The following is a 57,472-nucleotide window of genomic DNA, read 5'->3' as shown; positions in this document are numbered from 1 at the left end:
TCCGTTTGTGTTCTGGAGCGATCCGGAATATCTGATGCCGATGAGCATCCTGTCCGCCATCCTCATGTTCCTGATCATGACCTCCATGATTTCGGATTTCTCATCCGTGCTGCTGGATGTGCGCGATCGCAGCATTTTGATGACGAAACCGGTCGACGGCCGCACGGTCGGATTGGCTAGATCGATTCATGCCGGCATTTATTTGCTGCTGCTGACCGGGGCGCTATTAGCAGGTTCGCTGGTCGTTGGATTGATCAAGCATGGCGTGCTGTTTTTACTGATATATATTCTGGAGTTAATTTTGATGAATATGCTCATTCTGGTGAGCACCTCCTTGGTTTATCTGTTGCTGCTCAAGTATTGGGATGGAGAGAAGCTGAAGGATCTGATTAATTATGTACAGATTGGACTTTCGGCCATGCTTGCCATCGGCTATCAGTTCGTGATCCGTTCGTTTGATCTGATCGATTTCAATTTGGTATTTACGCCGGCCTGGTGGCAGGTTCTGCTTCCGCCCGTCTGGTTTGCGGCTCCATTTGAATGGATGTTCGGCGAGGGGAGCGGGTGGCTGATGGTTCTCTCCTTACTGGCCATGTTCGTTCCGATTCTGCTCATGATGGTGTACCTCCGTTATATTCCATCCTTCGAGCAGTATCTGGAAAAGCTGGCTCACAGCGAAGCGGGAAAAGGGCGAGAGCGCGGACGGTTTGACAGGTTATTGGCCAAAATCGTAAGCCGTTCGCGTACAGAGCAGGCATGTTTTCGGTTATCTGCCAGCATGTTGAAGAACGAGAGAGAATTCAAGCTGAAGGTGTATCCTACACTCGGATTGTCCGTACTGCTGCCCTATTTGTTCTTTTTCTCCACGATCCGCAACTCCTCTCTGACGGAAATCGGCAGGGGATCGTCGTACTATGTGCTGCAGGTCATGCTCATCATGATTGTAACGGTCGTGATGATGCTGAAATTCTCAGGGAAGCCCAAGGCTTTCTGGTTGTTTGGGGCAGCCCCGATGTCAAACATGAGTCCCTTATACCAAGGTGCTTTAAAGGCTTTTGCTATAAAAATGTTCCTACCGTTGTTCGCTGTGAATGCGATTCTATTCCTGATCCTGTTCGGTATCCGGATTTTCCCGGATGTTCTCATCATATTCCTTACCGGCTTGGTGTTGATTCCTCTAACAGCCAAGGCAGTTCTGCGCAATCCGCCGTTCTCTCAAGCGTTTCATATGGCTCAGCAGAAAGACGGCTGGTGGGTGCTGCTATTCATGATTGTAGTGGGTGGATTATGCGGTTTGCATTATGTAAGCAGCACGTTTCCCTATGGTATGTTGGCATATATCCTACTGCTGCTCGTTGCCAATGGCTTGGCATGGACCAAGCTGTATAGGTAAGTTGGGGAATGGCAGGAAGAGCAGAGGGAAGATGAGGGGGTGCTAACAAGAAGGGGCACCAACCTCTTTAGATGGTCGTGGATGGAGAAGGGAAGGGGCAGTTGATGGCGATGCCTCTTCTTTGATTTTTTTAGATAATTGTATTTTTGCATGTTATAGCAGTTGAATAAGAATGTATGTTCGTATATAATGGAATTATAGCAAATTAACTTCCTATTTCACTCTTCACCTCATAGATCCATGATGGATTCCCCCACTTATGTATTTTATTACCTGTTGTTATGCCTTCCAGGCCTTATATAATCGAATTAGATGATGTCAGGATGTTAAATGGTAGAAACTGAGTTTATTCTGGCTTAGTCATATTCACAAGGTCGTGGATTCTTGATAACTAAAGCTTGGTTTTCGTTTGGTATATGGAACGTTGCAAGTGGTTGGTGTATAAGTTCTAAGCTGTTCTGTTTTAGAATTTTTGAGCCAAGCCGGAGCTATAAACGACGTTTAAAGTTTGGCATTTTCCATCACAGTTTCCAGACATATAAGAAGTGGCAGGCGCCATCGGAATTGACCTCAAGAATATGCATCATTTAGAACGACTCGATAGAAAACTGAGGGTCTGTCGGTATACCGTTTCTTTATGGACGATATACACACCAGTGTAATCAGGATAAATCGGGAAGTGGCGTAGTACACATTTAACCATTTCTTAGGGTGTAGGGAGGAAAGCTTTGAATGGAAGTTATTTGGTTTATGGTGTTTTCAACATTTGAAACACTGGCGATTTATTCACTAATCATGTCATTGCTTAGATTTAAGACAACAGAATACATATGGCAGGCGTTGATTGTCATGATACTTGCCAACTTACAAAGCTTCATTATGCGCAACGAGCTGCAATTGGATTTTCTCGCCCCTCTCATTACCGTGCTGATCTTCGTTTTCTTATTTTCTGCCATTATTAAGATTCCAGTTATCTGGTCGGCGATATGTACCATTATTGGATACATGCTTTATGCGTTGGTACAGACGGCCTATTTGACAACGATATTCGGATCGATTGACTCCATTCAGACCGATCATGCCAATGGTTATATTCTTCAAATCCTGTCAGGAGCGACAGGACTTTTGATATCCTGGATTATGTACAGATTTGGTATTGGGTTTAAGTATGATCTGGAAAAGCTGCGCATTAAATTTGAACATGTTCTACTGATCGCTTTGATTATCGTGGTGCTGATATTAATTGCGATTCTATTTTACCTCAACCGTTTATGGCTGCATCTTCTCTTCTTTGGAATAACATTTGGAATCTTCTTGTATTATGCCATCAATACAGAGGAGCGAGATTCTTATGATCATAGAAGGAATATCAAAGCGGATAGCGGAGGGGATCAAACGCCAGGTACCCGACCATAAGTCCTCTGTTCCTGTTTTAAGCCATGCCATCGCCATCATTTTAAACGTATTGTTTATTGTGGTCTTCACGCTAGTTATCTCTATATTAACGGGTAACGTGAAGCAGGCTGTTTTAGCCTTGATGGGTTTCGCGATATTAAGGCAATTTTCAGGAGGGTATCACCTTAAGACGGGGGCCGGCTGCATTGCATTCACGACAGCATTATTCACCCTGGTATCTTTTGTAGATTTTGATACCGAAGGTGTGCTCATCCTTAATGCTCTCAGTCTGTTGCTGGTGATGGTGTTCGCTCCCAGCCGAATCGAGAGGCAGTCCCGAATACCGAAGAAGCATTACGCAAAACTCCGCATGATTAGCAGTCTCATTGTTATGTTTAATTTTGGACTTCAGTCCCCAACATTGGCTGTCATATATTTGGTCCAGGCTATTAGTTTATTACGCTGGAAAGGAGGACAAGCTCATGTTATGGATCCACAGGATTAGACATCGGTTGTTTTCTTTTATCGCATCTGCTCTGACGATGGTAGCCGTATTCGTAGTGAATACAGCAAGTCCCGTATTTGTGTACAGCGGAGAGACACCGGAAGAACTTTTGAAATAAGCCATGATCCTATCCGTAAGGGGACTGAGGTACGTTTTAGTTATGATATAGATAAACGATGTATGAATAAGTCGGTTATGGTTTCCGGTACCTTTCTAGGTACCGTTTTTTTATATGGATAAGTGGAAGTTTGGTGTCGTTTGATCTTTCGATGCGTACGTCACTTATGAAAACAAACAAAAGGGGCATTATTTAACACGTTTTTTATATCTACAAGCATTGTGATGTCGTGGGATAGTATCTACTGTTGATGATTTTAGAATTACTGATGCAAGATATTGTTTTTAAGAATGATAACATATTAAATTTACTCACCGATAGCTATTTTAAATTGTGTGTCAGTATTCGACAATTCAGTAATGATATAAAGAAGCAGAAGTAGAGGAACCCTGTCAGCAAAACGCCAGCAGAGGCTTTTCTATGTTTTTGTAAACTGGATTGTATAAGGTTCATTGAAATTATTAAAGCCGTTATCAAGTACTCTAAAATAAATTTTCTCCCCAGGTTTGGCGTTCCAACTAATAGATTCAGGATATCCTCTTCCGTTGCCATTGAGCATATCTATATGGGTCCCTTCACCGTCTGCTTTCATCTTAATAACTCCACGCACTATATCGAAATTGGCAGGTGGCGTTACCATAACAGTGTATGTTAGCGTGTGTGAAATATCAAGATGTAAAAGAATATCAGTTATCAGTTGGCCAACCTTGATCTAACCGTAACATACACCTAACACCGAGTATATAGTGATTTTGGATTACATTGGGATATTATGAACAATAATGGATGTTTCGATTTGTTGATCTACAGATCTATATGTCGAAGTGTGTTAGATTTTGTAAGATCAATCGAGATTTGATCTTTATAATATAGAACAAGCAAAACCCTACCAGCATAATGCTGGCAGGGTGCCATTTTTGTTGATCCAAAATAAAGAATTTTTATACTTGTATTTCAAACCGATTATCGTTGTGATACTGAGCACAGTGTTTCCAATTAGGTTATCACGGCGGTTGGAATTTTTTACCCTGGTCAGGAGGTGAAATTGTTAGAGATTATTCAGGATGGAAAATCGAGGAAAATAGAAGTTTGTTCGTGCTGATAAACAAACCCAGGAGTAGAAGAGATAGGTGGAAAATAGAAACCAGAAACATAAAAAAATATATGGTATTTTTAGCCTCCTTAGCTGATAATTATGATTGTGAACAAACATCAGCTAGGGGGCAATTACTATCAGTAAAGAACAAACGGTAGGAAGTCAGATACAGTTATCGCATAAAAGCAATAACTACAACATCATGCGGTTTTTGGCAGCTGTCTTAGTGATTTTTTCTCATGCTTATCCTCTGACTGCTCATAACGGCGAGTTGTTTTCAAAATTATCGAATGGACAGTGGGATTTAGGATCAATGGCTGTAGCCATATTTTTTACTATCAGCGGCTTTCTAGTAACTCAAAGCTTCGACAAGTCAAATAACTTTTGGACCTTTACTAAATCTAGAGTATTGCGTATTTACCCTGGGTTAATTGCAGCTACGTTTTTTTGTGTTTTTGTTGTTGGTCCCATAGTAACTACTCTGTCTATGAAAGATTATTTAGGCGACGAAAGAACATATGAATACTTAAAAGTGGTTTTCATGTTTCCGATGCATTGGACATTGCCAGGTGTTTTTGAAGATACATTCTCATTTAATAACTCTATTAATGGGTCGTTATGGACAATCCCTTACGAAATTTTGTGTTATGCAATTGTCGCAGTAATCGGAATATTTGGCGCCTTAAAAAGAAAAGAAATTCTTCTGTTTTTATTTGTCTTTTCAATTTACGGTAGACTTTTTTTAAGATCGTATGTCCCAGAAAACATAAGTTGGGTTTATCTCCCATCACTCATTGACTTGTTTCCCTTTTTTGCAAGCGGTATGTTGGTATATTCATATAGGGATAAGATACCATTAAATAAATGGTATGCACTCATATCGTTGGTGTTAATTATCACTAGCATTAAGTTTGGTGGTTTGATCGATGTGTTTACTGTTTGTGGTGGATATCTGATATTTTATCTTTCATACCATAATAAAATTAGATTCCATAATTTTGGGAAGCGCGGTGATTTATCTTATGGTATATACATTTACGCATTTCCTGTACAACAAACAGTAACTTATCTTTGGGGTGCTGGGATACCAGTGATTGCAAACATATTAATTAGTATCCCTGTTGTCCTCGGGCTTGCATTCTTGTCGTGGCATTTTATTGAAAAGCCAGCGATGAAGTTAAAGAATTGGAGTTTTAAAAGCAAGGTAACAAAAGAGGGTTCTGTAGTTGTTTCAAAAGCAAAAACTTTACAGTGAGATTAACCTAAACGTAAGCAGGTCATATGTGGCCTGCTTTTTTTATATGCGTAATAATTTGTTCTATTTAGAGAGAATGGGGGAAAGGGTATGGACGGTGTACAGTCCGAAATGCTAAAAAATCACCAGAGTAGAAACGAAGGTGGACAACATGGATGGAAAATTAGGCAGAGCGATTAATGCTAACGAAACATCAGCAGAAGCACTGGCCTCTGCTAGGTCAGCTCACCATAGATTGAACAAAATTGAGGATGGTAAAAATGGTCTGGCGTACAATGCTCGGTCTACAGCTAATTTTATTGTATCGACATATGTTCAGGTGTTTTCAGATTCGCTTCTATATAACAACAATCGCGTTCATATGCAGCTATAACCAACTGCAATAATATATCGTTCGACATACATACAATCTTCAGCCGATATAGCTTCTAAAAAACTCATTTTACCTACCCTCACTTAATTTTTAGAGCTAATAGTTGCGAATGAAAAAGAAAAGAGCCCTTGCTACGCAAGGGCTCTAGGCTATGATCTGTAGTGGGCTCGAACCACTGACCCCTACCCTGTCAAGATAGTGCTCTCCCAGCTGAGCTAACAGATCATGAAATATTTAAAAAGGTAATTCATATATTACCAGCAGACCATGTGGCTGTCAATGGTTTTCTCGTTATAAAAAATCACATTCCGGTTCAGACTAAATACAGCATGATTTTGCCAATGGAGGAGCGTGAATGGCATGGCAGGTGGGAAATCCCATTATTTCAAACGAGCCGGACTGGTGCTCTCGTTGCTGGGGGTATCTGTACTGGGGAGCGGTTGCAGTATCCCGGAGAGAACGTCGGTGCAGCTGGAGCCGCTGCATGGGCCTGCAGCGCCTGTATTGCTCGATGTTTACGGCCGTTCTGTAGATCAGGACGTTTATTCTAACCAGGGAAGCGGGGCACTGGAGCCGGTGCCGCCGATGGATTCGGTAGATACATTACGCGACCTCCAACCATAAAGGGGTCAGTAACGTTTTGTAACAGATTGATCCTATCAATGTCTTTATCTTTTGCTCAACAATGAGCAGAGCAAACCGTCGGCTCGCAAGCTGACGGTTTGCTGTAAAACGGCCGATGCTATTCCTCATCCCATTTACGGGAATAACCTTTTTTGATCGCCCAAAAAATAGGGTAGATGATGATGGCTGAGATGATAACAGCCCAAAATATCGTGGTTCCCATGCCCATAAGGCCATGCTCCTTTCAAGAAAACGTTAGCTTATACTATACAGGAAAATGATTATTTTGTATAATATCTCGATCTGCGTTATCACAAGGAATTGATTCTACATAAAGAGGTGTTGAAATGGCAGCAGAAATCATAAATGTATCAACAGAAGAGCAGTTGCAGCAGGCGCTGGATATCCGGAAGGATGTCTTCGTGCTTGAACAGAAGGTTCCGATTGACCTGGAGATTGATGATTACGATCGCCTCGAATCCGATGCGCATCATATCTTGATCAAATCAGAGGGACAGTACGCGGCAACCGGACGCATCACCTATTACAATAAGGATTCCGCCAAAATGCAGCGAATCGCAGTACGTAAGCCATTCCGTTCCAAAGGGATAGGGCGTGTGCTCATGATGGCATTGGAAGCGCAGGCGCGTGAATTGAAACTGCAGTATTCCGTGCTGGATGCGCAGGTGCAAGCGGAGGCATTTTATCGCAAGCTGGGGTATGAAACGATTTCGGACGAGCCGTTTGATGATGCTGGCATTCCCCACGTTCGTATGAAAAAGGAACTGTAGGCTTCTTAACTATAAGGTGCTAATGATCCCATCGTTCTAAAAAGAAAAGACCTCGAGTATCGACTCGAGGTCTTTTTAGGCATGAATTAAAAGTTTGGCAAATTATCCAGGTTGTTGCTGGGATCGCCATCCGCATTGGAACGAAGATGTTCGTCTCCGTCACGTCCACGGAATACGTTCAGGTTTTTAATTTCTTTATTCTTGGCCATCTGTTGAGCTGTCTTGTAGTCAACGACACTACCGTTATCCAGTTTAAGTTCGATGATGTCGCCATCGCCATTTTTACGGACGGCTACGACTTCTTGTTGTGCATTATCCAAATGAATCGCCTCCCGGCATTAGTGTTCCCGGGAAACCTCATAAACTATTCATCTATATTGTTCTACAATTCGTACACCCGCTGCTGCTCCACAAATTCCATGATGCCGGTCTTGCCAATGAAAGCTTCGACCTCATCGCTGTAATGCATGAGATAGGTGCGTTCCTGAATTTCTTCAGGGAGGCTCAGCAGTTCATCCAGTGTCGTATGAACCTCGCCCGGGCCCTGCAGCTGACATTCGTGCAGAATCACTTCACAATCCCGCTCATTCACCAATTGGTTGAGCAGTATAGGATCGAATACCATGTCAGCACTGTAAAAAATCCGGTCATTCAGATAAAGCGAATAGCTGTCCTTGCCGGGAATATGCTGCGTATGAATCAACTCTACCGAGATCCCTGATGAAATATTGGCCTTTACTCCCGGTTTCAAAGGGCGTACGTCAAATACATCATCCAGGGAGGAGATATGTCCCTGTTGATATAAGCCGCCTTTGAGTGAATGTTCCCATATCGGTTCCACCAGCGATTCAGCAATGTAGAGCGGGAGCTTGCGGTTGTATTTCATTTTCATAATAAAAGCCAGCTCCTCAAGTCCGCCTACATGGTCAGCATGAATGTGAGTGATAAGCACGGCATCCATATCGTTAAATGTTTTATTTAGCTGATGAAGTGCCATGGGAGCGGTAATGCCGCAGTCGATGAGCAGTGTGAAATTTCCGTCATGGATCAGTGCGTTATTGTTATAGTAGTTCTTGGCAAACGCACTGCCGGTGCCAAGCATTTGCAATTTCAGTGTCAATGGATGAAACCTCCTGATGATTTGATGTGCAGTCCAGTATGCTAATGTATATTTTAACGAATTCCACGTTGATTTACACGGATTATATGATCGAATCGGGGCTGAAATGCAGGATAATTCGTGAGAGGAACAAACCTTAAAGCATGAGGAAAAAATTTTACCACAAAGTGCAAAATTGTCCGCAACTTGTTTTTTGACATGTAGTATACACATATAACAACAAGATGAGCCAATGGAGGGAAATGATTATTATGAAGTGGAAAAAAGTGATGGCATGTATGCTAGTGCTCTCTTTAATGGGTGGCAGCACCCTTTTGTTTGCAGATTCCGTCAATGAGCGTGTCCGTGTCTGGCTGAACGGTCATGAATTGAAGGATGGCGGATATTTAATTGACGGCAAAACCTATGTGCCGGTTCGGGAATTTGACGGGGCTGTAGATTGGAATCCCGCGAATGGACAAGTTCAAGTCATCAAGCCGAACGTGCATATTTTCCTGTTTAAAGGAGATACTGTATTCGGCAACGTGAACAAGGGGAAGCTGAAATTCAATGTTTTTAGCCAGGTAGACAGCTTAAACAACGATATTCATTCCGTGAAAGTAGCGATTGAGGATCCATCGGGCAATATCAAGGATATTCAATCCGAGGTTGTGAAGGACCGCAAGGATAACTTTTGGTTCCGAACCTATGACTTCACGTACGATTTTAAAACAACAGGTAAGTATTCGGTTGGTTTTTATGTAAAAGTAAAAGCGGATTCGGATTTTGTGAAAATTGCTGAAAAAGTCATTACAACGCTCAACTGATGGGGATAAAACCATTGGCAGAAATTGACCTGAAGAAGCTATCCGTGATACGATACGAAAGTATGATAATTTAACCGAAGTGAGGTTTTTTCAATGAGTGAACACAAACATGAACACGGAGATGCTTGCGGTTGCGGTCATGACCATGACCACGATCACGAACATGAAGAGTTTGTGCTGACATTGACGGATGAAGAAGGAAAAGAAGTAGAGATGGTTCTTGTGGAGACATTTGATGTCGGCGAGAAACTTTACGCGCTTTTGCTTGAACGCGAAAATCCGGAAGCGGACGGCGTCATTCTACGTATGGAAGAAGAGAACGAGGAAATGGTTCTTTACAATATTGAGGACGAAGAAGAATGGAATGAAGTAGAGGCGGTTTACAACGAACTGGTCGCTGCTGCAAACCAGGAATAAGACTCCCAAACAATAAACCCGGTGCGAACCTCTCGCACCGGGTTTATTGTATTTACAGCTGCCATTTTAGAATATAGGGTCTGTTTCCACGATGACTTTCACATTTTGGATGCTGCGGTCTTCAGGACCTTTAACCGGAAGGCCTACCTCGACATGATCGATAATGTAATCGATGTTTTCCTGGGAAATCACTTCGCCCGGAAGCAGAATTGGAATCCCTGGCGGGTAGACATAGATAAATTCGGCAATAATGCGTCCTGCCGATTCCTTGAAAGGCACAACTTCCGTATCTCCGTAAAACGCATCGCGAGGGATAAGCGATAACTGCGGAATTTCTGGTGTCTTCACAACCAGCTCGTTAATCTCATTCACATGCATGTACTGATCCGAAAGCTCGCGGAGCGCTGTCAGCAAAATATCAATGGCCTCCTGATTGTCCCCCGGTGTAATGAGGCACAGAATATTGTACATATCACTGAGCTCCACCTCAATATTGTAGTGATCCCGCAGCCAGTTCTCGGTTTCATATCCTGTAATGCCAAGATGACGTACATGGATCGTCAATTTGGTTGGATCATAGGAGTACGTTGCTTCTCCGCCTAATATTTCTTCACCGAAGCTGTACAAACCTTCGATTTTATTAACTTCATGACGTGCATATTGCGCCAACTCAATCGTCCTTGCAGCCATTTCGCGTCCATGCAGCGCCAAACTGCGGCGTGAAGTATCAAGCGATGCCAGCAGGATATAGGAGGTTGAGGTTGTGGTCAGCATGCTGATGATTGTTTGTACGCGGTAAGGATTGATGTATCCGTTCTTGGTATTCACGTTCAGTACGGAGCTCTGCGTCATCGAGCCGCCGAGTTTGTGAACGCTGGTCGCAGCCATATCGGCTCCGGCTTCCATTGCCGACATCGGAAGGTCTTCATGGAAGTGGATCAATACTCCGTGCGCCTCATCCACGAGAACGGGCACATTGTAGCTGTGAGCCAAATCCACGATTTCCTTCAGATTCGCGCTAACCCCGAAGTAAGTTGGGTTAATGACCAAAACGGCTTTGGCGTCAGGGTGACGTTTTAATGCTTTTCGGACCGAGCTGATGGTGATTCCGTGATCGATACCCACATTGGAATCCTGGGCAGGCGATACGAATACAGGCTTGGCCCCGGTAAAAATGATGGCGGAAAGCACGGATTTATGGACATTGCGCGGTACGATGATTTTATCGCCGGGCGAACATACCGACATGATCATGGTCATGATCGCTCCACTTGTTCCTTGGACACTGAAGTAGGTGTGATCGGCACCGAATGCGTCGGCGGCCAGCTTTTGGGCTTCCTCGATGACGCCCGTAGGCTGATGCAAATCATCCAGCGGCGCAATATTGATCAAATCTATAGAAAAGGCGTTATCCCCTATAAATTCCCGAAATTCGGCATCGGTGCCGAGGCCCTTCTTATGTCCCGGAATGTGAAATTGCACGGGGTTTTTGGCCGCATGTTCTTTAAGTGCGGTGAAGAGCGGTGTACGACTGTGGTCCATGGACGTTGTCACAACCTTTCCTTATGTTTATTTTCTTATGATTTGTTGATTTCTGTTTTTATATAAACAAAATTGAGTATAGCAAAATAGGGGGGGAATGCAAGGAGAATGAACGGCTTTTTTTGCTTTGTCCGGCAACGCTTCAAACTTTAGACATATTACGGAGGAGCAACAAGATCTTCATCGTTCCTTCATTAAAATATCATCCATAAGAAAAACGTCTATCGACGTACTTTCTCAGAAGACAGACCGCGGTTAAAGGTAGTTTTTCTTGCGATTATAGAATTGTTCAGCTTCGCTGAAAATTTATAAATTCTATAATCTTAAAAAAAGAGCTGCATCAGCAGCCCTTTTCATCCACATATCATGCTCATTAAAACGCCATTTTATAAAGCGGCAGCAGCGTCTCAAACGTCTCCTGCACTTTATGCACCAGCTCGTCCCCTTCAAGCTTGACGGCTTCCTCGCGCGGGATGCGCAGTCCGCACATGACTTCAGCCTTTTTCACCTGCTTCAGCTTCTCAATCAGACGCGTGAAATCCTCCTCGCTCATATCCTGATGAGGGGTGCCGGCCGGGTTCATGTGATCCATGGACCAGTAGAAATGTTTAGGCAGCGCCTTCGCTGTTTTCTTCAGCTTGGCTTCCAGGTTGCTGGCAAACACGGTTTTGTTGGGGCTTTCGTAAATAATCGCGAAGATGACAAACAGATGGGTTCCGAACATGCCTACCTCAAAATGAGGCAGTGCTTTATAGCCGCGTTTGCTCGCAGCCCAAGCGACCCAGGTGTCAATGGGAGGATTGACAGTGCGTCTAGCATGCTTGGCCACATGCACAAACATCTCTTCCCCAGCCAATGCGGATACATAGGGGGCGAGCTCAGCCCCTAGCACTTCCAGCTTGGGTCTTACCCGTTCAATGAGAACCTCCATACGGGCTTCAAGCCCGGGAACGGAGAATACGTCGAAATCTTGATCTGTAAATCCGGTAACCGTCATGGATGTGATGGCCTCCCTGTTGTTGATGATATCGTTACTAAACTCGGTTTTTGGATAACTTATTATACCATAAGGCGAACGGACATCACGCATTGCCCAGAAAAGCTTCACCGTATGTTCATGTGGGTTAAAAATAGTCAATAAACCAAGTTACCGTTACATAAGATGGAGTATAAGATATAGATAAGACAACATCAAAACCAGCCATGGGGGAAATCTTCACCGCCGTTTAATGATCGGTAGTAAACCGGAGGAGGGAGTGCCGTGAATAAGAGCGAGGAAGTGGAGTATTGCAACCTGGAGCTCCGGTTTGATCGCCGGCATATCCAGGACCTAATCAAGGAATTGATCCAGGAAGGATATTCGCTTTATTGGAGCGAGAATGATACGCAGTTTGTCATTTCAATCCGAACAGGTCGCAAGCTGGTAAAGCTGCGGTTTCAACGAACAGGAAGCGGTTTTAAACTGGTAGGCGATTATATGATCCGTGATCCCAAACTCGCGGAATGGATGGAGAAATTGATCGAGAATACCCGTGGCCATGCTGTCGTGAAACGTTTCAAGGATCGGCAAATATTGATCGAGAATATTTTGTTCGGTGAGGTCATAAGACTCGTGGAAATATCCGGTTACCGGCAGCGGGTGCTGTTTCAGAAGGGGACGCCGATGACGGAGCAGGAAATGCTGCGGTTGTTTGAATCGGATGTAGGGGAACAGCGATTACTGCTGTCCAGACTGGAAACCGATGATGAGCTTGAGAAGCTCCATGCGGCTCTGCAAGAGGGGGACGAAGACAAAATTTCGGCTTGCAAGCAAAGACTCCGTGAGCTTTCCTTGGAGCTGATGAGACTGGAGTGGTGATGACTTCAACCCGGATACAAGTTTAAAGCACGAACAACACTCCGAAACAGAAGGGGTGTTTTCGCGCGTGTTCTGATTTTGTGACAGGGGTTCACTTGTCAAATGAAAAACGTTAATATAAGATTATTGCAAATCATCTCGGATAGGGATGGGTTGTTTAAAAATATATTGGAGCAAAGGATGGAGAACCAGATGTCAAAACAACAAATCGGTGTGATTGGCCTTGCTGTAATGGGAAAAAACCTGGCCCTGAACATCGAAAGCAAAGGCTTCACCGTTTCCGTATATAACCGCTCTCCGCAAAAAACGGAAGATATGCTGAAGGAAACCGAAGGCAAGCAAGTGAAGGGGACGTTCTCGATCGAAGAATTCGTGGATTCCCTTGAAACTCCTCGTAAAATCCTGATCATGGTACAGGCGGGACAAGCTACGGATGCTACGATTGAACAGCTGATTCCACATTTGGACAAAGGCGATATCATCATCGACGGCGGTAACGCTTATTTCCCTGACACACAGCGCCGCAGCAAAGAACTGGCTGAAAAAGGTTTTAACTTTATCGGCGCTGGGGTTTCCGGCGGCGAAGAGGGCGCGTTGAAAGGTCCATCGATCATGCCTGGCGGACAAGAAAGTGCCTACAAGCTGGTTGAGCCTATTTTGACAGCCATTTCTGCTAAAGTTAACGAAGAGCCTTGCTGTACATATATCGGACCAGACGGTGCCGGCCATTATGTAAAAATGGTTCACAACGGTATCGAATATGGCGATATGCAGCTTATTTGCGAAGCTTACCAGTTGCTGAAGGACGTACTCGGCCTTGACGCGAAGGATCTGCACGGAATCTTCACGGAGTGGAACCAAGGCGAACTTGACAGCTATCTGATCGAGATTACGGCGGACATTTTCTCCAAATATGACGAAGAAACCGGCAAGCCGATGGTTGACGTCATCCTGGATACGGCGGGTCAAAAAGGAACAGGCAAATGGACAAGCCAAAGCTCCTTGGACCTGGGCGTGCCGCTCTCCATGATCACCGAATCCGTGTTCTCCCGTTTCCTTTCCGCGATGAAAGAAGAGCGCGTGGCCGCAAGCAAAATCCTGAATGGTCCAAAAACGGCTGCATTTGACGGCGACAAAGCCGAGTTCATTGAAAATGTACGCAAAGCGCTGTTTGCAAGCAAGATCGTTTCCTACGCTCAAGGCTTCGCACAGCTTCGCGTGGCGTCCGATGAGTACGGCTGGAACCTGCAATACGGCAACCTCGCTAAAATCTGGCGCGGCGGCTGCATTATCCGTTCCCGTTTCCTGCAGAACATCACGGATGCATACGAGAACAATCCTGAGCTCAAGAACCTGCTGCTGGATCCGTTCTTTACCGATATTATTGAATCCTATCAAGATGCATGGCGTAAGGTAGTTGCTTCCGCGGTGTCCCTGGGCATTCCGGTTCCTGGTTTCTCCAGCGCGCTTGCATACTACGATAGCTATCGCACTGCAAACCTGCCAGCGAACCTGCTGCAGGCACAGCGTGACTACTTTGGAGCGCATACGTTTAAACGCGTGGACAAAGAAGGAACCTTCCACTATAACTGGATGGATTAATTCTGCTCTATTTACGGCAGTATGAATACCATCCTCCCTGGATGGATTAATCCTGCTCTTTCACGTGAGTATGAATACCATCCTCGCTGGATGGGTTAATTTCACTCTCGGAGGTAGGACGAATTCCATTCGCCGGGGGAGAGATCAGAGATTCAACCGTGCAGGCTTGAGAAGGGGAGTGTGCCTCCGCCAGCTCAGGAAGTCCGTGCATGGCTTCTAAGAGACAGGTGCGGATGTCGTGGTTCTTGGTATGGATGTGGTTTCCGCTTCCGAGCAGGAGCAGCGCGGCTTCGCAGTAACTGTTGAAATTTTGCAGCAAACGTGGCTTTGAAAGATCCAGCAGTGCAGGATCCTTCAGAGCCACTTTTTTTTGGACAAAATGAAGCACCCAGATCACATCTTCGCGGCATAGCGGGTAGGATGGGTCGAGGATCCGGCGGATGCGCTTGGCAGCGGAAGAGAGACCGGTTGGACGAGAAGACATAATGAATTTCACTCCTTTCTTTTAATCTTGTATTCTTGTAATTAGTATATGACAATAGGGAACCAGATAGACTCGTTAAAATTGGAGCTTTACTTGGGTTACTCGCATTACAACAATTTAGAGAGTCAGGTCCATTGTCGAAAGATTTGGGGCTGTGGTATGATATGAGCAACCTTTACAGTGAAGCAGCAAATGGGGTGTCAAATTGGATAAGATAGGTAGGAACATCATTCTGATCGGGATGATGGGTACGGGCAAGTCAACTGTAGGGCGTCTTCTGGCAGACACGCTCGGCTACACCCTGATTGATCTGGATGCGGAAATTGAGCGGATGGAAGGCAGAACGATTTCCGAGATGTTTGAAGCGGATGGGGAGGCTTATTTCCGTGAGGCTGAATCTGCTGCACTGCGCAGCGTTTTGCAACGGAAAGGCATTGTCGTAGCGTCCGGCGGAGGGGCTGTGCTTCGTTCCGAGAACTGTGACCAAATGAAACGTGGTGGCTGGGTCGCTGCTCTTACAGCCGATGCTGCCAGCATTGTCGAAAGGGTACGGGGCGATGCCAATCGACCGCTGCTTGCGGGTGATGTCGAAGATAGAGTTCGGCGTATCCTGGATGAACGAAAGGACAAATACCTGTTTGCGGATGTCATCGTGGATACGGTTGGCCGATCCGCAGGGGAAGTGGCGACTGACATTTTAACGCATTACCGCGGCTAAGATGGTCAGCGAACGGGTTTGGAATGATGATCATGGATTAGTCTCTATGGGGGAATCTGGGGACCGCATTTGGTTTGGAACAAGCAAAAAAGGCGGGGATAACGATCATCCCGCACCTTCCATAAGCTTGTCTATTCTTCATCGTCATGCCACTGAAGCATGCCGCCCTTCATGTTGATTACATTAGTCAAGCCTTGGTGATTCAAAAATTCGCATACATGTTGACTGCGTCCACCGCTGCGGCAGATGAAGACAACCTCTTGATCGCGTGGAATTTCGTCCAGGCGATTCGGAATCTCGCCCATAGGAATATGCTTGGCGCCGCTGATCATGCCGGCGGCAACTTCCTCATCCTCGCGGACATCAATCATGTACACATTTTCGCCGTTTTGAAGCCGGCTTCTAAGCTCCGATGTTTCCATTTGAGGGATCGGTTTCATCATATAGACCTCTTTTCTGATAATAAATGATTAAGATCGTAACGATCTGAATTTCCAGTTCACATGACTATGATAACCAAGCGGTTCTTTCCCTGTCAATTTATCCTAGGGGAGATTTCAAAGGTTGGTTATCGTAACATAATATACACAAGGAGAGATACATACGATGGATGTAATCGTCAAGCCTACGCCTATATTAAACGGAGAGATTGGAGCGTTATCCTCCAAGAACTATACTACCCGTTACCTGCTGGTGGCTGCACTTGCGGAAGGAACGAGCACGATCTATTACCCAGCACATAGCGAGGATAGCGATGCCATGAGACGCTGTATTCGAGATCTCGGAGCCGTGATCGAGGAGGACGAGGAGAAGGCAGTCATTACGGGCTTTGGCAAATCGCCGCGGGATGTGAAGGAACTGAATGTCGGTAATGCCGGTGCCGTTTTGCGTTTCCTGATGGGAATCACGGCGTTGTCGAAAGAGGTTACCTTCGTCAATACCTATCCGGAATCACTGGGCAAACGTCCTCATGATGATCTCATTGATACGCTTGGTCAATTGGGTGTGGAAGTGGAGCATAACGAGGGCAAGCTGCCGATCACGATTCGTGGCGGTCAGCCTAAGGGCGGACAGCTCACCGTTTCTGGCGAAGTGAGTTCGCAGTACTTAAGCACACTGCTGTTCTTAACGCCACTGCTTGCCGAAGACAGCGAAATTACCGTTACCGGAGATTTGAAATCCAAGGTCGTTATCGGTCAGACCCTGGAAGTGCTGGAGCAGGCGGGCATTACGATTCACGCACAGGACGATTATACCTTCTTCCGGGTTCCTGGCGGTCAATCCTACGAAGCGAAGACCTATACGGTTCAAGGCGATTATCCGGGCTCCGCTGCCGTCCTGGCGGCGGCTGCGGTTACACAGTCGGATGTAACCATCCGCAATCTGTCAGAGGACAGCAAGCAGGGGGAGCGGGCCATTATTGACGTCCTTCGGATGATGGAGGTACCGCTCACGCACGAGAACGGAAATGTCCATGTGCAGGGCAACCGTACCCTCAAGGCATTGGAATTTGACGGAGATGCAGCGACCGATGCGGTGCTTGCGATGGTAGCGGCCGCAGTGTTTGCGGAAGGAACCTCCCGCTTCTACAACGTAGAGAATCTCCGCTATAAGGAATGCGACCGGATTACGGATTATTTGAATGAATTGCGAAAAGCAGGAGCCAACGTTGAGGAACGCCAGGCCGAGATCATCGTTCACGGCCGTCCGGAAGGCGTTGAGGGTGGTGTGGAGATCAATGCCCATTATGATCATCGGGTGATCATGGCTCTGACGGTGGTCGGGCTTCGCGCACATCAGCCGATCTGGATTAAGGACGCCCATCATGTGGCCAAGTCGTACCCGCAATATTTTGATCACATGAAGGCGCTTGGAGCTAACGTAGAATGGGTAAAATAAAGGAATAGCCAAGCGGCTCGTCTATTACGAATGGAGAGGTGGTCTTGAAGCATGGCATTTGAAAATCCTACGCGCGAAGAAATCGCGGATATTTTGCGAAACGCAGGCAATATCGCTGTTGTCGGTCTGTCCGACAGGCCGGACCGTACATCTCATATGGTTTCTGCTGCGATGCAAAAACGCGGATACCGGATTATCCCGGTTAACCCTGGAGCAACAGAAATCCTTGGGGAGAAGAGTTATCCGTCCCTGAAGGACATTCCGGAGCCGATCCATATCGTCAATGTGTTCAGACGAAGTGAATATTGTGCCGACGTGGCGCGGGAAGCTGCCGAGATTGGCGCCAAGGTACTGTGGCTGCAGCAGGGAATTATTAGCGAAGAGGCGGCGGCCATCGCGGAGAAGAGCGGCATGATTGCCATCATGGACCGCTGCATTAAGGTGGAGGATTCCATCGCTTTGGGCGGACGTTAACATTTAATTAGTGCATTGGAATTAGGAGCAAGCCTTATGTTGAAGCAGCCGTAGCAGACTGGACACGATCCGTGCCTGCCGTCGTACTGCTTGCGAGGCTTGCTTTTCTATGTGGCATTTGCCCTGATTTCTTTTTGACAAAAACAGGCGCAGCGCTTACCATCAAGGATAGAAAGGAGGGCTCGCCTTGAATTGGTTGGGATCATTACAACAGCTGGGCAGAGCAGTTATGCTCCCTACAATGGCGCTTCCGGCGGCAGCTCTCCTGCTTAGCGTGGGAAGTCTGCCATGGTCGGCGTGGGGCTTCGGAACCTTGGGCGAGATTGCCCAGGCAGCGGGGCACGGCGTGTTTTATTATATGCCGTATTTATTTGCCATCGGTGTCGCATGGGGGCTCTCGAACCAGGGAGGACCCGCAGGGCTTGCCGCTCTGGCTGGCATGTTCATCTATGATCAGGTTATATCCCGTCTGGGAGACGGGAGTGTACAGCCCTCGACCTTGATTGGTATTATTTTTGGGGTAATGTCCGGTTACGTTTATAACCGGTTCAAACATATTAAGCTTCCTGAAGCTATACAGTTTTTTGGGGGCTCCCGATTTGTACTTTTGTTCATGGGACTGTTCTCCACAATATTTGCATGGATCATGCTGGGGATGGCTCCCATTGTACAGCGCGGATTAGATGCTTTTTATGATCTGACCGTACATATGGGGGCGTTCGGATTATTTCTCTACGGTATTTTGTACAGGGTACTGACGGCCTTCGGCCTGCATCACTTGTTGAATAACGTGTATTGGTTTCAGCTGGGCTCGTACGAGACGGAAGACGGTACCGTCGTTCAGGGAGATCTGCCCCGATTCTTCGCGGGTGATCCAACAGCAGGCGACTTCATGGCGGGGTTATTCCCGATTATGATGTTTGCCCTGCCGGCGATTGCATTTGCGATTATTCAAGAGGCACGAGAAGATTTGAAGCCGAAGGTGAAAAAAACATTCATGCGGTCTGCGCTTGTCTGTTTTTTGACCGGGGTATCGGAGCAGATTGAATTCGCGTTCTTATTTGCGTCTCCTTATCTGTATGTGCTCCACGCCCTGATGGCCGGGTTCGCGATGGTGTTAACCTATGCGTTTGATATCCATCACGGGTTTTCGTACTCAGCCGGATTTATTGATTATGTACTCAATTTTCATTTGTCGCAGAACGCCTGGATCATCATACCGATCGGGGCGGTATACGGCATCGTTTACTATTTTCTGTTCCGCTGGGCCATTCGCACCTTCGAAATCCCGACACCGGGGCGTGAAGAAGGTTCGGCGCTGGAAGGCCGGGCAGGTGACATTCCCTATCAGGCACCGCTTATTCTGGAGGCGCTTGGGGGGAAAGACAACATCGTTCAGGTCCAATCCTGCATGACGCGTCTTCGATTGACCGTATACAATGACCGCCAGATTGATTCGGACGCACTGAAATTGCTCGGTTCAGCCGGCATCATCAAGCTGGGCGGCGGTAACGTCCAGGTGGTATTCGGGACGTATTCTGAGCTCATCCGCGAAGAGATAAATAAGCTGATGCAGCAAGATTTGCCGCGCGTTCTGTTTAGCGCGCCCGTACAGGGACGTATGCTTCCGATTGACGAAGTGCCGGATGATATTTTTGCCGCCAAGCTTGTCGGCAACGGCGTTGCGTTCATTCCGGAAAAAGGGGAACTTGTGTCTCCGGTATACGGAACCGTGATGCATGTCTATCCGACGATGCATGCCATTGGCATTTCAACGCCGGATGGGCTCGAGGTGTTGATCCATATCGGAATCGATACCTCTCAACTGAAAGGACCGTTTACAGCTGTGGTAAGCGAAGGGGATACCGTTGAGCCGGGGCAACTGCTGGTCAAGTTCGATTTGGCGTATTTAAAGACACATGCCGCTTCATTGGCCACACCTATGGTGATCACCAATCCCGATAAAGTAAGATCTTGGAGCTTTGCTCCATTCAAGTCCGTTAAGAGAGGACAGTCATCTGTCATGTCCGTCGTATTAAATGAGAGTAATGCTGGGGGTAGAGAATCATGATACAAGGCATTGGCGCAGCAACAGGCGTAGCGATCGGTAAGGCTTTCGTACTGCCGCATTGGGAGCTGGACCTTCCGGATTCCGAAATGGATGCTGTCGATTTAGCCAAAGAGTTCGAGCGCTTATATGAAGGCATACGAACCTCCAAGAATGAAATTGAATATATCAAGAACGAATTCAAGGAAATGGTGGGGCACGAGGAGTCGCAGATCTTTGATGCGCATCTGGCCATACTGGAGGATCCCGTGTTCATGAACGAAATTCAAGGGATCATCGAGCGCCAGTACAAGGCTGCCGAGGTGGCGGTTAAAGAGGCGATCGATCACTTCGTATCCATGTTCGATTTGCTGGACGACGAGTATATGAAGGAGCGGGCGCTGGATATTAAGGATGTTGGCAATCGGCTGCTCAAGCATCTTCTCGGTGCTCCGGAAGTCAAGCTACCGGCTGACACGCAGCCTTATATTTTGGTTGCGAAGGAACTTTCTCCGTCTCAGCTTGTGCACCTTAACCCTTCCCATGTTCTTGGCATAGTGACGATGACGGGTGGCAAGACCTCTCATTCGGCGATTATGGCCCGCGCTCTCGGCATACCGCTTGTATCCGGGATTGAGAACAAGCTGGATCATCCGATCCAGACCGGACAGCATTTAGTTGTGGATGGAGATGAAGGCTTGCTGTATTTGGAGCCCGACACGCTGATCGTGGATCGTTATGAAGGGATCCGCGAGCAACAAAGGAAAAAGAAAGAGCAGCTGCAGCTCCTGGCAACGGTTGATGCGGTTACGAAGGATGGAACCTATTTTAATCTGGCAGCGAATATGAACTCCGTGAAAGAAATGGAGATTGCGCTGAAGAACGGCGCGCAGGGAGTCGGATTGTTCCGGACGGAATTCTTATACATGGACCGCCACAACTTTCCTTCGGAAGAAGAGCAGTTTGAAGTGTATAAACTGGTTGCCGAGAACGCAGGTCAGGCCTCGGTCGTGATCCGTACGCTGGACATTGGCGGCGATAAGCAGCTGGATTATTTCGGGCTGCCGGAAGAAGAGAACCCCTTCCTGGGATATCGCGCCATCCGTATCAGTCTGGATCGAACAGAGCCGTTCCAGACCCAGCTGTCCGCTATTCTGAGGGCCAGCGCTTTTGGTAACGTCAAAATCATGTATCCGATGATATCCTCGGTAGATGAAGTCAAACAGGCTAATGCCGTGCTGCGGCGTGCGATGGCCGATTTGGACCAACGCGGCATTGCATATGATCGGAACATTAAGGTCGGCATCATGATTGAGGTGCCGGCAGCAGTCACCATCTCGGATTTGTTGGCAGAGGAAGCCGATTTCTTCAGCATCGGGACGAATGATCTGGTTCAGTATGTGCTGGCGGTGGATCGGATGAACGAGCAGATCGCCCATATGTACCATCCGTTTCATCCTGCGGTCTTGCGCATGCTTCGGACGACGGTGGAGGCTGCGCATGAGGCAGGCATACCAGTCAGCGTGTGTGGAGAAATGGCAGGGGACGAGCGGGCGATTCCGATATGGCTGGAGCTTGGCGTTAAGGATCTAAGCATGTCTCCGCAATCCCTGCTTCGCGTGAAGCATCGCATCTTGAATACCAATGCGGCAGAAGCGAAGGGGGAGGCAGCGGCATGCTTCAAATTGCGTACCAGCTCCGCTGTCGAAGAGCGTCTTAGCGCCTTTGCCGAACGGAGCAGTTATCTGAACGGAACTAACGGTACGGACAGCACGGCCTCTTAAAAAGCTTCAAGAAACGGGATCACATTCCAATTTTTCATGTTTCTTTTTTGAGTGGACAAGCTATATTCACAAAAAAACAGCTGCCTATCTCACCAGAGTCCTTTTTGGTGAAATAAGCGGCTGTTTTTGTGTGGTGCAGGGGGAGCTACTAGCTTTGCTGTGCCAATGCATCGCAAAAGGCTTTGCCGTACGGCGGCAGATCCGGTGGACGGCGGGCGGAAATAATATGACCGTCGGTGACGACCGCTTCATCCTTCCAGATTGCACCGGCGTTTTCCATATCGTCCCGGATTCCCGGTGTGGAAGTAACCGTGATGCCGTCCAGGATTTTGGCCGAGATGAGCACCCATCCGGCGTGGCAAATCTGCCCGATCGGCTTTTTGTCCGCATTCATTTCTTTAACCAGCTGCAGCACCTTATCATAACGGCGCAGCTTGTCCGGCGCCCAGCCTCCCGGAACGAGAATTCCATCATAATCCTTGCTGTTCAGCTCTTCAAACGAATACTCGGCTTGAGCGGGAACGCCATATTTGCCCGTGTAAGTTTTTCCTTTTTCCAATCCGGCAAGATGGACTTCGGCCCCTTCCTCACGGACTCGGTAAACGGGATACCATAGTTCCAGATCCTCGAACTCTTCGTCTACAAGCGCTATCACTTTTTTTCCAGCCAATCTCATGATCGATATAGCCCCTTTCTCTTCAGATTTCTTGATATATCCGTAAAACGACCGAATACGTCTCTTAAGACTGTACTCATTGTAACAAATATGGAGGGCAGTTTCATAGGAGCGACCAAAGGACAAACATTTGGAAACATATCTGGTAAATAAAGCATTATCACAAATTTGCAGGATTCTTTGGTATGATAGTCGAATAGAACTAGTTCAGGTGACAGATTTGTGACATAGGGCTGTTGGTATTAGATTACGTGATAGGATTTGGGGTGGGCATTTTGTTCAAAACCTGCAACTGCGGACAATGGATGAAGTTGGAATTAAGAAAGCTGATTCATGAAAGAAAGACTCGAATATGTGATGTTCCTGTTTATGCCTGTCAGGCTTGCAAGAAGTATGAGCTTCTGCCTCTTATTAAACCGGATTTACTTGGCTATCTCGTATCGATTAGCAATGAGTCCGGTCGAATACACGTTTCGTTCGCAGATGTTAATGAGTCTGCATACGTACTTCGAGAAGTGTTCCGTACATACGATGATGATTCGTCGGTAGAATGGCAGGCACGCTGCATGGAAGTCTTTGACGAGCGAATCAATATGCTGTTGGATCTATTTCGTTATGCCCAGAGCATGGGCGACGGTGATTGGATGAGACAAATTGAGGGGCGTCTTGAACAATTAAGTACCATAAAATCTCTCATTCCTGAAAATTCGGGCAATTATGCAAGATGATTTTCAGAAAATTTTCGCGGTTGTTGGATTTTTCACGCACTTTTTGTTAGGATAGAGGATAGGAACTTCAATACAATGAAGGGAATGTATATCCTATGGCGACGTTGACGAAAATGACTACTATAGAAGAGTTACGCAACACGCTTGAATCTTCGGATCAGAGGCCCTTGCTGTTGTTCAAACATAGTACCAGATGCCCAATTAGTGCCGGAGCTTATAGGGAAGTGCAAGCTTACCTGGAGGACCAGCCGAACGAGCGGATCGACTATGTATGGATTGATGTCATTGCCGACCGTCCGGTGTCGGGTCAGGCTGCGGAAACTCTAAGCATACAGCACGAATCGCCACAAGTTATTCTTGTAAAAGAAGGAGCGCCAGTCTGGCATACATCCCATTCCCATATTACGGCTGAAGCGCTGAAAGCTCAATTGGACGGCATCTAATGCCGTGTCGTTGCACAAAGCAGTAATTTGTCGTATCATAAATTCAATTGGTATTGAACGAATGAAAATCTATTGGCAATGGAGAGAAGGAATTTGACGGTAACCATTTACGATGTTGCGCGCGAAGCAGGCGTTTCCATGGCGACGGTATCACGGGTTGTAAACAATAACCCGAACGTTAAGCCTCAGACCCGGAAAAAAGTATACGAAGCGATTGAACGTTTAGGGTATCGTCCGAATGCGGTAGCCAGAGGACTGGCCAGCAAGAAGACCACAACCGTCGGCGTTGTGATCCCTGACATTTCGAACTCGATCTTTGCGGAGATTGCCCGTGGTATTGAGGATATTGCTAACATGTATCACTATAATATAATTTTGTGTAATGCCGACAAACGTAAGGAAAAAGAAATCCGCGTTATCAACACCTTGCTTGAGAAGCAAGTGGACGGGTTGTTGTTTATGGGTGGAACGGTGACGGACGAGCATATCCAGGCGTTCCAAACATCGGCTGTGCCGATTGTTCTTTGTGCGACAAGCGACGAGAGAGGCTCTTATCCTTCGGTCGACATTGATCATGAACAGGCTGCGTTTGATGCGGTAAACACACTGATCCGGCACGGACACCGCGAGATCGCTATGATCAGCGGCACGCTGCAGGATCCGGCGAACGGTTATGCGCGTTTCCAAGGCTACAAAAAAGCACTGGAAGCTGCAGGGATCGAGTATCAAGAGGATTTGGTACGGATCGGTAACTACCGCTATGAGTCCGGTGTGGAAGCGATGAAGTACTTCCTGGGCCTCAAAAAGAAACCAACGGCTATATTTGCTGCTACCGATGAGATGGCGATTGGCGCTATTCATAGCATTCAGGATGAAGGCTACAAAGTGCCGGATGATTTCTCAATCATCAGCGTAGACAATATCCGGATGGCTTCGATGGTTCGTCCACAGCTGACAACGGTGGCTCAACCGATGTATGATCTTGGAGCCGTAGCGATGCGTTTGCTTACCAAGCTGATGAAGAAGGAGAATGTGGAGAATCCTCGCGTGATTCTGCCGCATGAAACGATTCTTCGCCTCTCGGTTAGTCATGTGAACGAGTAAAAAGTGTGAATGAAAGTTGTTTAGACATCTATTGACTTGAAGAAAGCTCCTGGGTTTAAGGGGCTTTTTTCTGGTGGAGTTTTTATGTGGTCTTGAATTCAGGAGGGATATCGGTATGACAACACAGGTTATCGGCCTAATCGGGGCTATGGACGAAGAAGTGGAATTGCTGCTCAGTCAACTGGAGAATAAAGAAACAGCAGTCCGTGCAGGGGTTACATATGCTTCAGGAATGATTCATGGCAAGAGAGTCGTTGTATGCAAGAGCGGGGTGGGTAAGGTGAATGCCGCGGTTACCACGCAAATCTTGATTGACACCTATGGCGTTTCCAAAATATTGTTTACCGGCGTAGCGGGTGCGCTGCATCCGGAGCTGAACATTGGCGATATCGTCATCTCTTCCTCCTGCATGCAGCACGATATGGACGTGACTCCGCTTGGTTTTGCGCGCGGGGTGATTCCGTATCAGGAAGTGTCCGATTTTCCGGCAGATCCGTCGTTGATCGAGCTGGCACAGGAAGCGTGCAAAGAGCAGGCAGTGAATCATTATGTCATCGGGAAGATTCTGTCCGGCGACCAGTTCATTGCCAGCCGTGAAACGGTACGGACGCTCTACGAAGATCTGAACGGGGCTTGCGCGGAAATGGAAGGTTCTGCCGTTGCCCAGGTATGTTATATGAACAGTGTGCCTTATGTGGTGATCAGATCCATGTCGGATAAGGCAGACGGCTCTGCCCATGTCAACTTCCCTGAGTTTACAGTGAAAGCCTCCAAGCGTTCACACGAAATCGTGAACTACATGCTGGGCAGACTCTAGTAGAAACTTTGTGGATTTGGTAGGTATGCATTTCCAGTACGTGCCGGCATTCAAACAAACTCCCTTGAGCAAGCTCAGGGGAGTTTGTTTTTTTTATTTATTTGATATCAACTTAATACATAAACCGCTGTCTGAAACGGATACGATCGAATTGTTCTTGTGACGAAAGCGGTACGTGCCGCCCGATTCTGACCATGAGACAGTTGGCGGGATGGGAGCAGATTTCAGGATCATCGGTTGCATACCACTCCATATCCACGATTTTCATTAACCGTTCCATCATTTTGCGGTAATCCCATACGTTAAGGCCGCTTCCTTTTAGATCCCAATGCCAGTAGTACTCGGTCGTAAACACGATGTAACGCTCCATCTGTTCTTCTTCAAATGCAGTCTTGATCATCTGCTGCCCAAGTCCCAGAGAACGGTAGTCTTTCGCTACCTCGATGGCACCAAGTTCAATCAAATCTTCCATATTGCCCTCAGACCAGCGTTCCTGCTCATCCGGGTGATGAAACGTTACATATCCAACGATCATATCTTGGTCTCTCGTGATGATGATTCTGCCTTCGGGCAGGCCTGCAATTTCCACCAATGCCTCATGCTGCTCCGCAGGACGACGAAAAGCCTTGAGATCAGGGTGCATGGTTAGTTCGGATAGTTGCTCGGGAGGTACAGGTCCTTCGATGATCAGGCGGCGGTCTTCAGGGAACAGAACATGAGACTGGTATACCTTGCAGTGTTCCATCCGTTACGCTCCTTTCAATTCCATACCCTACTTATAGCAAAAAAATAAAAAAATGAAAAGCAATGACAGGCAAACAAGAGCTATGATATAATCTTTTCGACATAAAATCTTCACATTTGTGTCGTACTTAACGATATGTTTCCTTGCGAATTCTAGGGGTTAATGACTCGATGACTGCGACAACGTGACGACCCACCGCAATGTGTAAAATGTATGTTTCATTCAATCATTTTGTAAGCGCTGTCCACTATGAGGAGACCGATTTGAGAATGAGGAGGATGTTATCATGAATCAAACGCATAGCGAAATATTGCCAAGTGAAGTTTCGCATTCCAATATGAAGAGTTACGAGCAGGCACGCTCCGAGTTTTCATGGGACGAAATCGAAAGACATTTTACTTGGTATGAGACGGGCAAAGTGAATATGGCGTATGAAGCTATTGATCGTCATGTAGCAGAGGGGCGAGGAGATAAGGTAGCTCTCCTGTACAGTGACGCCAATCGTGAGGAATCTATTACTTATGCGCAGCTGAAAGAGAAATCCGACAAGTTCGGTAATGTACTCCGCAAATATGGCGTTGGCAAAGGTGATCGGGTATTTATCTTTATGCCGCGCGGCCCTGAGCTCTATGCCGGTTTGCTGGGCATTCTGAAGGTTGGCGCCGTGGTCGGCCCATTGTTCGAGGCGTTTATGGAGACGGCTGTAAAGGACCGTCTGGAGGACAGTGGAGCTGTTGCACTGATTACGACGCCTGCACTGTTGTCGCGCGTGAAGCGGGATGAGCTGCCTGAACTGAAGCATATTTTTGTCGTTGGCGATATTGAGGAAGAGGACTCGCGGCTAGTAAGCTACCACGAGGAAGTAGAGGCTGCATCAAGTGAGCTGGACATTGAATGGCTTGAGCGGGAAGATGGATTGATCATGCACTATACATCAGGCTCTACCGGGAAACCGAAGGGCGTGTATCACGTGCAAAATGCCATGATTCAGCATTATTATACGGGCAAGGTTGTATTGGATTTAAGGGAAGATGATATATATTGGTGCACAGCCGATCCGGGCTGGGTAACCGGTACGTCCTACGGCATTTTTGCACCATGGTTGAACGGTGTCACCAATGTCATTCGCGGCGGCCGTTTCAGCCCGCAGGATTGGTACAGCACTTTGGTAAACAATAAGGTAACGGTATGGTACAGCGCTCCGACCGCATTCCGCATGCTGATGGGTGCGGGTTCCGAGCTTATCGACCAATATGATTTGAGCCATGTACGGCATATTTTATCCGTTGGCGAGCCGCTTAACCCCGAGGTAGTACGTTGGGGACACAAGGCTTATAACCAGCGTATCCATGATACATGGTGGATGACGGAGACCGGCGGACAGCTGATCTGTAACTACCCGGGGATGGCAATCAAGCCAGGATCCATGGGACGACCGCTGCCAGGCATTACAGCCGCTATCTTGGATGATCAAGGGAAAGAAGTTCCTCCGTATACGATGGGCAACTTGGCAATCAAGACACCTTGGCCGTCCATGATGAGAGCGATCTGGAATAACGAGGCGAAGTATGAAGAATACTTCCGAATTCCGGGCTGGTACATTTCAGGTGATTCGGCCTATATGGATGAAGAAGGATACTTCTGGTTCCAGGGTAGAATAGACGACGTGATTAATTCGTCCGGTGAGCGAATCGGACCGTTCGAAGTCGAGAGCAAGCTGGTTGAGCATCCGGCTGTCGCTGAAGCAGGCGTGATCGGCAAGCCTGATGTAACCCGTGGCGAGATCATTAAGGCCTTTATCTCCTTACGTGAGGGGTATACACCTACTCAGGAGCTCAAGGATGAAATTTACCGTTTTGTGAAGGAAGGACTTTCCGCTCATGCCGCGCCTCGTGAAATTGAGTTTAAGGATAAACTTCCGAAGACGCGCTCCGGTAAGATCATGCGCCGTGTATTGAAAGCGTGGGAACTGGATCTTCCGACAGGCGATCTGTCCACGATTGAAGATTAAAACCATGATCAAGACAGGGCTGACTATGAAGATGGTGACCGTCATTTTCATAGTCAGTCTTTTTTCTGTCGCAAGAAAAAGTACAGCTTAGCGTGGTCTGTCCTCTTGGAATTTCGTCGATAAACGTTTTTCTTTAGATATCGAAGAGTATAAACTTCGACATGGACTAACTGCAAGCATCTGCTTCAGCTAAAAATAAAACCAGCCCATCTAACAGATGATCTCTGTAGAGGGGCTGGTTTTTTAATATAATCATCTATTTTTTCTCAAAATATACGGCTGGTGAAGCGGCAGATTCACCGATTGGATTGACGGCAGTTACTCTAAAGGTACCGCCGATCGGGTTACCAGAGGAGTAGTAGAACTCCGTGCTCTTACTTGAGCCAAGAATCTGGTAATTGCCGTCACTGTTTGGACTGATGTAGATGTTGTAGACCATCACTTCTTCCTCTGGAGCATTACCGCTCCAAGTGGCTTGAAAGCCCTCAGGGGTAGCTGCGAGGGTCGGCTGACCTGGTGCAGACGGTACGGTAGCAGCACCTTCATTCCCAAGTTCCAGGTCGATATTCGGATCTCCCTCAGTGACGCCGTCACCAGGATTTTCGATGTCGTCCGGATTCGTGCCGTTATCGCCTGGAACTTCGAATCCAGGTGCTGTGCCGCCCACAATTGCACTTGGCTCAGATGTTTTGCCGGCTACGTCAACGGCGACAACGTAATAGGAAGTAAACATTCCGTCAGCTCCAAGTCCCGAGAAGACAAGGCTCTCGTCGCCAAGCACGACTTGCCCTTGATGTGTAAACGGGCTGCCGTTAACGGACTTAAAGAGCCGGTATCCGACAACATCAGGAGATCCGCTGGCATTAAAGCTGATGGACCCGCTGCCCATCGAATAATGTACGTTTTTCGGTGGGGTAGGGGCTTTGCCGTCATCTGTTCTAGGGTCGACCTTGCTCGGCATCCCTTTCTTCGCGTCCTGCGGGAGATAAGATTCCAGCGATCTCTTTTCACCTTTCATGACCTTCAGGGCGTTCTGGAGCTCCACAATCAGCTCATCAATAGGCTTTTCACGCTTGATTACGATTTGCTCTCTCAACATATCCAACGGCGTTGCTTCCTGTGGAATGTAATTTACACCCCGATAGGTGAGGTATTTTGCTTTTGCGATACCATCATCGCTTTCGGTAGGCACAAACTTCGCGTTGAACAGATCCGTTACGAATTTGTCCGTTAAGGAAGTCGGAAGCTTGCCGCTGTAAGCGGAAACCGTCTTGGACGTTATGCCTTCAGGCTTCTCGAACGTTTTGGTTGGAAACAGCTCCGGCTTAACGTCCGTCACTTCGTTCATGATTCTGGCCCAAATGGCCTGGGCGTGCTTGCGCTGGTCTCCAACGAGCGTATTTTTTTGCTCCTTATATCCGACCCATACGCCAAGCGTAACATCGGGCGAGTACCCCATGAACCAGACATCCCCGTAGTTCTGGGTGGAGCCGGTTTTACCAACGACCGGAACCTCATTGAATTTCTTGTACGTGTCCCTGACCTTGCTGGCTGTTCCGTTCGTGATGACGGTACGCAGCATATCCGTCATGAGATACGCGGTTTGTTCGGAGAACACCTGCTCCGGTTTCACTTCGTGTTTATAGACAATATTGCCTTTGGAATCCACGATTTTCTCAATCATGAAAGCGTCCGTGAATTTGCCTTGATTGCCGATGGAACTGTATGCATTCGTAAGCTCTTCCACTGTCACGCCGTAATGCAATCCCCCCAGTACACCGGTTGAAGCATTATAATCGTCTTTCTCCAAGGTCGTGATGCCCAGCTTCTTGGAAAACTCCCAGGCCTTCTCAATGCCGACCGTGTTGTTAAACAGCTTGAGCGCCACCGTATTGGTCGAATCGTTCAGCGCCTGTCTTGCGGTCATCAATCCTCTGTACCCGGCGTACGAGTTTTTAGGGATATGGAATACTTTGCTGTAGTCCTTTAAGATGATCGGTGAATCATCGACCACGCTGGCAGGCTGAATCGCTCCCGAATCGAGTGCCGGTAAATACGCAGCAATAGGTTTCATGGCAGATCCAGGTTGTCGTTTCATTTGTGTCGCGTAGTTCATTTGTTCTGTGTTAAAATCCCTGCCCTCAATCATACCGAGAATGGCGCCGGTTTTGTTGTCGATCATCATCGCGGCGGTTTGCTCCATTCCTTTTTCGGCGCTGTCAGGCAAGTAGTTGCTGTTATCCTCTGCGATCGAGCGCATGGTCTTGTATAATGTCCGGTCGATGGTGGTGTAAACACGGTAACCGCCGGTGCTGAGCTGAGCTCGGGAAGCATCCATCAGATCGGAGTTTGCTTGCGTGCCTTTAGCGTTCTCTTCGGCTTCCTCGCCCAGTTGCATCAGGATATTTGATGCTTGGCGTTCTACTTCCATCATGAGATAAGGATAAGTCACATAGGCCTTCTGCGTGCGAGGAGCAAGCGATTTTTTGATATCGAATGCCTTGGCCTCTTCATACTCGGCTTGCGTTATTTTACCTTCTTCCAGCATGCTTGCCAGCACGCGGTGTTGGCGGTTTATTGCCCGGTTGAATGATTTCTCGTCAAATTCCCCCTTGCCGTTGAAAGCAGAGTAGGAGGACGGCAGCTGCGGAAGACCTGCCAAATATGCAGCTTGGGCCACATTCAGATCATTCAGATTGTTGATGTTAAATATACCTCTTGCCGCAGCTTTGATCCCGAACAGTTGGTATCCGCTGGAACCGTTGCCGTAAGGAACCTTGTTCAGGTAGGCAGTTAAAATTTGGTCTTTACTCAAAAAGCGTTCCATCCGCATGGCAAGCAGCATTTCTTTTACCTTGCGGTTATCGGTTTTGTCGCGACTTAAAAAAGTGAGCCTGGCCAGCTGTTGTGTCAACGTGCTGCCGCCGGTTTGAACCGGCTCGTTCAGCACGCGTTCCTTCACGGCCCGAGCGGTACCTTTTATGTCAACACCCTTATGTGTATAAAAACGGTTGTCTTCTATGGATACGACGGCATCCTTAACAAGCTGGGGAATATCCTTGAATTCCACAGGTCGTCTGTCTTCTTCGGTTCTAAGCTGCCCGATCGGTGAGCCATCCGCGAAGTAGGCGAAGCCCGTTATGGCATTGTCGTTCACCGTATTCTCGATGAGAGCCCTGGATCTTACCGGCTCATTCTCAACGATAGAGGTCACGTAGCCAGCTACGGCTCCGCCGGCGAACAAAACGCCCATCAGACCTACCACAAAGAGCCATCCGATGACGGATCCGAGCACCCGCAGAAAGGACCGTTTACGCGGTTTCTTCTGTTTTTCAGGCTCTTGTTTTTTCTCCTCAACCATGAATGTATACTCCTCCTTTTAACGCACCTATTATAGCATAAATCGAAGGTTTTGAATCATGTGTCCCTATATAGCGTGTCCTTTTTTGAGGAAGATTGACTATTTCGGAAAGCATATGGGGACTTTACGGGCAGGGTTGGAGATCCAACAGGCAAATCCGAAACGCGTAAGCAATTGTCGGAAGAGGATGTGAGGCGGCATGCGGAAACGTACAAAAAACAAATATACAAGGTATTGGATCCTGAAAAAACGAAGGTGTACAACAATTCCGAGTGGCTTGCGCCGATGACTTTTGCCGAAGTGGTCAGCTTATCGGCAAAGGTTACGGTGGCACGGATGCTGGAGCGCGATGATTTTACAAAACGTTACCAGGGCGGACTTCCGATCAGCATCCATGAGTTTTTTTACCCGTTGATGCAGGTATGGATTCCGTGGCGCTTAAGACCGATGTCGAGCTTGGGGGGACGGATCAGAAGTTTAACTTGCTGATGGGACGCACCCTGCAGAAGGAATATGGCTCAGAACCTCAGGTTGCGATCACGATGCCGCTTATCGAAGGGCTGGACGGCTTACAGAAGATGAGTAAGAGCTTGGGCAATTACATCGGTATCGATGAAGAGCCGAATGAGATTTACGGTAAATCCATGTCCGTTCCGGATGAGCTCACGCTCAAATACTTCAGCTTGGCCACGGATATGGCCGGCGAGGAGGTAACCAGACTGGAGAAGGGGCTTCGGGACGGAAGCGTTCATCCCCGGGATGCCAAGATGAGTCTCTCCACACGCTCGTTCGCATGTATCATGGGAGGGAGGCTGCGGATGCTGCACAGCAGCATTTTGTGACCGTCTTCCAGCGGAAGGCACTTCCTGAAACCATCGAGGATTACGTTGTACCGGGCGGAGAACTGGAGGATGGAAAGATTACGCTTATCAAACTGCTGACACTGCTCGGTTTTGCCGCTTCTAATGGTGAGGCCAGACGGAGCATCCAGCAGGGGGCCGTAAAATGGAATGGTGAGAAGTGCAGCGACATCTACGGTGAGATCGTTCCTCGGGATGGGGATGTGGTTCAACTGGGCAGGCGTAAATTTGCCAGATTGAAGCTTTTTTGAGGTTTCACATAAAAAAACCTGAAGGCCGAGGCCTTCAGGTTTTTTGGGTTCCGAGTTAATCTTAACGGTTGTAGAATTCGACGATTTGCTTCTCATCGATATCTTGGGAAAGTTCGGAACGTTCTGGAAGACGGATGTATTTCCCTTCCATTGCTGCTTCATCAAACTCGAGGTAAGCTGGAAGATGTACGCGGTTAGCCAAAGCTTCCTTGATGGAAGAGAGGCTGCGGCTTCTTTCACGAAGACCGATTACATCGCCTGTGCTTACAGCGTAAGAAGCGATATCGACTTTCTTGCCGTTCACAGTCACGTGACCGTGAGCTACCAATTGACGAGCACCCGCACGGGAGTTGCTGAAGCCAAGACGGTAAACCAGGTTGTCCAGACGGCTCTCAAGCAGGAACATAAAGTTCTCACCAGCGATACCTTTCATGCCAGTTGCTTTGTTAAACAGAGTTTTAAATTGCTTCTCGCCCAAGCCGTACATATGACGCAGCTTTTGCTTTTCTTGAAGCTGCATACCATAGTTACTTACTTTTCTCCGTTGGTTAGGACCATGCTGACCTGGAGGGAAAGGGCGTTTAGCCAATTCTTTACCTGTACCGCTCAGGGAGATTCCCAGACGACGGCTTAATTTAAATTTAGGACCGGTGTAACGTGCCATGTTATATAGACTCCTTTTTAATTAAAGTTTCATTAGGGCTCTATTTGCGCCGTATTTGTTTGCTCTAACCGTAATCGCCGGAAGATCTGCCAGGAAAGTTCAGCCGCTGTCCTGTCAGTAACAAATAACGTGAGGGTGACACAACCCGCCCAAATTCATGGAATGCATTGCATTCTTACTCAACAATAAATATTATATGAAGTAATGATATAAAGTCAAGTTCAACCTGCAACTTACTATAACTTGGTTTTTGTCTAATTTTGTCGATAGGACCATGGACCTAAAATTATTGTGAAAAACGCATAAAATCTAATGCAAAAATGGGTAGAAAAGAGTAAGATGATATTGGATTAAGTAGTCTCATTTATCTAGTTACATATCGTAACATCTTTTGATGTATATCATCACCCTCCCAACATGTTGAACAGCTGGGTTACCGCCATTCATGCGGCAGCCAAAAGGATCCTTACATTATGAATCGGAACGCCAGTCTTGGATAGGCCTTTTATAATGGTGCAAAGGAGCGCCCAATATGTCAGAAGATCAACGGAAAGTGTATGAAAGCTCTCCCGGCTCTGCAGTTACGTTTAATGATGCCGGGCCAACTCCCGGAAACGAGCCTCGTTTTTGGCTTCAGAGCTTGGATATTACACCTCATGATTTCCCTTATATTCAGCCTCTCATATCAGACAGCTATCTGGAGTGGCTAAGAGAAAGCACAGGCACACAGGCGATGAAGAGATTCAGCTGGGCCCTTCTTTCTCATGAGGGAGCTTGGCTGACAGGGGCGTCCGAAATAACGGAATACCTTAATGCAAGAGAAGATGAGACGTTATCGCTTGTTTTAAACTCCAAAGAAGCCGCCCAAGGGATGGGGAAAGGTTCGTTTGAGGGAAAAGTGCTGTGCGCTGTCCCGCTCTTCACTCGCATTCATGGTGATGTATTTGCGGTGATGGTCAGTGTTTCCTCGCATGCGATGGAGCCGGAACAGTCACTTATGCTGACAGAAACGTACGCGTTATTGTTTCGTTCCTGCTTCTATCGGAAGCTGGAATACGTATTTGCTGATGATCTGGAGAGCGTTCACACTCAAGCTGAGCGTGAGGTGCACAGGCGTTCCATCATGTTTCAGTATGTAAAGCGGATGCATGTCCAGATTAATGTGGACAGTGTGCTGGTGGAGGCTATCGACAGTGTTCTGGCGCTGTATCCCAAGGCCAAAGTCGAATTGTTTATGTCTCAGGACCATGAGAGCGGACATCCGCTGGTGCGTCCCCTGCTGCTCCATCATTGGCAGAAAGAGGTTTATGTCCGCACATTTATGGAGGGTACCCTCACGATTCATGAACATGAGGAACCCGATTCGATCGTGGAAATCGGGATTCCCATGGGAGGCAAGCAGGGCGTTTATGGCGTGCTCCATGTGGAAGTGGACAAGTCTGAGCTGCCCGATATGGATCTGGAGCTCCTCGGGATGATGGCCGATGCTGCGGGCACCGCGTTTGAGAATGCCAAATTGTACGAGCAGTCCAATCTGATGATTCATGAGCTCCGTATGATTAATGAACTGACACAGCGATTGAACAAAAGCTTGCATTTGGCGGAGATATTCCAATTTGCCAACCATGAGCTGCTAAAGATTCTAGAGGCCGATTACTGCTGCATTTTGATTTATAACGAGGAGCTTGGCGGTCTTGAAGTGGTATCCTGCAACGCCGAGTGGCTTGCCAAAGAGGTCTTTGAGAAGGATTACGGTTTAGGCGGCCTAGTCTATCATTCCAAGGAGCCGCTCATCCTGTCAGACTATCACGAAGAACGTCCTGCGGAATCCCGGCTGATGGAGAGCACTCATTCCAGCTCGATGATTGCTACTCCGCTTACTGTAAACGGTGAGGTACGGGGCGTTGTCCTTCTCACCCATGCGAAGCGGCATTATTTTTCGTATGACAGCTATCGGTTGCTTCAAGCCCTGACAAGCCATATTGGTCTGGCTATCGGCAATGCCTTTTTGCATGCGGAAGTGAGAAGAATGGCAAACCGGGATATGCTGACTGAATTGTATGCGAGGCATTATCTTGATGAAATGATTCATGAATGTCAGAACCGTGATTTTTGCGGTTCTCTCATTGTGGTGGATATCGATGAATTCAAGCAGGTCAATGATACGTTCGGTCACCAGCGGGGGGACAAAATTTTGAAGCAGGTCAGCAGTATCGTGAAGACTACGATTCGTCACAGCGATATTCCGGCCCGTTGGGGCGGCGAGGAGCTTGCCGTGTATTTGCCGGGACTTGGCATTCAGCAGGCGATGCAGGTCGCCGAACGGATTCGCATAAGGGTATCGGAAGAGACCGATCCGCGCGTAACGGTATCCTGCGGAATTTCTGAATGGAACTGGACCAATGAGAAGATCAGCGTGGAGACCCTCTTTTATCGAGCGGATATGGCCCTGTACGAAGCGAAGAACGGCGGCCGCAACCGGATTGTCGTGGAGAGGGCCGAGGCTGAAATCGGATTGGATTAAATACCCTGCAGCTATTTAGTGGCTGCAGGGTTTTTTATGTAATCTGCATAATGTGATGGGCCGCGGATAGCCTAAGAACAAGATCAACGAGGGGCTGATGATTATGAGAATGGGAAGATCACGGAGCGTCATCGGAATGGTTTTGTTCGTCTTTTGCTTAACCGGATGTGCCTGGCAGGAACAATTGTCTGCCGAAGAATCGTTTAACCGCGCCCTATCGGGGCTGTCCGGCATTGATAATTTCTCTTTTCGGGGAGAAGCGGCGATTCGGAGCGGAGAAAACGGACCGTTTCAGCAAAGTTTGGCATTTGAAGGCAATTTGCAGCATCATAAGGATCTGACACTATCATCAAGGGACAAGGGCACAACAATTCGCAGTGATAAGGTATCTGCGGATTCGGTATATAAATCGGATGGACTTACCGTGGCGCTGAAGCGCAAGGAAGGCAAGTGGAGCACGCTCTCTTCGGGACATGCCGAGGAATTGTGGATGACCCGCCTGAATCCGCTTGAACTGCTGGAGTATATCGGAAAGTCGGAGAAGACGGTAACCCAGGAACTGGGGGCGGCAAGAGGAACCAAGGTGCTGCGCATTGAGTTGTCGCCGGAGGCGGCTGCCAATATGGTCTACGCATCGCTGGATGAGCAGATGAAGGCGCTGGCGGAGAGGATCGAACGCAAAGGAGATCCGCTGTACAGTGAAGATCCGAAGGTTCGTAAACAACTGAAGGCCGTGTGGGAGCGGGACTATACTGAAATGAAGAACATGTTGAGCAAGGCCGATACCGTTTCGGTCTCTCATGTAACCATTAACAAAAAAAAGCAACTTCCTACCAAACTGACTATGGAACGAACATTGTTTTTTGTAGACGAACAAGGCAGAACACGCACGGAAACACTGCTGTCCGATGTTACGTTTACCGGTTATTGAAGGAATAACCATGAAAATTTTTTTAACGATGAACGCTGACTTAGGGCTGTTCGCATGCTACAATAATTTATAAATTTACCACTGTTCAATTCATGTAGGGAACAGTCATCATAAGGAGGATATGACATATGCGTGATCCCAGAATTCAAAAACTAGCTCAAAATCTCGTGAACTATTCGGTAGATATGCAGCCAGGCGAAAATGTGCTCATCGAAATGATTGGATCGGAGCGCGATCTGCTGAATGCCATCATTGAGGAGGTTGCGAATCAAGGTGGCCGCCCGTTCGTGCAATTGACAGATCGTACGGTTCAACGTGCAATGCTGAAGAACGCAAATAAGGAGCAGCTTGAGCTGTGGGCTGAGCTGGATCTTGAGCGCATGAAGAAAATGGATTGTTACATCGGTATCCGCGCAGGCGAGAACGTCAACGATATGGCTGACGTGCCTGAGGAAAACATGAAGCTGTACAATGCCCTTTACTCGCACCCCGTACATAGCGAAGAGCGTGTCAAGCGTACGAAATGGGTGGTTCTCCGCTATCCGAACGCCAGCATGGCGCAGCTTGCCAACACAAGCACGGAGGCATTTGAGGATTTCTACTTCGATGTGTGTAATCTGGATTACTCCAAAATGGACCGCGCCCAGGATCCTTTGGCCGAGCTGATGAGAAATACCGACAAGGTTCGCATTGTGGGACCGGGAACGGATCTCAGCTTCTCGATCAAAAACATCGGCGCGGAGAAATGCTCCGGTCAGAAAAACATTCCGGATGGCGAGGTGTACACAGCGCCTGTTCGTGATTCGGTTAACGGAACGATCTCATACAATACACCGACCCTGTACAATGGCGTAACCTTCGAGAATATTAAATTCCGCTTTGAAAACGGAAAAATTGTTGAAGCAACCGGCAGCGACACGAAACGTTTGAACGAGATTTTGGATTCGGATGAAGGTGCAAGATATATCGGCGAGTTTGCCATCGGCTTCAACCCGTACATTTTGACACCGATGAAAGATATTCTGTTTGATGAGAAAATCGCCGGAAGCCTGCATTTTACGCCAGGTCAAGCATATGATGTAACAGACAACGGCAATCGCTCCTCGATTCACTGGGATCTCGTTTTGATCCAGCGTCCGGAGTACGGCGGCGGGGAAATCTACTTTGACGATCGCCTGATTCGCAAGGATGGTATATTTGTTATTCCAGAGCTGGCAGCGTTAAATCCGGAAAATCTTAAATAGATTGGAAAAAATGTTGCATAAGAAAACGGATTCAATGTATCATGAAGGTGCAGTGATGAGCTTTATTCAGATCCTAAAGTTACGGAGGGATTCGTATGTCCAATAACAATCAATCTATCGTAGAAATTTCGCAAACCGCTAGCCAGTTCTCATCCTCCATCGTTTTGCAGGCGGAGAACAAGTACATTGATGTTAAGAGCATCTTGGGTCTGTTCACAACGCTTGTCAACAGCCAAAGCTATGAACTGCATGTACACGGACCTGATGCTGATGCAGCTAAAAAAGCAATGATCGACGTATTCACCAAGCATGGTTTGAATGTATCCGTCGTGGCTGAATAACAGTCGCCAAAAACACCCTTCCATAGAATGGAAGGGTGTTTTTTCGTAGAGAAAGGGTCTATTTTGTTCAGGTCCTTGTATTGAGAAACGATTTCGACTAATATTAAAGATAGTAACTGTGCTGTGATTTTTGACATAGGGGGGAAGATCATGACTTCATCTGATTTACAGGAACAGCTGAATCTCAAAGCGATCAGTCTTCTTCATGAAGATGCAGATAAAATCCTAAAGCTTATTGAAGTACAGATGGAGAATCTGGCGACCCGTTATTGCCCTCTCTATGAGGAAGTGCTGGATACCCAAATGTACGGTTTTTCAAAAGAGGTTGATTTCGCGGTGCGGGCCGGGCTTCTTCCGGAAAGTACGGGAAAGCAGCTGATCAGCAAGCTTGAACGCAATCTGGCGGTCCTGTACGAAGCCATGAATCAATCCAAATAGCCTGTACTTGTACAGGCGCATACATAGAGAAACGCATGTCGCACTCAGGCGGCATGCGTTTTTTCACTTGTGGATCCTACATCATGTATACAGCTGTGTGAGCTGAGCGTTCCTTACTTTAGACGAGAAAGAAGGAGACGCCCAGTATGACGTAAACGGCGAGCAGAAGCAGGCCTTCATACCAGTTGGAGGCACCGTCCTGCGTGATGGATCTGGCAATGAATACGGCGACACCGATAGCAACCAGCTCCAGCGTGGTAAACACGAGATCCATCGTATCTCCGAGGAAGAAGCTGATGAACACGAGCACGGGAGCAACAAACAGGGCGATCTGCAGGCTGCTGCCGACGGCAATTTCAACGGCGGCGCCGATTTTGTTCTTCATGGCAAGCATGATGGCTGCACTGTGCTCGGCGGCGTTACCGATAATCGCGACCAGGAAGGCCCCGATAAACAGCTCGCTGAGGCCATACTCGTGACTGATGGGTTCAAGCACCCCGACAAGCCATTCGCTGACAAACGCAACCATCACGGTGGCGACAACAAGGTATAGAATCGAGCGTTTCTTGGACCAGGTGGGACCGTGCTCATGCGGCAGTGCATCCTGGTCGTGATCGTCGCTGACATCTGCCAAGTAATTTTTGTGGGTGATCATCGAGAATCCAAGCCATGCGATGTAGGCCACGATCAGAATTCCCGCCACAATGAGGCTGAGCGTCTTGGTCTCACTCTCCGTAATAGAGTGGGTATTGAGAAAGACAGCAGGGATAAAGAGCGCGATAATTGCCAGCGTCATCAGGGATCCGTTCAGGCCTGCCAGCGTCACGTTGTATTTCTGGATTTTAAATTTGAGGCCCCCGGCAAACAAGCTGAGCCCGAGGACGAGCAGCAGGTTGCCGATAATGGAGCCGGTGATGCTTGCCTTGACCATATCGTACAAGCCTTCCTTGATCAGCAGGATAGCAATGATCAGCTCCGCCGCGTTACCGAAGGTGGCGTTCAGGAACCCCCCGAGCCGTTGACCGGCGTAATGCGCAACGCTTTCGGTTGCTTTGCCGAGAAAACCGGCGACAAAAATAACCGAGATGGAAGACAGAATGAATTGGAGTGTGAAGTTCCAATTTGCAAAGTGGCCCAGCGCGCTAAGCAAAAAAGTGAAGATGAGAAGCGCGGGATTTAGCCATTTTTTCATAACCGACACCTACCTTATGGTTTATGTACTGATGAGTCCGCGCGAGTGGAATCGACGATTCTCGTATCGCTTTCTACAATATACCCAAATTTTTCGAAAAATTATCCCTCTTTTCTGAAGGGAGCATTTGCTTTTTAGGTCCGTTACCATTTACAATAACGGATAATGAGGTGAAGGAGGATATGGCATGACGGAACAACTTCAACTGGATAACGGTTTGATTCGAATATCGGATGATGTCGTCTCGAAAATTGCCGGATTGGCTGCCTTGGAAACCCCAGGTATTGCAGCAATGTCCGGTGGATTGTCCGAGGGCTGGGCTAAGCGGCTGAGCGGCAAAAATGTGCAAAAGGGTGTTACCGTAGAAGTAGGTCAGCTGGAAGCGGCGATCGACCTGCGGATTATCGTGCTCTATGAGACACCAATACATGAAGTGTGCCGCATGCTTCAACAGAATGTCCGCGAAGCTGTCGAAAGCATGACAGGGCTTCGTGTGGTTGAGGTCAACGTGAAGGTCGAAGGCGTGGCGTTTAAAGACGATGAAATCGACGATATTCAGCTTCGAACCAAATAAGACGAACCATAGGGGGATCGTTCCCCGCTGATGATGAAAAAAAATCGAGAAAAAAGACTACACGGTTGCCCGGTAGTCTTTTTTAATTACGGATTTAACCTGCTCCTCTTTCATCGGACGGTTGCTGTCCCGGGATATGCTAAGCACGATGCCCATGCTCAGCATCATGACCAGCAGCGAGGATCCGCCATAACTGATGAACGGGAGGGTAACGCCCGTAATCGGAATGGTATTGGTAACCCCGCCGATATTGATGAAGGCCTGGATGGCGATCAGTCCCATGATGCCGACGCCGGTCAAGGTTCCGAACGGATCCGAGCAGCGAAGCGACACAATGATCCCTCGCAGGATAAAGTATAAGTAGAGCAAGAGGAATATCGCGGTTCCGATAAAACCGAATTCTTCGCCAATGACCGAAAAGATAAAGTCGTTGTAAGGATTCGGCAGGTAATGCAGCTTCTGCACGCTCTCCCCGTAACCGGCCCCAGTGACACCGCCCTGGCCTATGGCAATCAGCGATTGGACCAGATTGTAGCCCGTGTCCGACTCATCGTGGAACGGGTCCATGAAAGCCTCGATCCGGCCCATCTTGTAGTTCTTGGATGCCTGCTCCTGATCTCCGCTGGAGTTAAAGAGTGATCCGACCCCCAGTGTGAGCACCAGGCCAAGCGCGACAAGCGAGATACACCCGAGGATATGCTTGAGGCTGGCGCCGCCGGCATAGATCAGCAGCCCGCTGGTAGCCACGAGGATGAAGCAGGACCCCAGGTCCGGCTGAAGCATGATCAGTCCCGCTACAATCCCTACAATAATGAGTACGGGGAAGAAACCGCCCTTCCATTGACGGATTCGTTCCCCTTTTTTGGTGATCAGCGCTGCCAGATAGACAATGGTCGCTATTTTGGCCAGTTCGGTCGGCTGGATGCCGAATTTCCCCAGGTTAAACCAGCTTGTGGCTCCGTTGGTTGCGGAACCGATGATCACCACAAGAATCAGCAGCATCAGGGTTAGAAAAAACACCGGTATGAATAGCTTCTTGTACTTCTTATAGTTGATGTTCATGGCAACAAACATAACCAACGTGCCTAGGACGGCAAACGCGGCTTGCCGCTTCGTAAAATGCAGCGGGTCGTTATTGAATTTTTCATTGAAAACGGCCAAGCTGGAGCTGGAACTGAACACCATGATCAGTCCGAATCCCACTAACAGCAAGGTAAGGATCAGCAGTTGAAAATCAGGCGTCCCTCTCTTCGGCTGAGGTTTGGTCGTATTCATAATGTTCGACCTTACGCTTCCAGAAGAGCTTTGAGCTCTTGAAGCTTCTTGGTGGCCACATTCATAACGGGCTGTGGAGCCATGGATTCATATTCGAGTCCATGCGGGAACGTGGCTTTACCCAGGTATACCGCTTCGATTTTGAGGATGGCGTCCGGTTTTTCGAGCTTGCCTTCAACAGCGCGGGTGTTAATGCGCAGGAAATATTCAGCCTGATTCTTTTTATCTTCGATTTTCAAGTCATATGTAGCGCGGTAGTATTCCCACTGCCAACGAATGAAGCCTACTTTCTCGGCACATTCATCGAGGTAAGCTAAATCGCTGTGCAATCCGTCCAATCCTGTATTTTCGAAAATCATGTGGTCGTAACCCCCTTAATAGTCCTTGCAAAGTTCTTTAATATGATAGTATGTTTCAGGAACTTGTGCAAGCCTGTACCGCCCGTCACGCTTCAATTGAGACCTTTTATCCAGGGTGAGATTTTGATAACGACAGGCATTCTTCTTTTCTGCTAAAATAAAAGAAAGTGAAAACGCTGTGAAATGTACGCTTTCCATCCTGGTGGTTATATATTCAAAGGACCTCAATTCAAGCGAAGGGTGGATATGGCCGATGAATCGCGTCGTTTACCGCACGGATTATTATGTAGTGGAAGAGAACGGGCAGAAGGAAATTGTCGTCATGGACCAGATTCCGGAATCGGCAGCGGTTGTGGCCGTTCATCAAGGGTGCCTGCTCCTGGTATGCCAGCACCGGGAAGCGGTGGATGAAATCACCTGGGAGCTTCCCGGCGGAACGGTGAAACCTGGTGAGGAACGGAAGCTTGCCGTGAAGCGAGAGCTTGAGGAAGAGGCAGGCGTACTGTGCAAGGACCTGTCCTACATGGGCAGTGCCTATCCGATGGCTTCTCTGGCCAACCGGAACGTTCATTTTTATTTCACCGACGATTTGAAGGTGTCCGGGAGACAAGAGTCGAATCAAGATGAGGACGAGGATGTTAGAGCTGTGTGGGTCCCGCTCAGGGATGTGTATCGCAAGATCAAGGAAGGCGGCCGAATGGATGCCATGGTTGGGCACGGGCTGCTGCTGAGCAAGCTTTACGGATTTCTTGCGATCGATTGAGCCGCATATCGCGGGGGAGGATGATGGAACTTGATGAAGGAAGCATTTTGGGAACAATGGTATCCACGGATGGTGGAGTGGCGGCGTCATTTACATATGCATCCGGAACTTTCGTTCCAGGAGAAGGAAACTTCGACGTTTATAGCAGCCCGGCTGCAGGAGCTTGGTCTGGAGGTCAAGACCGATGTGGGCGGGCATGGAGTGATAGGATTTCTAAGAGGGGATAAACCCGGCAAGACCGTTGTGCTGCGGTCCGACATGGATGCGCTGCCGATTGAAGACGGCAAGAGCTGCGAGTACAAATCCCGGGTGCAAGGCGTGATGCACGCTTGCGGGCATGACGGGCATGCCTCCATGTTGCTGGGGGCAGCAGCATACTACAGCACGTACCCGGAAGAAGTCCAGGGCGAGCTTCGTTTTATGTTCCAGCCGGCGGAGGAAGTCTGTCCCGGCGGAGCAATCGAGATGATCAAGGATGGAGCGCTTGACGGAGCCGACGTCGTATATGGTCTCCACTTATGGACGCCGTTTCCAGTAGGTACCGCAGCGAGCGCGCCGGGTCCGCTGATGGCGGCGGCGGATGAGTTTTTCATTGATATTACAGGGCGCGGAGGACATGGCGGTATGCCGCATGTGACGGCCGACGCCCTGGTAGCAGGGGCAGCGCTAGTCATGCAGCTCCAAACCATTGTAAGCCGCACGGTAGATCCACTGCAGCCTGCCGTGGTTACGGTAGGCACGATGCAAGCCGGCACGGCGCAAAACGTGATTGCTTCCTCTTGCCGGATCACGGGAACGGTACGCACCTTTGACGAATCTACCCGGACGTTGATCCGGGAGCGGATCGAGCATATGACCCGGACGGTTTCGGAAACCTACGGCACGAAGGCCGCGGTCCGATATCTCGTCGGTTATCCGCCTGTAGTGAATGATGAGACCGAAACCGCGCGGTTTTTCCGTACGGCACCTAAAGTCTTCGAAGCGGACCAGGTCAAGGTCTCGCCCAAATTGATGCCGGCAGAGGATTTTGCTTATTACTTGAAGGAAATTCCGGGCTGCTTCATTTTCGTTGGAGCCGGTAACCCGAACAAGGGGGCAATCTATCCGCATCATCATCCGATGTTCGACTTTGATGAAGACGCCATGCGTTATGGGGCGAAGCTGCTGGTTGAGATGGTGTCGAGCTATCAGAACGGGGACTAGACTTTAAGAAAATCGCAATCCTAGCGCATGAACGCTCGTAATTTGGAAATCCTATTGATCATAGGGGAAGTTCAGATCCATGAATATGGATGTGGGCTTCTTTTTTTTAAGGGATAAGAGTGTATCGACTTCAGAGGCATCCCATCCTATCTCGCAAGAAATTCGGGTCTGTCTTCTGAGAAAGGTCGTTGATATGCGTATTTCTTAACCCAGGCCATGAAAAATAGAGAACCAAAGGTTACGAGGAGGGAATCGGGTGCATAACAAGCCATGCATCGTCCAGCGGGATCGGACCATATTGCTGGAAACCGCTCATGCGGATGCTGAGGCCGCACGTGAACAACTGGCCCAGTATGCGGATTTGATCAAAAGTCCTACGTCTTTTCATACATATCGACTGACCCCGTTATCCTTATGGAACGCCGCTGCCGGAGGAATGACGGCTGAGGCGATTTGTTCGAGCCTTCAGTCGCTGTCACGTTGGGACGTGCCGGCTGCCCTGCTGGAAGAGGTTTTCCAGCTCGTTGGGCGTTACGGACAGCTGTCGCTGCTCCCGCATCCAACGCTTGCTCGTTCATTGCTGCTGCATAGCAATGGGGAAGCCCTGATGCAGGAGCTCACGTCCAAGCGTTCCCTGATGGAAATCGGCGTTCGGTGGATTTCGGCAAACGAAGCAGAGGTGCCCTCAGACCGCCGCGGCGTATTAAAGCAGGAGCTGACCCGGCTTGGTTATCCTGTGCTGGACCAGGCGGGATATTTGGACGGGCAATATCTGAACCTCCTTTGGCGAGGCGAAACACCGCGCCCGGAGAGAGACGAGGATTCAAACGGCGGCTCAAATGATCCGAGATTCAAGCTTCGCGACTATCAGCAGAAGGCTGCCGAATCCTTTCGGGATGTCGGCGGTGAAGGCGGCAACGGGGTGCTTGTCCTGCCTTGCGGTGCAGGGAAAACGGTGATTGGCATCGCTGCCATGCGCGATCTGCAGTGCGAGACCCTGATTCTCACCTCCAACACAACGTCTGTAAGGCAGTGGATCGCCGAGCTGCTGCAGAAAACCACGCTGTCCGCGGAGGAGATCGGTGAATACTCCGGTCAGCGCAAAGAGGTGAGGCCAGTAACGGTCGCCACCTATCAAATCTTGACCCACCGTCAGGGTAAGGGGGATGAACAGCAGCATATGAAGCTGTTTAATGAGCGTCGCTGGGGCTTAATCATCTATGATGAGGTCCATCTTCTCCCCGCCCCGGTATTCCGTGCGACGGCCGATATTCAAGCGACCCGCAGGCTTGGACTGACCGCCACCTTGGTTCGCGAGGATGGAAGGGAGCATGACGTGTTCTCGCTGATCGGTCCCAAACGGTATGAAATGCCGTGGAAAAAGCTGGAGGAGCAGGGCTGGATTGCTTCGGTGGACTGTACGGAGATTAAGGTGCCGCTGCCGGATGAGATCAGAGAAGCGTGCAAGAAGGCTGGCAAAAGGGAGCAGTATCGGCTGGCGGCCGAGAATCCCTCCAAGCTCCGCGTGATCCGGCAGCTCGTGGATCTCCACAAGGATGCACAGACGCTGATCATTGGTCAATACCTGGATCAGCTTCATGCCATTGCCGAGGAACTGCAGGCCCCTCTCATTACGGGGCAGATGACGCAGGATCAGCGCAATGAATGGTATAAGGCTTTCCGGGAAGGAGCCGTCCGTGTACTTGTCGTTTCAAAAGTGGCTAACTTCGCGGTTGACCTGCCCGATGCTTCCGTTGCGATCGAGGTTTCGGGCAGCTACGGCTCGCGGCAGGAGGAGGCGCAGCGCCTCGGACGCTTGCTGCGCCCGAAGCAAGGGGAGAATCGGGCTTATTTCTATGCATTGGTGACGGAGGACAGCCGGGAGGAGATGTTTGCGATCCGGCGCCAGCTGTTTCTGATCGAGCAGGGGTATGAATATCACGCGTTTCAAGCGAAGCACCCGGCCTCCCTTGACCTCATGGCGATACGGCATACGAATCGCTTGCAGATCCCTGACGGGAAGGAGGCCTCGTGGAGATGATGGAACAGCAGGACGTGACGGAAGCCATAGGCTTAGATCGGCTTCTTCTGAAGGAGCGGTCGGTCCTACAGCATATCTGGACCCGCTTTGCCGGGCAGAGATTTGATGACGACAAACTTCGCTCGCTGCGCGTTCGGCGCCTAAGCGGCGTGGAAGTACAACTTGCCTTCTTATCCTTGAGGCAGCAGCGGTGGGTTCAAGCGGTAAAACAGGGCTGGGGCGAGAGGCTCTATTTCATTCCCTTTGATAAGCTTCAGATTCTTCAGGAGGCCTTTGGCGATCTTGAGGCTGGTTCCGTTCCCGCTGCTGCCGTGAAGCTGCAGCAAGAGGGAAGAAGCGGCATAGCAGTCGATATGTTCAATGTTCTCGTATATATGGCCAAGAACCGCGTGACAATGACCAGTAAAGGGGTTCTGCATAAGAAGTTTATTCAGAAACTGGGGAGCGTGGTCGGACTAACGCCATCCGATGTCGAGGGGCTCGCTCTCCAATATGAACATGCTGATGTTTACCCACCGCATATTGCGATCGTATTGGATCTGCTGTTTTCGTTGGAGCTGGTCGCCCTGGAGCAAGGGGAGCTTAAGCTGAACAGGACTGCATTGCGCCATTGGCTCGCACTCTCGCGCGAAGCGATGGACCGACTGGTTCTTTTACGCATGATGCAGCGCTATGTTCCGGGTTCGGCCGAGTATCAGCATTTCACATGGCGGATTTGTCACTCATCACGGATCGGCGGGATGTGGTATTATGCTCAGCACTTGTCGGCAAACGACAAGGCTCCCCTGAAAGGGGAGCCTCTTAGCGGAAGGGCATTGTCCGCGGAGGATGCAGCTTCATGGCTCCGTTTATTGACCGGCTGCGGTTACACCGATCTTGGCATGGATCACGATGGTCAATTACTGTTCCGGTGGCGTATGGATCCCTGCTCCTTGTTGAGTGGAAGCGGCCAGGATAACACCGGATCTTCGGGGCTGTTTATTCAGCCGGATTTTGATATATTGATTCCGCCTGACGTGCCTTATACGGTCAAATTTACGGCTGCTTGCTGCACGGAGCGTTTCTCGGATGACGTAATGACGGTCTATCGTCTAACCAGGGATTCGGTGTTTCAGGCGGCGATAGCAGGAATGGGGCCGGAAGCGATCACGGCATTTTTCACGGAGCATGCAGCCGCGGGAATTCCCGAGAACGTGCACGCCGCTCTGCGTCAGTGGGGCAAGGAGTTTGAGAGCGCGGGGAAGAATGAGCCTTTACGTTATACCGGTGCAGTTCCGAATGATGAAACGGCAATCGGGGCCGGTGATGAAGGAGATAACCGTTACGCTTCACCGGGTTATCCCGGCAGCGCTTCCTGCGGATTGATTCGCCCAACGCGCAGCGAGCTTGCTCTTGAATTGGACGACAGCCTTCCGGATAAAGCGTCAATCGTTCCGGATTTGAACCGGATTCCCATCATGTGGACACGGGATTGGCGTTCTTATCACGGTTCGACGGCCAAGCAAATGATGGAGCAGGCGCTTGAATTGTCAGCCAAATTAGAAATAGCGGTCGACGGCAGCCGGATGGAGTTTATTCCATTTCAGCTCGAGCGGCAGCCATGGAAAATTTCGGGAGCGTTATACGATCCGGATTCCGATTCCGATTCCGAAATGACGGGAACCGTGGTGCAGTTGGGTGAAGGGGAATGGAGGGAAATGCGGCTTGTGATTCCGTAAAAGCGTATGAATTCCCCCTTCTTAAGATACGAGCGTTATGCTATGATGAAAGAGTCCACGAACAAAGCGTGGGCCAAACTAATAGAAAAGCGGGATGAGTTCATGAGCGTATCGGAAATAAACACGGTCGATATGGCCGAGGTGCTCACCTATGCCTATGAAATAGGCGACATGATTAATGCTTCCGTCGAAGTGGCGGATTATCTATATTGGAAGCAGGCAGTTGAGGGTGACCCTACGATTCAGGCTTTGATCAGAAAGCTTGATTCCAAAAAAGAACTGTTCGAAGAGACTCAGCGGTTCGGTCACTTTCACCCGAATTACCATTCGGCCAAGGATGAAGTAGCCGCAGTGGAAGCGGAGCTTGAGGCTTTCGAGCCTGTAGCCCGGTTCAAGCAGGCGGAGAAGAATCTGGACGATCTGCTGCATTCGATGTCGGAGAAGATTGCTTTTTCGGTTTCGGAGAGCATCAAGGTTCCGGGCAACGATCCTCTTCCCAAGAAGGGGTGCGGCAGCGGCGGAGCTTGTTCGTGCGGATAATAGGCATAGACTAGAGATAGAGACGAAAGTGAGGCGAGGAGCTTAGGATGTTGGCTGAACGGACCGGTTTTATTATATGGGTCAGCGATGTAAAGGCGGCAAGGAATCTGGAGAAATACGGCAGCGTGCACTATATATCACGCCGCATGCACTATGTTGTCATGTACGTCAATGCTGACCGCGCCGAGGAAACAATGAAGAACATCCGGAGATTGTCCTACGTTCGTAAGATCGAGCGCTCCTACCGGAATGAGATAAAGACGGAATACAGCAGCAAAGGGCCGGATAAAGCGAAGTTTTACGGTCCTTAGCATGACGTGCCTGTCGAGAATCTAAAGCAAATCGCATAAGTTAGCGAAAAGAGCGTAAAGCGGCCCCCGCAGGGGCCGCTTTTTTTAAGATACCGGAAAGTATCAAATTCGAGCATGTGTATATCCTCATAAAGTTTATTACGGATGGATGACGATAGATTGGCATAAATCAGAAACTTGTTTGATAAAATAGTATAAGTAAGGTACAATTTACATTTTAATCAAACCCATCATTCCAGGCAGCACCTCCATGCACAGGATACAACTAGAGATATTTCTAAATTTTCGGTGATTGTTCACAAGAAGCGAGGTTTCAATCTTGTGAATGCCAGTGGAATGATGTAATATGTTGGGTATATATACATAGATACAAAGACCCATTTGGTGGAGAGTGATATTCCATGCGCGACAAAGGGACTGAGCGGTGGAGCACCTATGAGCCGTTTTATATTACGTTAAATGATAAAAAGGTAGCCGACATCGTCATTACCAATCATGCAAAGAGCCGTTATACGGACCGGGTTCAAGGCAATGACACATCCCATGAGGAAATCGGGACTTGGATGTGGGAGTGCCTGAAGCAGGACCGGATCGTGCCCTATTACCGCAACGAACAGGATGTCTATCTGATTGACGACGACCTGGTTGTTGTGGCGGAGTTTTCGGAGCTGGAGCATGAACGTGATCTGATTGGCAATCCGCTGCATCGGATGATTATTGTAACTTTTTTGGGACGTATGTCAGAAACCATTGAGCTTCGAGACCTGAAGTCGTATTACTCATGGCTTCGCCATTCACGTCGTATGACACTGATTAAGAACAGCCGTAAACGTAAATAAAGAAATAGAGTCATCATATGGCATGCGAGCGTAAGCGCGGATGTCTTTTTTGTATGCTCCGCCGTGATCCGTTACAATGATAAAAACAAAAGAGGCAGCGAGAGGGGAACCGATGCTATGAACTTTCATCAGCTACATATATTTTATACGGTAGCAGAGCGCGGGAGTTTTTCCGCTGCTGCCCAGGCGCTTCATATGAGCCAGCCGGCTGTAACGATGCAGGTGCAATCGCTGGAGGAGTATTTTGGGACAAAACTCCTCATTCGTTCCACCAAGCGCATGGAATTGTCCGAGGCCGGAAGGACGCTGCTTCCTTTTGCCCGCAAGAGCCTGGAGCTGTCACAGGAAACGGACGCGGCGATGGCGGCTTTCTCGAATAAGCTTCAGGGAAGGCTGCAACTGGGGGCAAGCCTGACCATTGGGGAGTACGTGCTGCCCCGATTGCTGGGGCCCTTCGGCCGGGAATATCCGGATATATCCATCATGCTTAAAGTGATGAACACCACGCAGATTCTCGAGGAAATCGCTGGCCATCAATTGAATTTTGGGCTGATTGAGGCACCTGTGGAGCATCCGGATATGGTCCTGGATTCGGTCATGGAGGATGAGCTGAAACTGATCGTTCCCTCCGGCCATCCTTTAGCAACAAGGGAGGATGCGATATATTTGGAGGATGTGCTGAAGTATCCGTTTGTGCTTCGCGAGAAGGGGTCTGGCACACGGAAGGTGATGGAGGATGTGCTGATGGAGCGGGGGTACGATCCGGAAAGCATCCAAACGGTGATGGAGCTTGGGAGTACGGGAGCGGTGAAATCGGCGGTAGAGGAAGGGCTCGGCATTACGATGCTGTCAACCTCGACGGTCAAGCATGAAACCGCGCTCGGGTTAGTCAAAATGATCGATATTGCGGATGCCTCGTTTAAACGTAACTTTTATTCCATTCAGTTACGGTCGGCGCTGCTGCCGATGTCGGCAATGACGTTTTTGGCCTATTTAAGGGAACGCCAGCGAACCCAGCGATAAAGCATACCCGCACTTACAACGAAAGGGGATTGAATTTCATGGATAAATCGATGGATCGGACGGGCTGCGACCTGCATTCCCACACCCAGGCTTCGGACGGGATGAATACACCTTCGGAGAACGTGCAGCTTGCTTTCGAGCGGGGACTTGGGGCTCTAGCTATAACGGATCATGACACCGTAGCCGGTGTCGAGGAGGCGCTGCAAGCCGGAGAACGCCTGAACATGGTCGTGGTGCCCGGTGTAGAAATCAGCACTATGGCAGGCGGGACGGATATTCACGTTCTGGGTTATTACATGGATTACCGGGATCCCGTATTTCTGGAGCGGCTGGCAGAGCTGCGTCGAACGAGGGAGAAGCGCAATGAAAAGATCATGGCCAAGCTCCGTGAGCTGGGCATCGAGCTGACGATGGAAGAAGTGATCGGAGGCTTGGGACGGCCGCTGGAACCCGATGAGAGCATCGGACGCCCGCATATTGCGGATGCGCTGGTCCTTAAGGGTCATGCCCTCGATCTAAGGGATGCCTTCGACCGTTATCTCGCACAGGGCGCAGCTGCTTATGTGCCGCAGCCGCGGATTCATCCCAAGGAGGCCTGCGAATGGATACGTGAAGCCGGGGGCGTGCCGGTGCTTGCACACCCTGGACTCTACGACGATGATGCGTTGGTGAGAGCTATCATTGAAGAGGCTGCTTTCAAAGGGATTGAAGTCTATCATTCGGACCATGGGGCAGCGGAGGAGAAACGCTACTTGGCGATGGCCGAAGAATACGGTTTGATCGTGACCGCCGGATCGGATTACCATGGCGAGAGGCAGGGCCAGGTATTCCATGGGGATATCGGCAGCCGTCAGGTATCCATCGAGGTATTGAACCAGCTTCAACAGGTGCGGGCAAGGAGCTAAGATCGACATGATTTCGAGCGGATTAAGTTGGTGCTGCTAACGCGGATTCGTATTGGTGAATCCCGGCATGACAGTAAGAAATAACGGGTATCCCGGCTGGTCATACGACCTTTTGGGGTACCCGTTATTGGTTAAGCCAACGATATATCCAGTTCTTTGTTCATCTTAATTGCGATTGTTTTTTACCGAATTGGGCATCGCTTTGATTCGCTGCTCGTCCGGCGTGACGAACAGCGTTTTCTGATTGTCATAAATGACAAATCCGGGTTTGGCTCCATTCGGCTTGCGTACATGGCGAATGAGCGTGTAGTCAACGGGCACGCTGCTGGATTCTTTGGCTTGACTGTAATAAGCAGCCAGCTGTGCCGCTTCCTGCAGCGTTGCATCCCCGTACTCGCTGCTTCGGATGACCACGTGGGATCCCGGGATATCCTTGGTGTGCAGCCACGTATCGTTTGAGGAAGCGAGACGGTTGGTTACGTACTCGTTTTGAAGATTATTTTTGCCTACATAAAGCTCGATGCCTTCGGATGAAGTATAGACGTGGAGCGTCGGCTTGTCGTTTTTCTTCTTTTTCTTCGTTTTACGATTGCGGTCTCTCAAGTATCCCTGCTGGATCAGCTCGTCCCGGATTTCATCGATGTCGCTCAAGGAAGCATGCGACAGCTGCTGCAGCAGATTCTCGATATAGTTAATCTCTTCGCGGGTTTTGATTAACTGTTCGTCAATGACCGCGAGGCTGTTCTTGTACTTGTTATATTTTTTAAAATAGCGCTGCGCATTGTCCGACGGAGTCAGGAGCGGATCCAGCGGGATGGTGACGGTCGCCTGCTCTTCATCATAGAAGTTAACCAGCTTGGCTTCACGGTCGCCCTTCTGAATCTGGTGGAGCGAGGCGAAGAGAAGCTCGCCAAAGATCCGATACCGGTCGGCATCCCCGGCTTCTTCCAAGTCCTTGTTTAAATTATCCAGCTTCTTGATGTTCTTCGTCCGTTCATTCTGCAGGAATCGGAGGAGGTCGCTGACTTTCTGTTTAACTGTATCCCGCTGAGCTTTATCTCCGTAATAATCCTCCATGCATCGACTGACCGATTCGTAGGTTGTAGTCTCGTCCACCAGCAATGTCAGCGGAATGACGGAGAACACCGACTTCCCCTTGGCATTGACGCCTGTAACCGGCGTATATTGATGGTTGCGGACTTGTTCCATGATCTCATCGAATGCGCTCCACAGGCTGCCGCAATCTTTTTCCCCTTCAAGCCCGCCTGGACTGCTTCCCCCTGCGCGCTGGGCAATTTCCTGGGCCGCGAGCGGACTAAGGCCGCTGAATGCGCCGACCAGCCATGGAACGGCCTGCTCCTCGTTCATCAGACAAGATTCCCGGAAGGCTTCCTGCCCGGTTTCGAGCGGATTGAGCTTGTGCTGCTCCGGCGGATTCGTATAAGAGAATCCCGGCATGACCACTCGATAACTGCTGATGGCAGGCGTCACATGGTTGATGCCATCCAGTATGGTGCCGCTTGAGGGATCGAGCAGAATGATGTTGCTGTGTCTGCCCATCAGCTCCACGATGATTTTTTTGGAGGAAATATCGCCGAGTTCGTCACGCTGCCGGATCGTAAGATGAATAATCCGTTCCATGCCCACCTGCTGGATGTCCTCGATGATGCCGCTCTCGCAATGCTTGCGCAGAATCATGCAAAACATGGGGGCTTCGGCCGGATTCAGAAAGGTCTCCTGCGTCAGATGCACCCTGGGATACGTGGGGTTTGCGGATAGCAGCAGCTTGGCGTTACCTTGCTGGGTGCGTATATGAAATACGATGTCCCGATCGTTCGGTTGATATATTTTATTGATCCGTGCGCCCCGGCATGATTGAAGCTCATGCACGATCGCACGCGTGACAATGCCGTCTAATGCCATCCTTCATTCTCCTATCTGTCTGTTACCCTTCCTATCGTACTTCTCTATGATGCCATATTTCCCTCAAAAACTTAAGGCCCCTTCTGTGATAATTCAGGACCTGTCCGAATACATTTACGTAGAAAGGGTGGAAAAGCTGTCATCCGCCGGAGCAAACAACCGGGAGGGAAAGGAAGCATGGAACAAAAGCAATGGCACCAAATGGATACGGATGAATTGCAGCAAGTGCTGCATATGCATCCGGAGCAGGGCCTCACGGAAGAGGAAGCCGGGGAGAGACGAAAAAACAGTGGCTATAATGAGCTCTCCGAGGGCGTTAAAATTTCTCCATTTGTTCTGTTCTTGAATCAATTTAAGGATTTCATGGTGTTGGTGCTCCTTGGCGCCACCCTGGTATCCGGTCTGCTGGGCGAGTATTTGGATGCCGTCACGATTGTAGCCATCATCCTGATCAACGGGATCCTTGGTTTCGTCCAGGAATTCAGGGCGGAACGGTCGCTTCGGGCTTTGAAGCAGCTGTCCGCGCCGACGTCCAGGGTCATTCGGGACGGTAAAGTGGTACAGGTTGCGGCTAGGGAACTTGTCCCTGGCGATGTCGTGCTCGTGGAGAGCGGAGACCGTATTCCGGCCGATGTTCGCTGGCTCGAGATCAACAGTTGCAGTGTCGAGGAATCGGCCTTGACCGGCGAGTCCCTGCCGGTGAACAAACATGCCGAGCCGATTCACGATGCGGATGTTCCGCTGGGCGACCGCAAGAACATCGGCTTTATGGGCACGATGGTGGCCCGGGGTACGGGAAAAGGCGTTGTCATCCGAACCGGAATGGATACGGAGATGGGCAAAATCGCCGATTTGATCCAGAACACGGAGTCACAGGAGACGCCGCTGCAGCATCGCTTGGAACAGCTGGGCAAAATTCTGATTGCCGTTTCGCTGGGGCTTACGATTCTGGTCGTCGTAGCAGGCATTCTGCATGGACAGCCTGCCGCAGGCATGTTCCTTGCAGGAGTCAGCCTGGCGGTTGCGGCCATCCCAGAGGGGCTCCCAGCCATCGTTACGATTGCCCTCGCCCTCGGCGTGCAGCGCATGATCAAGCGCAAAGCGATCGTGCGCAAGCTGCCATCCGTGGAGACCCTGGGCTGCGCATCCGTGATCTGTTCGGATAAAACGGGGACGCTCACGCAGAATAAAATGACCGTAACCCAGGTTTGGCTGGGAGGACGCTCGCTGGAAGTGACCGGGCATGGGTATGACCCGACGGGTCAAATTCTTCACAGAGGCAAGCCGGTGGAGCTGAGATCCGATCAGGGGCTTCGCCGACTGCTGCAAATCAGCGGGCTGTGCAACAATGCGGAGATTTATGAGAACGTGCAGGAGGAAGCCCGGAACAAGCGCAAGGGCAAGGAAGAGCAGGCAGCTGCTGCTTGGGAGTTAAAAGGGGACCCGACAGAAGGAGCACTGCTGACGCTATCGTCCAAAATGGGATTGACTAAGGGAAGCCTGAACACCATCTATCAGAGAGACAAAGAGTTTCCGTTTGATTCGGAGCGAAAGCTGATGTCCGTTATCGTCAGCCATCAGGGCGGGCGCTTGCTATGCACGAAGGGCGCGCCGGACGTCCTGCTGGATGCATGCACTTATATTTTGTGGGACGGAAACGTTGTGCCGCTTACCGCCACGCTCCGCCAGAAGGTGCTGACCGCCAATGAAGGCATGGCTTCCGATGCGCTGCGCGTGCTTGGTTTGGCATATCGGGATCTGCGTTCCTATGACAAGCCGGAAACGGAGAAAGAGGCCGAGAGCCAGCTTATCTTTGTGGGACTTGCCGGAATGATCGATCCGCCGCGCCGTGAAGTGCGCGATGCGATTGCGACATGCCGCCGCGCGGGCATCAAGACTGTCATGATCACGGGCGACCATCGGACAACGGCAGAAGCGATTGCGGCCCAGCTCGGCATCCTGCCAAGGAACGGCCTGTCGCTATCGGGACAGGAGTTATCCCGGATGGATGACAAGGAGCTGGATGCGAGGGTGGATCAGACCTTCGTTTATGCCCGCGTATCTCCCGAGCATAAGCTCCGCATCGTGAAGTCGCTTCAACGTAAGGGGCATGTGGTTGCCATGACGGGGGACGGTGTGAACGATGCTCCGGCCATCAAAGCCGCGGATATCGGGATTGCCATGGGCATTACCGGTACGGACGTAACGAAGGAAGCGTCATCGCTGGTGCTCAGTGACGATAATTTCTCCACGATTGTTTCGGCGATTGAGGAGGGGCGCAGCATCTATGAAAATATTCGCAAGTTTATCCGTTATCTGCTGGCTTCCAATGTCGGCGAAATTCTGACGATGTTTTTCGCGATGATGATGGGTCTGCCGCTTCCGCTCGTTCCGATCCAGATTCTGTGGGTGAACCTTGTTACCGACGGGCTGCCGGCGATGGCGCTCGGGGTGGATCAGCCGGAGAAGGATCTGATGGAGCACAAGCCCCGCGGAGCCAAGGAAAATATTTTTGCCAGACGTCTTGGCTGGAAAATCATCAGCCGCGGCATCTTGATCGGCCTGTGTACACTCGGCGCATTTTGGATTACGCTGCGCATCGCACCGAATGATGCGGGCCAGTTGGCTAAAGCGCAGTCCGTTGCCTTTGCTACCCTCGTCATGGCCCAGCTGATCCATGTGTTTGACTGCCGCAGCTCGCGTTCAATTTTCCACCGCAATCCGCTTCAGAACAAAGCGTTGGTTCTGGCTGTGCTGTCCTCGGTATTGCTGATGCTTGGCGTCATGTACATCGAGGCGTTCCAGCCGATCTTCAAGACGGTTCCGCTTGGCTTGAAGGAGTGGGCACTGACACTCGTGGCAGCCGGCATCCCTACCTTCCTGATGGGGGCTGGAAGCGTGTGGGGCGGCAGACGTAACCGCAACCGGAACCGCCGCAGCATGATGACGAAGAGTGCAAATATTTCGGCATAAATTGAATGGATAGCCCATCACCTCTGCGATATGCTAAGCACGAGCATAGCAATTGCAGAGGAGATGGGTTTTATGATGGAATTTACGAAAATGCATGGACTTGGCAACGACTTCGTTGTTGTATACGGCGAGCAAGAACTTCCATCCAATGCATCCGAACGGGCCGTGAAGCTGTGCAATCGCTTTTTCGGCATCGGTGCAGACGGACTTGTATATATTTTGCCTTCCACGAAGGCTGACTTCATGATGCGCATAATGAATTCAGACGGTTCCGAAGCGGAGCAGTGCGGCAATGCCATTCGTTGTGTCGCGAAATATGTGTATGATCACGGCCATATTGACCGAGAGGAGATTACCATAGAAACGATCGGCGCCGGAGTACAGCAAGTACGCC

Annotated in this window: 54 protein-coding genes, 1 tRNA gene and 1 pseudogene (2 of these 56 cut by a window edge); 40 read left to right on the top strand and 16 right to left on the bottom strand. The window is 49.2% G+C overall.

Annotated elements, in window-relative coordinates; genetic code table 11:
* The 4 genes from ACETK5_RS18475 to ACETK5_RS18460 form a co-directional block, all read left to right on the top strand.
* On the top strand, positions 1-1,393 hold the 3' portion of the coding sequence (locus tag ACETK5_RS18475; protein WP_100536012.1) for a hypothetical protein. 239 nt of this gene lie to the left of the window's left edge; 1,393 of the gene's 1,632 nt are visible here — the last part of the coding sequence; the start codon falls outside the window, past its left edge; the stop codon is at positions 1,391-1,393.
* A gap of 732 nt (positions 1,394-2,125) precedes the next feature.
* Positions 2,126-2,809 carry a hypothetical protein gene (locus ACETK5_RS18470; RefSeq protein ID WP_100536013.1) on the top strand — a complete coding sequence of 228 codons (684 nt, stop codon included), beginning with the start codon at positions 2,126-2,128 and terminating at the stop codon, positions 2,807-2,809.
* On the top strand, positions 2,745-3,293 hold the full coding sequence (locus tag ACETK5_RS18465) for an accessory gene regulator ArgB-like protein (protein WP_100536014.1): 549 nt from the start codon (positions 2,745-2,747) through the stop codon (positions 3,291-3,293). Before ACETK5_RS18470 ends, ACETK5_RS18465 begins: the two co-directional genes overlap by 65 nt.
* Complete coding sequence (locus tag ACETK5_RS18460) at positions 3,271-3,411, top strand: cyclic lactone autoinducer peptide (RefSeq protein WP_098742799.1); 141 nt, start codon at positions 3,271-3,273, stop codon at positions 3,409-3,411. Before ACETK5_RS18465 ends, ACETK5_RS18460 begins: the two co-directional genes overlap by 23 nt.
* A 418-nt stretch (positions 3,412-3,829) precedes the next feature.
* Here the strand turns inward: ACETK5_RS18460 and ACETK5_RS18455 are convergent, their stop codons facing one another.
* Complete coding sequence (locus ACETK5_RS18455) at positions 3,830-4,003, bottom strand: hypothetical protein (protein WP_165789600.1); 174 nt, start codon at positions 4,001-4,003, stop codon at positions 3,830-3,832.
* Between the two features lie 706 nt (positions 4,004-4,709).
* On the opposite strand from ACETK5_RS18455, the gene ACETK5_RS18450 reads away from it, so the two are divergent.
* Together ACETK5_RS18450 and ACETK5_RS18445 are read left to right on the top strand one after the other, a co-directional pair.
* Positions 4,710-5,762: an acyltransferase family protein gene (locus tag ACETK5_RS18450; RefSeq protein ID WP_394057101.1), complete on the top strand. Its 1,053-nt coding sequence runs from the start codon at positions 4,710-4,712 to the stop codon at positions 5,760-5,762.
* 151 nt (positions 5,763-5,913) lie between these two features.
* A complete protein-coding gene (locus ACETK5_RS18445) occupies positions 5,914-6,135 on the top strand; it encodes a hypothetical protein (RefSeq protein WP_165789588.1) in 222 nt (73 codons plus the stop codon).
* Positions 6,136-6,287: 152 nt separating this feature from the next.
* On the opposite strand, the gene ACETK5_RS18440 is transcribed toward ACETK5_RS18445, so the two are convergent.
* Positions 6,288-6,360, bottom strand: a tRNA-Val gene (locus ACETK5_RS18440).
* Between the two features lie 135 nt (positions 6,361-6,495).
* Here ACETK5_RS18440 and ACETK5_RS18435 point away from each other — a divergent pair.
* Together ACETK5_RS18435 and ACETK5_RS18430 are read left to right on the top strand one after the other, a co-directional pair.
* Positions 6,496-6,759 carry a hypothetical protein gene (locus ACETK5_RS18435; protein ID WP_100536065.1) on the top strand — a complete coding sequence of 88 codons (264 nt, stop codon included), beginning with the start codon at positions 6,496-6,498 and terminating at the stop codon, positions 6,757-6,759.
* 347 nt (positions 6,760-7,106) lie between these two features.
* On the top strand, positions 7,107-7,550 hold the full coding sequence (locus ACETK5_RS18430; RefSeq protein ID WP_090912986.1) for a GNAT family N-acetyltransferase: 444 nt from the start codon (positions 7,107-7,109) through the stop codon (positions 7,548-7,550).
* Between the two features lie 86 nt (positions 7,551-7,636).
* Here ACETK5_RS18430 and ACETK5_RS18425 read toward each other — a convergent pair whose 3' ends face one another.
* Entirely contained in the window at positions 7,637-7,870 is a 234-nt protein-coding gene (locus ACETK5_RS18425) for a DUF3892 domain-containing protein (RefSeq protein ID WP_394057098.1), read from the bottom strand.
* A 62-nt stretch (positions 7,871-7,932) separates the two neighbouring features.
* Positions 7,933-8,670, bottom strand: a complete 738-nt coding sequence (locus tag ACETK5_RS18420) for an MBL fold metallo-hydrolase (RefSeq protein ID WP_127591915.1) — start codon at positions 8,668-8,670, stop codon at positions 7,933-7,935.
* A gap of 251 nt (positions 8,671-8,921) precedes the next feature.
* Between ACETK5_RS18420 and ACETK5_RS18415 the strand changes: the two genes are divergently transcribed.
* Both ACETK5_RS18415 and ACETK5_RS18410 read left to right on the top strand, forming a co-directional pair.
* Positions 8,922-9,476, top strand: a complete 555-nt coding sequence (locus ACETK5_RS18415) for a copper amine oxidase (RefSeq protein WP_100539292.1) — start codon at positions 8,922-8,924, stop codon at positions 9,474-9,476.
* Positions 9,477-9,569: 93 nt separating this feature from the next.
* Positions 9,570-9,893 carry a DUF1292 domain-containing protein gene (locus ACETK5_RS18410; RefSeq protein WP_071223049.1) on the top strand — a complete coding sequence of 108 codons (324 nt, stop codon included), beginning with the start codon at positions 9,570-9,572 and terminating at the stop codon, positions 9,891-9,893.
* Positions 9,894-9,959: 66 nt separating this feature from the next.
* On the opposite strand, the gene ACETK5_RS18405 is transcribed toward ACETK5_RS18410, so the two are convergent.
* Together ACETK5_RS18405 and ACETK5_RS18400 are read right to left on the bottom strand one after the other, a co-directional pair.
* Positions 9,960-11,435: an aminotransferase class I/II-fold pyridoxal phosphate-dependent enzyme gene (locus tag ACETK5_RS18405; protein ID WP_394057096.1), complete on the bottom strand. Its 1,476-nt coding sequence runs from the start codon at positions 11,433-11,435 to the stop codon at positions 9,960-9,962.
* Between the two features lie 373 nt (positions 11,436-11,808).
* The gene (locus ACETK5_RS18400) at positions 11,809-12,432 is read right to left on the bottom strand and encodes a DUF1054 domain-containing protein (protein ID WP_394057094.1); all 624 of its coding nucleotides are present in this window, start codon (positions 12,430-12,432) and stop codon (positions 11,809-11,811) included.
* A 264-nt stretch (positions 12,433-12,696) separates the two neighbouring features.
* On the opposite strand from ACETK5_RS18400, the gene ACETK5_RS18395 reads away from it, so the two are divergent.
* Both ACETK5_RS18395 and gndA read left to right on the top strand, forming a co-directional pair.
* Complete coding sequence (locus tag ACETK5_RS18395) at positions 12,697-13,293, top strand: hypothetical protein (protein WP_100536070.1); 597 nt, start codon at positions 12,697-12,699, stop codon at positions 13,291-13,293.
* A 192-nt stretch (positions 13,294-13,485) separates the two neighbouring features.
* Positions 13,486-14,895: an NADP-dependent phosphogluconate dehydrogenase gene (gndA, locus tag ACETK5_RS18390; RefSeq protein WP_207797440.1), complete on the top strand. Its 1,410-nt coding sequence runs from the start codon at positions 13,486-13,488 to the stop codon at positions 14,893-14,895.
* Between the two features lie 46 nt (positions 14,896-14,941).
* Here the strand turns inward: gndA and ACETK5_RS18385 are convergent, their stop codons facing one another.
* Positions 14,942-15,379, bottom strand: a complete 438-nt coding sequence (locus ACETK5_RS18385; protein ID WP_394057091.1) for a hypothetical protein — start codon at positions 15,377-15,379, stop codon at positions 14,942-14,944.
* Positions 15,380-15,584: 205 nt separating this feature from the next.
* Here ACETK5_RS18385 and ACETK5_RS18380 point away from each other — a divergent pair, with 205 nt between their 5' ends.
* Positions 15,585-16,097, top strand: a complete 513-nt coding sequence (locus tag ACETK5_RS18380; protein ID WP_279300438.1) for a shikimate kinase — start codon at positions 15,585-15,587, stop codon at positions 16,095-16,097.
* Positions 16,098-16,228: 131 nt separating this feature from the next.
* Here the strand turns inward: ACETK5_RS18380 and ACETK5_RS18375 are convergent, their stop codons facing one another.
* Positions 16,229-16,537 carry a rhodanese-like domain-containing protein gene (locus tag ACETK5_RS18375; protein WP_174819205.1) on the bottom strand — a complete coding sequence of 103 codons (309 nt, stop codon included), beginning with the start codon at positions 16,535-16,537 and terminating at the stop codon, positions 16,229-16,231.
* A gap of 166 nt (positions 16,538-16,703) precedes the next feature.
* On the opposite strand from ACETK5_RS18375, the gene aroA reads away from it, so the two are divergent.
* The 4 genes from aroA (at position 16,704) to ptsP (ending at position 22,301) form a co-directional block, all read left to right on the top strand.
* Positions 16,704-17,996 (top strand): 3-phosphoshikimate 1-carboxyvinyltransferase, encoded by a 1,293-nt coding sequence (gene aroA, locus ACETK5_RS18370; RefSeq protein WP_394057089.1) that lies wholly within the window; start codon positions 16,704-16,706, stop codon positions 17,994-17,996.
* Positions 17,997-18,047: 51 nt separating this feature from the next.
* Positions 18,048-18,470 carry a CoA-binding protein gene (locus ACETK5_RS18365; RefSeq protein WP_100536072.1) on the top strand — a complete coding sequence of 141 codons (423 nt, stop codon included), beginning with the start codon at positions 18,048-18,050 and terminating at the stop codon, positions 18,468-18,470.
* Positions 18,471-18,657: 187 nt separating this feature from the next.
* Positions 18,658-20,541, top strand: a complete 1,884-nt coding sequence (locus tag ACETK5_RS18360; protein WP_100536073.1) for a glucose PTS transporter subunit IIA — start codon at positions 18,658-18,660, stop codon at positions 20,539-20,541.
* On the top strand, positions 20,538-22,301 hold the full coding sequence (gene ptsP / locus ACETK5_RS18355) for a phosphoenolpyruvate--protein phosphotransferase (protein WP_394057086.1): 1,764 nt from the start codon (positions 20,538-20,540) through the stop codon (positions 22,299-22,301). The genes ACETK5_RS18360 and ptsP overlap by 4 nt, the downstream gene beginning before the upstream one ends.
* Positions 22,302-22,449: 148 nt before the next feature.
* Here the strand turns inward: ptsP and ACETK5_RS18350 are convergent, their stop codons facing one another.
* Complete coding sequence (locus ACETK5_RS18350) at positions 22,450-22,977, bottom strand: type 1 glutamine amidotransferase domain-containing protein (RefSeq protein ID WP_207797441.1); 528 nt, start codon at positions 22,975-22,977, stop codon at positions 22,450-22,452.
* 305 nt (positions 22,978-23,282) lie between these two features.
* Here ACETK5_RS18350 and ACETK5_RS18345 point away from each other — a divergent pair, with 305 nt between their 5' ends.
* From ACETK5_RS18345 to ACETK5_RS18330, 4 genes are all read left to right on the top strand, one after another.
* Positions 23,283-23,705, top strand: a complete 423-nt coding sequence (locus ACETK5_RS18345) for a hypothetical protein (RefSeq protein WP_394057084.1) — start codon at positions 23,283-23,285, stop codon at positions 23,703-23,705.
* Positions 23,706-23,800: 95 nt separating this feature from the next.
* Entirely contained in the window at positions 23,801-24,148 is a 348-nt protein-coding gene (ytxJ, locus tag ACETK5_RS18340; RefSeq protein ID WP_100536075.1) for a bacillithiol system redox-active protein YtxJ, read from the top strand.
* A 93-nt stretch (positions 24,149-24,241) separates the two neighbouring features.
* Positions 24,242-25,252, top strand: coding sequence for a catabolite control protein A (ccpA, locus tag ACETK5_RS18335; protein WP_015734310.1), 1,011 nt, complete (start codon positions 24,242-24,244; stop codon positions 25,250-25,252).
* 115 nt (positions 25,253-25,367) lie between these two features.
* A complete protein-coding gene (locus tag ACETK5_RS18330) occupies positions 25,368-26,069 on the top strand; it encodes a 5'-methylthioadenosine/adenosylhomocysteine nucleosidase (RefSeq protein WP_394057081.1) in 702 nt (233 codons plus the stop codon).
* A 112-nt stretch (positions 26,070-26,181) separates the two neighbouring features.
* Here the strand turns inward: ACETK5_RS18330 and ACETK5_RS18325 are convergent, their stop codons facing one another.
* Positions 26,182-26,814, bottom strand: coding sequence for a GNAT family N-acetyltransferase (locus ACETK5_RS18325; RefSeq protein ID WP_071223676.1), 633 nt, complete (start codon positions 26,812-26,814; stop codon positions 26,182-26,184).
* Positions 26,815-27,100: 286 nt separating this feature from the next.
* On the opposite strand from ACETK5_RS18325, the gene acsA reads away from it, so the two are divergent.
* Positions 27,101-28,825: an acetate--CoA ligase gene (acsA, locus tag ACETK5_RS18320; RefSeq protein ID WP_394057079.1), complete on the top strand. Its 1,725-nt coding sequence runs from the start codon at positions 27,101-27,103 to the stop codon at positions 28,823-28,825.
* Positions 28,826-29,081: 256 nt separating this feature from the next.
* On the opposite strand, the gene ACETK5_RS18315 is transcribed toward acsA, so the two are convergent.
* Complete coding sequence (locus ACETK5_RS18315; protein ID WP_394057078.1) at positions 29,082-32,186, bottom strand: transglycosylase domain-containing protein; 3,105 nt, start codon at positions 32,184-32,186, stop codon at positions 29,082-29,084.
* A gap of 117 nt (positions 32,187-32,303) precedes the next feature.
* Here ACETK5_RS18315 and tyrS point away from each other — a divergent pair.
* Positions 32,304-33,297 (top strand): annotated as a pseudogene (tyrS, locus tag ACETK5_RS18310) (tyrosine--tRNA ligase); the annotation flags it as partial.
* Positions 33,298-33,358: 61 nt separating this feature from the next.
* Here tyrS and rpsD read toward each other — a convergent pair.
* The gene (gene rpsD, locus ACETK5_RS18305; protein WP_100536080.1) at positions 33,359-33,961 is read right to left on the bottom strand and encodes a 30S ribosomal protein S4; all 603 of its coding nucleotides are present in this window, start codon (positions 33,959-33,961) and stop codon (positions 33,359-33,361) included.
* 532 nt (positions 33,962-34,493) lie between these two features.
* On the opposite strand from rpsD, the gene ACETK5_RS18300 reads away from it, so the two are divergent.
* From ACETK5_RS18300 to ACETK5_RS18280, 5 genes are all read left to right on the top strand, one after another.
* Positions 34,494-36,485 (top strand): sensor domain-containing diguanylate cyclase, encoded by a 1,992-nt coding sequence (locus ACETK5_RS18300; RefSeq protein ID WP_394057075.1) that lies wholly within the window; start codon positions 34,494-34,496, stop codon positions 36,483-36,485.
* A gap of 103 nt (positions 36,486-36,588) precedes the next feature.
* Positions 36,589-37,416 (top strand): hypothetical protein, encoded by an 828-nt coding sequence (locus ACETK5_RS18295; RefSeq protein WP_243390613.1) that lies wholly within the window; start codon positions 36,589-36,591, stop codon positions 37,414-37,416.
* A 128-nt stretch (positions 37,417-37,544) separates the two neighbouring features.
* The gene (locus tag ACETK5_RS18290) at positions 37,545-38,660 is read left to right on the top strand and encodes an aminopeptidase (protein ID WP_100536083.1); all 1,116 of its coding nucleotides are present in this window, start codon (positions 37,545-37,547) and stop codon (positions 38,658-38,660) included.
* Between the two features lie 95 nt (positions 38,661-38,755).
* On the top strand, positions 38,756-39,001 hold the full coding sequence (locus ACETK5_RS18285) for an HPr family phosphocarrier protein (RefSeq protein WP_071223684.1): 246 nt from the start codon (positions 38,756-38,758) through the stop codon (positions 38,999-39,001).
* A gap of 150 nt (positions 39,002-39,151) precedes the next feature.
* Positions 39,152-39,439 carry an Fpa/YlaN family protein gene (locus ACETK5_RS18280; RefSeq protein ID WP_009589686.1) on the top strand — a complete coding sequence of 96 codons (288 nt, stop codon included), beginning with the start codon at positions 39,152-39,154 and terminating at the stop codon, positions 39,437-39,439.
* Positions 39,440-39,557: 118 nt separating this feature from the next.
* On the opposite strand, the gene cax is transcribed toward ACETK5_RS18280, so the two are convergent.
* Positions 39,558-40,631 carry a calcium/proton exchanger gene (gene cax, locus ACETK5_RS18275; RefSeq protein WP_100536084.1) on the bottom strand — a complete coding sequence of 358 codons (1,074 nt, stop codon included), beginning with the start codon at positions 40,629-40,631 and terminating at the stop codon, positions 39,558-39,560.
* Between the two features lie 187 nt (positions 40,632-40,818).
* On the opposite strand from cax, the gene ACETK5_RS18270 reads away from it, so the two are divergent.
* Complete coding sequence (locus tag ACETK5_RS18270) at positions 40,819-41,205, top strand: Asp23/Gls24 family envelope stress response protein (protein ID WP_100536085.1); 387 nt, start codon at positions 40,819-40,821, stop codon at positions 41,203-41,205.
* 57 nt (positions 41,206-41,262) lie between these two features.
* Here the strand turns inward: ACETK5_RS18270 and ftsW are convergent, their stop codons facing one another.
* On the bottom strand, positions 41,263-42,480 hold the full coding sequence (gene ftsW, locus ACETK5_RS18265; protein ID WP_100536086.1) for a putative lipid II flippase FtsW: 1,218 nt from the start codon (positions 42,478-42,480) through the stop codon (positions 41,263-41,265).
* An 11-nt stretch (positions 42,481-42,491) separates the two neighbouring features.
* Positions 42,492-42,839: a YugN family protein gene (locus ACETK5_RS18260; RefSeq protein ID WP_100536087.1), complete on the bottom strand. Its 348-nt coding sequence runs from the start codon at positions 42,837-42,839 to the stop codon at positions 42,492-42,494.
* 253 nt (positions 42,840-43,092) lie between these two features.
* Here ACETK5_RS18260 and ACETK5_RS18255 point away from each other — a divergent pair, with 253 nt between their 5' ends.
* The 9 genes from ACETK5_RS18255 to ACETK5_RS18215 all read left to right on the top strand — a co-directional run bounded on the left by ACETK5_RS18255 (position 43,093) and on the right by ACETK5_RS18215 (position 52,182).
* A complete protein-coding gene (locus tag ACETK5_RS18255; protein ID WP_100536088.1) occupies positions 43,093-43,602 on the top strand; it encodes an NUDIX hydrolase in 510 nt (169 codons plus the stop codon).
* 33 nt (positions 43,603-43,635) lie between these two features.
* Positions 43,636-44,805 (top strand): M20 family metallopeptidase, encoded by a 1,170-nt coding sequence (locus ACETK5_RS18250; protein WP_394057465.1) that lies wholly within the window; start codon positions 43,636-43,638, stop codon positions 44,803-44,805.
* Positions 44,806-45,061: 256 nt separating this feature from the next.
* Complete coding sequence (locus ACETK5_RS18245) at positions 45,062-46,846, top strand: DNA repair helicase XPB (protein WP_394057070.1); 1,785 nt, start codon at positions 45,062-45,064, stop codon at positions 46,844-46,846.
* Positions 46,843-48,564 (top strand): helicase-associated domain-containing protein, encoded by a 1,722-nt coding sequence (locus tag ACETK5_RS18240; protein ID WP_326112370.1) that lies wholly within the window; start codon positions 46,843-46,845, stop codon positions 48,562-48,564. Before ACETK5_RS18245 ends, ACETK5_RS18240 begins: the two co-directional genes overlap by 4 nt.
* A 102-nt stretch (positions 48,565-48,666) precedes the next feature.
* Entirely contained in the window at positions 48,667-49,104 is a 438-nt protein-coding gene (locus ACETK5_RS18235) for a YlbF/YmcA family competence regulator (protein ID WP_100539297.1), read from the top strand.
* 47 nt (positions 49,105-49,151) lie between these two features.
* Complete coding sequence (locus ACETK5_RS18230; protein ID WP_006209210.1) at positions 49,152-49,415, top strand: YlbG family protein; 264 nt, start codon at positions 49,152-49,154, stop codon at positions 49,413-49,415.
* A 401-nt stretch (positions 49,416-49,816) separates the two neighbouring features.
* Positions 49,817-50,254 carry a hypothetical protein gene (locus ACETK5_RS18225; protein WP_071223691.1) on the top strand — a complete coding sequence of 146 codons (438 nt, stop codon included), beginning with the start codon at positions 49,817-49,819 and terminating at the stop codon, positions 50,252-50,254.
* Positions 50,255-50,371: 117 nt separating this feature from the next.
* Positions 50,372-51,277, top strand: a complete 906-nt coding sequence (locus ACETK5_RS18220) for a selenium metabolism-associated LysR family transcriptional regulator (RefSeq protein ID WP_100536092.1) — start codon at positions 50,372-50,374, stop codon at positions 51,275-51,277.
* 38 nt (positions 51,278-51,315) lie between these two features.
* A complete protein-coding gene (locus ACETK5_RS18215) occupies positions 51,316-52,182 on the top strand; it encodes a PHP domain-containing protein (RefSeq protein ID WP_394057067.1) in 867 nt (288 codons plus the stop codon).
* 165 nt (positions 52,183-52,347) lie between these two features.
* Here ACETK5_RS18215 and ACETK5_RS18210 read toward each other — a convergent pair whose 3' ends face one another.
* Positions 52,348-54,105 carry an Rqc2 family fibronectin-binding protein gene (locus tag ACETK5_RS18210; RefSeq protein ID WP_100536094.1) on the bottom strand — a complete coding sequence of 586 codons (1,758 nt, stop codon included), beginning with the start codon at positions 54,103-54,105 and terminating at the stop codon, positions 52,348-52,350.
* 177 nt (positions 54,106-54,282) lie between these two features.
* Here ACETK5_RS18210 and ACETK5_RS18205 point away from each other — a divergent pair, with 177 nt between their 5' ends.
* Together ACETK5_RS18205 and dapF are read left to right on the top strand one after the other, a co-directional pair.
* Positions 54,283-57,078: a calcium-translocating P-type ATPase, SERCA-type gene (locus ACETK5_RS18205; RefSeq protein ID WP_394057064.1), complete on the top strand. Its 2,796-nt coding sequence runs from the start codon at positions 54,283-54,285 to the stop codon at positions 57,076-57,078.
* 75 nt (positions 57,079-57,153) lie between these two features.
* A protein-coding gene (gene dapF, locus ACETK5_RS18200) for a diaminopimelate epimerase (RefSeq protein ID WP_100539298.1) crosses the window boundary here: on the top strand, positions 57,154-57,472 show its 5' end (the start). Its footprint extends 518 nt past the window's final position; the window shows 319 of its 837 coding nt (coding positions 1-319); the start codon lies at positions 57,154-57,156; its stop codon lies beyond the right edge, outside the window.

The organism is Paenibacillus ilasis (assembly GCF_043195395.1).
GTDB classification, from domain to species: domain Bacteria; phylum Bacillota; class Bacilli; order Paenibacillales; family Paenibacillaceae; genus Paenibacillus_AQ; species Paenibacillus_AQ lautus.
This window is presented reverse-complemented; position numbering and strand designations above follow the sequence as displayed.

What these genes read in the sequence shown, in the direction of transcription:
- ACETK5_RS18300 (WP_394057075.1), top strand. Translation starts at nt 34,494, where the DNA reads ATGTCAGAAGATCAACGGAAAGTGTATGAAAGCTCTCCCGGCTCTGCA.
- acsA (WP_394057079.1), top strand. Translation starts at nt 27,101, where the DNA reads ATGAATCAAACGCATAGCGAAATATTGCCAAGTGAAGTTTCGCATTCC.
- ACETK5_RS18230 (WP_006209210.1), top strand. Translation starts at nt 49,152, where the DNA reads ATGTTGGCTGAACGGACCGGTTTTATTATATGGGTCAGCGATGTAAAG.
- ACETK5_RS18235 (WP_100539297.1), top strand. Translation starts at nt 48,667, where the DNA reads ATGAGCGTATCGGAAATAAACACGGTCGATATGGCCGAGGTGCTCACC.
- ACETK5_RS18325 (WP_071223676.1), bottom strand. Translation starts at nt 26,814, where the DNA reads ATGGAACACTGCAAGGTATACCAGTCTCATGTTCTGTTCCCTGAAGAC.
- ACETK5_RS18260 (WP_100536087.1), bottom strand. Translation starts at nt 42,839, where the DNA reads ATGATTTTCGAAAATACAGGATTGGACGGATTGCACAGCGATTTAGCT.
- ACETK5_RS18250 (WP_394057465.1), top strand. Translation starts at nt 43,636, where the DNA reads ATGAAGGAAGCATTTTGGGAACAATGGTATCCACGGATGGTGGAGTGG.
- ACETK5_RS18330 (WP_394057081.1), top strand. Translation starts at nt 25,368, where the DNA reads ATGACAACACAGGTTATCGGCCTAATCGGGGCTATGGACGAAGAAGTG.
- ytxJ (WP_100536075.1), top strand. Translation starts at nt 23,801, where the DNA reads ATGGCGACGTTGACGAAAATGACTACTATAGAAGAGTTACGCAACACG.
- ACETK5_RS18290 (WP_100536083.1), top strand. Translation starts at nt 37,545, where the DNA reads ATGCGTGATCCCAGAATTCAAAAACTAGCTCAAAATCTCGTGAACTAT.
- ACETK5_RS18405 (WP_394057096.1), bottom strand. Translation starts at nt 11,435, where the DNA reads ATGGACCACAGTCGTACACCGCTCTTCACCGCACTTAAAGAACATGCG.
- ACETK5_RS18375 (WP_174819205.1), bottom strand. Translation starts at nt 16,537, where the DNA reads ATGAAACCGATCCCTCAAATGGAAACATCGGAGCTTAGAAGCCGGCTT.
- ftsW (WP_100536086.1), bottom strand. Translation starts at nt 42,480, where the DNA reads ATGAATACGACCAAACCTCAGCCGAAGAGAGGGACGCCTGATTTTCAA.
- aroA (WP_394057089.1), top strand. Translation starts at nt 16,704, where the DNA reads ATGGATGTAATCGTCAAGCCTACGCCTATATTAAACGGAGAGATTGGA.
- ACETK5_RS18215 (WP_394057067.1), top strand. Translation starts at nt 51,316, where the DNA reads ATGGATAAATCGATGGATCGGACGGGCTGCGACCTGCATTCCCACACC.
- ACETK5_RS18280 (WP_009589686.1), top strand. Translation starts at nt 39,152, where the DNA reads ATGACTTCATCTGATTTACAGGAACAGCTGAATCTCAAAGCGATCAGT.
- ACETK5_RS18315 (WP_394057078.1), bottom strand. Translation starts at nt 32,186, where the DNA reads ATGGTTGAGGAGAAAAAACAAGAGCCTGAAAAACAGAAGAAACCGCGT.
- ACETK5_RS18285 (WP_071223684.1), top strand. Translation starts at nt 38,756, where the DNA reads ATGTCCAATAACAATCAATCTATCGTAGAAATTTCGCAAACCGCTAGC.
- ACETK5_RS18345 (WP_394057084.1), top strand. Translation starts at nt 23,283, where the DNA reads ATGAAGTTGGAATTAAGAAAGCTGATTCATGAAAGAAAGACTCGAATA.
- cax (WP_100536084.1), bottom strand. Translation starts at nt 40,631, where the DNA reads ATGAAAAAATGGCTAAATCCCGCGCTTCTCATCTTCACTTTTTTGCTT.
- ACETK5_RS18400 (WP_394057094.1), bottom strand. Translation starts at nt 12,432, where the DNA reads ATGACGGTTACCGGATTTACAGATCAAGATTTCGACGTATTCTCCGTT.
- ACETK5_RS18365 (WP_100536072.1), top strand. Translation starts at nt 18,048, where the DNA reads ATGGCATTTGAAAATCCTACGCGCGAAGAAATCGCGGATATTTTGCGA.
- ACETK5_RS18410 (WP_071223049.1), top strand. Translation starts at nt 9,570, where the DNA reads ATGAGTGAACACAAACATGAACACGGAGATGCTTGCGGTTGCGGTCAT.
- ACETK5_RS18465 (WP_100536014.1), top strand. Translation starts at nt 2,745, where the DNA reads ATGATCATAGAAGGAATATCAAAGCGGATAGCGGAGGGGATCAAACGC.
- ACETK5_RS18385 (WP_394057091.1), bottom strand. Translation starts at nt 15,379, where the DNA reads ATGTCTTCTCGTCCAACCGGTCTCTCTTCCGCTGCCAAGCGCATCCGC.
- ACETK5_RS18415 (WP_100539292.1), top strand. Translation starts at nt 8,922, where the DNA reads ATGAAGTGGAAAAAAGTGATGGCATGTATGCTAGTGCTCTCTTTAATG.
- ACETK5_RS18470 (WP_100536013.1), top strand. Translation starts at nt 2,126, where the DNA reads ATGGAAGTTATTTGGTTTATGGTGTTTTCAACATTTGAAACACTGGCG.
- ACETK5_RS18350 (WP_207797441.1), bottom strand. Translation starts at nt 22,977, where the DNA reads ATGAGATTGGCTGGAAAAAAAGTGATAGCGCTTGTAGACGAAGAGTTC.
- ACETK5_RS18450 (WP_394057101.1), top strand. Translation starts at nt 4,710, where the DNA reads ATGCGGTTTTTGGCAGCTGTCTTAGTGATTTTTTCTCATGCTTATCCT.
- ACETK5_RS18240 (WP_326112370.1), top strand. Translation starts at nt 46,843, where the DNA reads ATGATGGAACAGCAGGACGTGACGGAAGCCATAGGCTTAGATCGGCTT.
- ACETK5_RS18220 (WP_100536092.1), top strand. Translation starts at nt 50,372, where the DNA reads ATGAACTTTCATCAGCTACATATATTTTATACGGTAGCAGAGCGCGGG.
- ACETK5_RS18430 (WP_090912986.1), top strand. Translation starts at nt 7,107, where the DNA reads ATGGCAGCAGAAATCATAAATGTATCAACAGAAGAGCAGTTGCAGCAG.
- ACETK5_RS18445 (WP_165789588.1), top strand. Translation starts at nt 5,914, where the DNA reads ATGGATGGAAAATTAGGCAGAGCGATTAATGCTAACGAAACATCAGCA.
- ACETK5_RS18460 (WP_098742799.1), top strand. Translation starts at nt 3,271, where the DNA reads ATGTTATGGATCCACAGGATTAGACATCGGTTGTTTTCTTTTATCGCA.
- ACETK5_RS18205 (WP_394057064.1), top strand. Translation starts at nt 54,283, where the DNA reads ATGGAACAAAAGCAATGGCACCAAATGGATACGGATGAATTGCAGCAA.
- rpsD (WP_100536080.1), bottom strand. Translation starts at nt 33,961, where the DNA reads ATGGCACGTTACACCGGTCCTAAATTTAAATTAAGCCGTCGTCTGGGA.
- ptsP (WP_394057086.1), top strand. Translation starts at nt 20,538, where the DNA reads ATGATACAAGGCATTGGCGCAGCAACAGGCGTAGCGATCGGTAAGGCT.
- gndA (WP_207797440.1), top strand. Translation starts at nt 13,486, where the DNA reads ATGTCAAAACAACAAATCGGTGTGATTGGCCTTGCTGTAATGGGAAAA.
- ACETK5_RS18225 (WP_071223691.1), top strand. Translation starts at nt 49,817, where the DNA reads ATGCGCGACAAAGGGACTGAGCGGTGGAGCACCTATGAGCCGTTTTAT.
- ACETK5_RS18435 (WP_100536065.1), top strand. Translation starts at nt 6,496, where the DNA reads ATGGCAGGTGGGAAATCCCATTATTTCAAACGAGCCGGACTGGTGCTC.
- ACETK5_RS18270 (WP_100536085.1), top strand. Translation starts at nt 40,819, where the DNA reads ATGACGGAACAACTTCAACTGGATAACGGTTTGATTCGAATATCGGAT.
- ACETK5_RS18295 (WP_243390613.1), top strand. Translation starts at nt 36,589, where the DNA reads ATGAGAATGGGAAGATCACGGAGCGTCATCGGAATGGTTTTGTTCGTC.
- ACETK5_RS18255 (WP_100536088.1), top strand. Translation starts at nt 43,093, where the DNA reads ATGAATCGCGTCGTTTACCGCACGGATTATTATGTAGTGGAAGAGAAC.
- ACETK5_RS18455 (WP_165789600.1), bottom strand. Translation starts at nt 4,003, where the DNA reads ATGAAAGCAGACGGTGAAGGGACCCATATAGATATGCTCAATGGCAAC.
- ACETK5_RS18210 (WP_100536094.1), bottom strand. Translation starts at nt 54,105, where the DNA reads ATGGCATTAGACGGCATTGTCACGCGTGCGATCGTGCATGAGCTTCAA.